Origin of the sequence: Pseudooceanicola batsensis HTCC2597, from assembly GCF_000152725.1 — a bacterium.
GTDB classification, from domain to species: Bacteria; Pseudomonadota; Alphaproteobacteria; order Rhodobacterales; family Rhodobacteraceae; genus Pseudooceanicola; species Pseudooceanicola batsensis.
In genome coordinates this window covers 3,127,648-3,183,738 of the sequence record NZ_CH724131.1, presented here as the reverse complement: position 1 = coordinate 3,183,738, position 56,091 = coordinate 3,127,648, and the positions used below count along the sequence as shown (strand labels likewise).

54 protein-coding genes (1 of these 54 only partly in view) are annotated in these 56,091 nt (G+C 68.0%); 35 read left to right on the top strand and 19 right to left on the bottom strand.

What is annotated here, in order from left to right; translation table 11 throughout:
- On the top strand, positions 1–1,285 hold the 3' portion of the coding sequence (locus OB2597_RS19175) for an RNA degradosome polyphosphate kinase (protein ID WP_009807277.1). The gene continues 890 nt to the left of window position 1, outside the view; only the last 1,285 of its 2,175 coding nucleotides appear in the window; the start codon falls outside the window, past its left edge; it ends in the stop codon at positions 1,283–1,285.
- Between the two features lie 263 nt (positions 1,286–1,548).
- Positions 1,549–3,102 carry an exopolyphosphatase gene (gene ppx, locus OB2597_RS19170; RefSeq protein ID WP_009807276.1) on the top strand — a complete coding sequence of 518 codons (1,554 nt, stop codon included), beginning with the start codon at positions 1,549–1,551 and terminating at the stop codon, positions 3,100–3,102.
- Positions 3,103–3,105: 3 nt separating this feature from the next.
- Here ppx and OB2597_RS19165 read toward each other — a convergent pair whose 3' ends face one another.
- The 4 genes from OB2597_RS19165 to scpA all read right to left on the bottom strand — a co-directional run bounded on the left by OB2597_RS19165 (position 3,106) and on the right by scpA (position 7,569).
- Complete coding sequence (locus OB2597_RS19165; RefSeq protein ID WP_009807275.1) at positions 3,106–3,471, bottom strand: hypothetical protein; 366 nt, start codon at positions 3,469–3,471, stop codon at positions 3,106–3,108.
- A gap of 37 nt (positions 3,472–3,508) precedes the next feature.
- The gene (locus OB2597_RS19160) at positions 3,509–4,519 is read right to left on the bottom strand and encodes an endonuclease/exonuclease/phosphatase family protein (protein WP_009807274.1); all 1,011 of its coding nucleotides are present in this window, start codon (positions 4,517–4,519) and stop codon (positions 3,509–3,511) included.
- A 6-nt stretch (positions 4,520–4,525) separates the two neighbouring features.
- Positions 4,526–5,227, bottom strand: a complete 702-nt coding sequence (locus OB2597_RS19155) for a tellurite resistance TerB family protein (protein WP_009807273.1) — start codon at positions 5,225–5,227, stop codon at positions 4,526–4,528.
- 209 nt (positions 5,228–5,436) lie between these two features.
- Entirely contained in the window at positions 5,437–7,569 is a 2,133-nt protein-coding gene (gene scpA, locus OB2597_RS19150) for a methylmalonyl-CoA mutase (protein ID WP_009807272.1), read from the bottom strand.
- A 376-nt stretch (positions 7,570–7,945) separates the two neighbouring features.
- On the opposite strand from scpA, the gene OB2597_RS19145 reads away from it, so the two are divergent.
- Entirely contained in the window at positions 7,946–8,428 is a 483-nt protein-coding gene (locus OB2597_RS19145) for a DUF4174 domain-containing protein (RefSeq protein ID WP_009807271.1), read from the top strand.
- A 75-nt stretch (positions 8,429–8,503) separates the two neighbouring features.
- On the opposite strand, the gene OB2597_RS19140 is transcribed toward OB2597_RS19145, so the two are convergent.
- The 7 genes from OB2597_RS19140 to OB2597_RS19115 form a co-directional block, all read right to left on the bottom strand.
- On the bottom strand, positions 8,504–10,549 hold the full coding sequence (locus OB2597_RS19140; RefSeq protein WP_009807270.1) for an acetyl-CoA carboxylase biotin carboxylase subunit: 2,046 nt from the start codon (positions 10,547–10,549) through the stop codon (positions 8,504–8,506).
- Positions 10,550–10,689: 140 nt separating this feature from the next.
- On the bottom strand, positions 10,690–10,908 hold the full coding sequence (locus OB2597_RS19135) for a hypothetical protein (RefSeq protein WP_040609453.1): 219 nt from the start codon (positions 10,906–10,908) through the stop codon (positions 10,690–10,692).
- A gap of 364 nt (positions 10,909–11,272) precedes the next feature.
- The gene (locus tag OB2597_RS19130) at positions 11,273–11,653 is read right to left on the bottom strand and encodes a hypothetical protein (RefSeq protein WP_009807268.1); all 381 of its coding nucleotides are present in this window, start codon (positions 11,651–11,653) and stop codon (positions 11,273–11,275) included.
- 75 nt (positions 11,654–11,728) lie between these two features.
- Positions 11,729–11,863: a hypothetical protein gene (locus OB2597_RS22675; RefSeq protein WP_009807267.1), complete on the bottom strand. Its 135-nt coding sequence runs from the start codon at positions 11,861–11,863 to the stop codon at positions 11,729–11,731.
- Between the two features lie 214 nt (positions 11,864–12,077).
- Entirely contained in the window at positions 12,078–12,479 is a 402-nt protein-coding gene (locus OB2597_RS19125; protein ID WP_009807266.1) for a DUF6497 family protein, read from the bottom strand.
- Positions 12,476–12,829 carry a hypothetical protein gene (locus OB2597_RS19120; protein ID WP_009807265.1) on the bottom strand — a complete coding sequence of 118 codons (354 nt, stop codon included), beginning with the start codon at positions 12,827–12,829 and terminating at the stop codon, positions 12,476–12,478. The genes OB2597_RS19125 and OB2597_RS19120 overlap by 4 nt, the downstream gene beginning before the upstream one ends.
- A gap of 3 nt (positions 12,830–12,832) precedes the next feature.
- The gene (locus OB2597_RS19115; RefSeq protein WP_009807264.1) at positions 12,833–14,365 is read right to left on the bottom strand and encodes an acyl-CoA carboxylase subunit beta; all 1,533 of its coding nucleotides are present in this window, start codon (positions 14,363–14,365) and stop codon (positions 12,833–12,835) included.
- A gap of 213 nt (positions 14,366–14,578) precedes the next feature.
- Between OB2597_RS19115 and OB2597_RS19110 the strand changes: the two genes are divergently transcribed.
- Positions 14,579–15,793, top strand: coding sequence for a multidrug effflux MFS transporter (locus tag OB2597_RS19110; RefSeq protein ID WP_009807263.1), 1,215 nt, complete (start codon positions 14,579–14,581; stop codon positions 15,791–15,793).
- Positions 15,794–15,867: 74 nt separating this feature from the next.
- Positions 15,868–17,268, top strand: a complete 1,401-nt coding sequence (locus OB2597_RS19105; RefSeq protein WP_009807262.1) for a helix-turn-helix domain-containing protein — start codon at positions 15,868–15,870, stop codon at positions 17,266–17,268.
- A gap of 230 nt (positions 17,269–17,498) precedes the next feature.
- Here the strand turns inward: OB2597_RS19105 and OB2597_RS19100 are convergent, their stop codons facing one another.
- Positions 17,499–18,260 (bottom strand): DeoR/GlpR family DNA-binding transcription regulator, encoded by a 762-nt coding sequence (locus OB2597_RS19100; RefSeq protein ID WP_009807261.1) that lies wholly within the window; start codon positions 18,258–18,260, stop codon positions 17,499–17,501.
- Between the two features lie 192 nt (positions 18,261–18,452).
- On the opposite strand from OB2597_RS19100, the gene glpD reads away from it, so the two are divergent.
- The 9 genes from glpD to OB2597_RS19050 all read left to right on the top strand — a co-directional run bounded on the left by glpD (position 18,453) and on the right by OB2597_RS19050 (position 28,964).
- Positions 18,453–20,063, top strand: a complete 1,611-nt coding sequence (gene glpD / locus OB2597_RS19095; RefSeq protein ID WP_009807260.1) for a glycerol-3-phosphate dehydrogenase — start codon at positions 18,453–18,455, stop codon at positions 20,061–20,063.
- A 10-nt stretch (positions 20,064–20,073) separates the two neighbouring features.
- A complete protein-coding gene (locus OB2597_RS19090) occupies positions 20,074–21,165 on the top strand; it encodes an ABC transporter ATP-binding protein (protein ID WP_009807259.1) in 1,092 nt (363 codons plus the stop codon).
- Positions 21,166–21,174: 9 nt separating this feature from the next.
- Entirely contained in the window at positions 21,175–22,257 is a 1,083-nt protein-coding gene (locus tag OB2597_RS19085; RefSeq protein ID WP_009807258.1) for an ABC transporter ATP-binding protein, read from the top strand.
- A gap of 211 nt (positions 22,258–22,468) precedes the next feature.
- Complete coding sequence (locus tag OB2597_RS19075) at positions 22,469–23,344, top strand: carbohydrate ABC transporter permease (RefSeq protein WP_009807256.1); 876 nt, start codon at positions 22,469–22,471, stop codon at positions 23,342–23,344.
- Positions 23,341–24,222 (top strand): carbohydrate ABC transporter permease, encoded by an 882-nt coding sequence (locus OB2597_RS19070; RefSeq protein ID WP_009807255.1) that lies wholly within the window; start codon positions 23,341–23,343, stop codon positions 24,220–24,222. The genes OB2597_RS19075 and OB2597_RS19070 overlap by 4 nt, the downstream gene beginning before the upstream one ends.
- 150 nt (positions 24,223–24,372) lie before the next feature.
- Complete coding sequence (locus tag OB2597_RS19065; protein ID WP_009807254.1) at positions 24,373–24,645, top strand: DUF2160 domain-containing protein; 273 nt, start codon at positions 24,373–24,375, stop codon at positions 24,643–24,645.
- Positions 24,646–24,704: 59 nt separating this feature from the next.
- Positions 24,705–26,420, top strand: a complete 1,716-nt coding sequence (locus OB2597_RS19060; protein ID WP_009807253.1) for an ABC transporter substrate-binding protein — start codon at positions 24,705–24,707, stop codon at positions 26,418–26,420.
- A gap of 186 nt (positions 26,421–26,606) precedes the next feature.
- Positions 26,607–28,097 carry a glycerol kinase GlpK gene (gene glpK, locus OB2597_RS19055; protein ID WP_009807252.1) on the top strand — a complete coding sequence of 497 codons (1,491 nt, stop codon included), beginning with the start codon at positions 26,607–26,609 and terminating at the stop codon, positions 28,095–28,097.
- Between the two features lie 75 nt (positions 28,098–28,172).
- Positions 28,173–28,964 (top strand): SDR family oxidoreductase, encoded by a 792-nt coding sequence (locus OB2597_RS19050; RefSeq protein ID WP_009807251.1) that lies wholly within the window; start codon positions 28,173–28,175, stop codon positions 28,962–28,964.
- Positions 28,965–29,103: 139 nt separating this feature from the next.
- On the opposite strand, the gene OB2597_RS19045 is transcribed toward OB2597_RS19050, so the two are convergent.
- Genes OB2597_RS19045 through OB2597_RS19035 form a run of 3 tightly spaced genes read right to left on the bottom strand, consistent with a single transcriptional unit; the run spans position 29,104 to position 31,268 of the window.
- Entirely contained in the window at positions 29,104–29,667 is a 564-nt protein-coding gene (locus OB2597_RS19045) for a hemerythrin domain-containing protein (protein WP_009807250.1), read from the bottom strand.
- Between the two features lie 38 nt (positions 29,668–29,705).
- Entirely contained in the window at positions 29,706–30,614 is a 909-nt protein-coding gene (locus OB2597_RS19040) for a DMT family transporter (protein WP_009807249.1), read from the bottom strand.
- Positions 30,615–30,659: 45 nt separating this feature from the next.
- The gene (locus OB2597_RS19035) at positions 30,660–31,268 is read right to left on the bottom strand and encodes a LysE/ArgO family amino acid transporter (protein WP_009807248.1); all 609 of its coding nucleotides are present in this window, start codon (positions 31,266–31,268) and stop codon (positions 30,660–30,662) included.
- Positions 31,269–31,422: 154 nt separating this feature from the next.
- On the opposite strand from OB2597_RS19035, the gene OB2597_RS19030 reads away from it, so the two are divergent.
- Complete coding sequence (locus OB2597_RS19030; protein ID WP_009807247.1) at positions 31,423–32,133, top strand: dienelactone hydrolase family protein; 711 nt, start codon at positions 31,423–31,425, stop codon at positions 32,131–32,133.
- A gap of 40 nt (positions 32,134–32,173) precedes the next feature.
- On the opposite strand, the gene OB2597_RS19025 is transcribed toward OB2597_RS19030, so the two are convergent.
- A complete protein-coding gene (locus tag OB2597_RS19025) occupies positions 32,174–32,914 on the bottom strand; it encodes a YebC/PmpR family DNA-binding transcriptional regulator (protein ID WP_009807246.1) in 741 nt (246 codons plus the stop codon).
- 181 nt (positions 32,915–33,095) lie between these two features.
- On the opposite strand from OB2597_RS19025, the gene OB2597_RS19020 reads away from it, so the two are divergent.
- From OB2597_RS19020 to OB2597_RS19000, 5 genes are all read left to right on the top strand, one after another.
- A complete protein-coding gene (locus OB2597_RS19020; RefSeq protein ID WP_009807245.1) occupies positions 33,096–33,716 on the top strand; it encodes a MarC family protein in 621 nt (206 codons plus the stop codon).
- A 55-nt stretch (positions 33,717–33,771) separates the two neighbouring features.
- Positions 33,772–35,544: an SLC13 family permease gene (locus OB2597_RS19015; protein ID WP_009807244.1), complete on the top strand. Its 1,773-nt coding sequence runs from the start codon at positions 33,772–33,774 to the stop codon at positions 35,542–35,544.
- 134 nt (positions 35,545–35,678) lie between these two features.
- Positions 35,679–36,299, top strand: a complete 621-nt coding sequence (locus OB2597_RS21085) for a hypothetical protein (RefSeq protein ID WP_009807243.1) — start codon at positions 35,679–35,681, stop codon at positions 36,297–36,299.
- A gap of 65 nt (positions 36,300–36,364) precedes the next feature.
- Positions 36,365–37,186 (top strand): TIGR00282 family metallophosphoesterase, encoded by an 822-nt coding sequence (locus tag OB2597_RS19005; protein ID WP_009807242.1) that lies wholly within the window; start codon positions 36,365–36,367, stop codon positions 37,184–37,186.
- Positions 37,187–37,750: 564 nt separating this feature from the next.
- Positions 37,751–39,463 carry an SLC13 family permease gene (locus OB2597_RS19000; protein WP_084658943.1) on the top strand — a complete coding sequence of 571 codons (1,713 nt, stop codon included), beginning with the start codon at positions 37,751–37,753 and terminating at the stop codon, positions 39,461–39,463.
- A 26-nt stretch (positions 39,464–39,489) separates the two neighbouring features.
- Here the strand turns inward: OB2597_RS19000 and OB2597_RS18995 are convergent, their stop codons facing one another.
- The gene (locus OB2597_RS18995) at positions 39,490–40,281 is read right to left on the bottom strand and encodes an SseB family protein (protein ID WP_009807240.1); all 792 of its coding nucleotides are present in this window, start codon (positions 40,279–40,281) and stop codon (positions 39,490–39,492) included.
- Positions 40,274–40,861: a uracil-DNA glycosylase family protein gene (locus OB2597_RS18990; RefSeq protein WP_009807239.1), complete on the bottom strand. Its 588-nt coding sequence runs from the start codon at positions 40,859–40,861 to the stop codon at positions 40,274–40,276. Before OB2597_RS18990 ends, OB2597_RS18995 begins: the two co-directional genes overlap by 8 nt.
- Positions 40,862–40,966: 105 nt before the next feature.
- On the opposite strand from OB2597_RS18990, the gene OB2597_RS18985 reads away from it, so the two are divergent.
- From OB2597_RS18985 to OB2597_RS18965, 5 genes are all read left to right on the top strand, one after another.
- The gene (locus tag OB2597_RS18985) at positions 40,967–41,317 is read left to right on the top strand and encodes an ArsR/SmtB family transcription factor (protein WP_009807238.1); all 351 of its coding nucleotides are present in this window, start codon (positions 40,967–40,969) and stop codon (positions 41,315–41,317) included.
- The gene (locus OB2597_RS18980) at positions 41,310–42,362 is read left to right on the top strand and encodes a permease (protein ID WP_009807237.1); all 1,053 of its coding nucleotides are present in this window, start codon (positions 41,310–41,312) and stop codon (positions 42,360–42,362) included. The genes OB2597_RS18985 and OB2597_RS18980 overlap by 8 nt, the downstream gene beginning before the upstream one ends.
- Before the next feature lie 354 nt (positions 42,363–42,716).
- Positions 42,717–43,376 carry an ABC transporter ATP-binding protein gene (locus OB2597_RS18975; protein ID WP_009807236.1) on the top strand — a complete coding sequence of 220 codons (660 nt, stop codon included), beginning with the start codon at positions 42,717–42,719 and terminating at the stop codon, positions 43,374–43,376.
- Positions 43,354–45,114, top strand: coding sequence for a capsule polysaccharide transporter (locus OB2597_RS18970; protein ID WP_009807235.1), 1,761 nt, complete (start codon positions 43,354–43,356; stop codon positions 45,112–45,114). Before OB2597_RS18975 ends, OB2597_RS18970 begins: the two co-directional genes overlap by 23 nt.
- A 220-nt stretch (positions 45,115–45,334) precedes the next feature.
- Complete coding sequence (locus OB2597_RS18965) at positions 45,335–46,774, top strand: phosphomannomutase/phosphoglucomutase (RefSeq protein ID WP_407636180.1); 1,440 nt, start codon at positions 45,335–45,337, stop codon at positions 46,772–46,774.
- A gap of 244 nt (positions 46,775–47,018) precedes the next feature.
- Here the strand turns inward: OB2597_RS18965 and OB2597_RS18960 are convergent, their stop codons facing one another.
- Positions 47,019–47,474: a nucleoside deaminase gene (locus OB2597_RS18960; protein WP_040609452.1), complete on the bottom strand. Its 456-nt coding sequence runs from the start codon at positions 47,472–47,474 to the stop codon at positions 47,019–47,021.
- A gap of 61 nt (positions 47,475–47,535) precedes the next feature.
- On the opposite strand from OB2597_RS18960, the gene OB2597_RS18955 reads away from it, so the two are divergent.
- From OB2597_RS18955 to dtd, 10 genes are all read left to right on the top strand, one after another.
- Positions 47,536–48,531, top strand: coding sequence for a pseudouridine synthase (locus OB2597_RS18955; RefSeq protein ID WP_009807232.1), 996 nt, complete (start codon positions 47,536–47,538; stop codon positions 48,529–48,531).
- Positions 48,532–48,617: 86 nt separating this feature from the next.
- Complete coding sequence (locus tag OB2597_RS18950) at positions 48,618–48,818, top strand: hypothetical protein (protein WP_009807231.1); 201 nt, start codon at positions 48,618–48,620, stop codon at positions 48,816–48,818.
- Positions 48,818–49,699, top strand: a complete 882-nt coding sequence (locus OB2597_RS18945) for a 5-bromo-4-chloroindolyl phosphate hydrolysis family protein (RefSeq protein ID WP_009807230.1) — start codon at positions 48,818–48,820, stop codon at positions 49,697–49,699. Before OB2597_RS18950 ends, OB2597_RS18945 begins: the two co-directional genes overlap by 1 nt.
- 13 nt (positions 49,700–49,712) lie before the next feature.
- On the top strand, positions 49,713–50,912 hold the full coding sequence (locus tag OB2597_RS18940; RefSeq protein ID WP_009807229.1) for a toxic anion resistance protein: 1,200 nt from the start codon (positions 49,713–49,715) through the stop codon (positions 50,910–50,912).
- 22 nt (positions 50,913–50,934) lie between these two features.
- Positions 50,935–51,891, top strand: a complete 957-nt coding sequence (locus OB2597_RS18935; protein WP_009807228.1) for a DUF2927 domain-containing protein — start codon at positions 50,935–50,937, stop codon at positions 51,889–51,891.
- Positions 51,892–51,906: 15 nt separating this feature from the next.
- Positions 51,907–53,046 (top strand): SPFH domain-containing protein, encoded by a 1,140-nt coding sequence (locus OB2597_RS18930; protein ID WP_009807227.1) that lies wholly within the window; start codon positions 51,907–51,909, stop codon positions 53,044–53,046.
- Complete coding sequence (locus tag OB2597_RS18925) at positions 53,046–53,426, top strand: nuclear transport factor 2 family protein (protein ID WP_009807226.1); 381 nt, start codon at positions 53,046–53,048, stop codon at positions 53,424–53,426. Before OB2597_RS18930 ends, OB2597_RS18925 begins: the two co-directional genes overlap by 1 nt.
- Positions 53,427–53,623: 197 nt before the next feature.
- Positions 53,624–54,712 (top strand): TFIIB-type zinc finger domain-containing protein, encoded by a 1,089-nt coding sequence (locus OB2597_RS18920; protein ID WP_009807225.1) that lies wholly within the window; start codon positions 53,624–53,626, stop codon positions 54,710–54,712.
- Positions 54,713–54,715: 3 nt separating this feature from the next.
- Positions 54,716–55,432: a nitroreductase gene (locus OB2597_RS18915; RefSeq protein ID WP_009807224.1), complete on the top strand. Its 717-nt coding sequence runs from the start codon at positions 54,716–54,718 to the stop codon at positions 55,430–55,432.
- A gap of 4 nt (positions 55,433–55,436) precedes the next feature.
- Complete coding sequence (gene dtd / locus OB2597_RS18910) at positions 55,437–55,874, top strand: D-aminoacyl-tRNA deacylase (protein WP_009807223.1); 438 nt, start codon at positions 55,437–55,439, stop codon at positions 55,872–55,874.
- Positions 55,875–56,091 lie beyond the last annotated feature (217 nt).

Genomic DNA, 56,091 nt, shown 5'->3' with positions numbered 1-56,091 from the left:
GCACGTGACTTCGCAGGAGGTGATCGAGGTCACCGGGCTGATCGGAATCTCGGATCTCAGGGAACTGGTGATCGACACCCGCGCCGATCTGCTGTGGCCCTCATTCACCCCGCGCATCCCCGAGCGGGTGCAGGATCACGACGGCGACATGTTCGCCGCGATCCGGCAGAAGGACATGCTGCTGCATCACCCCTACGAGACATTCGACATGGTGGTGCGCTTTCTCCAGCAGGCCGCGCAGGACCCGGATGTCGTCGCGATCAAGCAGACGCTCTATCGCACCTCCAAGGACTCGCCCATCGTGCAGGCGCTCTGCGATGCCGCCGAAGAAGGCAAGTCGGTGACGGCGCTGGTGGAGCTCAAGGCCCGGTTCGACGAGGCGGCGAACATCCGGCAGTCGCGGCGGCTGGAACGGTCGGGCGCGCATGTGGTCTACGGCTTCGTCGACTGGAAGACCCATGCCAAGATCTCGACCGTGGTCCGCCGCGAAGGGGATCACCTGGTCACCTACACGCATTACGGCACCGGCAACTACCACCCGATCACGGCGCGCATCTACACCGATCTGAGCTTCTTCACCTGCGACCCCGCGCTCGGCCGGGACGCGACCAAGGTCTTCAACTATCTCTCGGGCTATGCCCAGCCGGAGACGCTCGAGAACCTGAAGATCTCGCCGCACCGGATGAAGGATTTCCTTCTGGAGCAGTTCGAGGCCGAGGCCGAGCACGCCCGCGCGGGACGGCCCGCCCAGATCTGGGCCAAGATGAATTCGCTGATCGAACCGGATGTGATCGACGGCCTCTATCGGGCAAGCCAGGCGGGGGTGAAGATCGACCTGGTGATCCGCGGCATCTGCGGCATCCGGCCGGGCGTGAAGGGGCTCTCCGAGAACATCCGCGTGAAATCCATCGTCGGCCGGTTCCTCGAACACAGCCGGATCGTCTGTTTCGGCAACGGCCACGGACTGCCCTCCAAGGGATCGCGCGTCTTCATCTCGTCGGCCGACTGGATGGGGCGGAACCTGAACCGCCGGGTCGAGACACTGGTCGAGACGACGAACGCGACGGTCAAGGCGCAGATCGTCAGCCAGATCATGGCCGCGAACCTGGCCGATCAGGCGCAGAGCTGGGTCATGCGGCCGGACGGTCACTTCGAACGCGCCACGCTTTCCCCCGGAGAATTCGCCTTCAACTGCCACCGGTTCTTCATGGAAAACCCCTCGCTCTCGGGGCGCGGCTCGGCCGGGGCCGGGGACGTGCCGGTGCTGACCCACGAGGCGGACTGACGGGGAGGACTGACGGCGCGGCCGTAAGGGCGGTGTCCCGGTCGCTCCGGGTCGGATCGGCGATCGCACCTCAGTCTGCGGCCCTTTCGGCACGGCCATCGCACCGGGCGTGTCCCGCCCCATCGGGACAAGCGGCCCCGCCGCCCCCCCTGCCGCGCGCGGTCGGGCGCAACGGAAACCGCGAGGTTTCGCGCGCCCTTGGTTGACCCCTGGTGAAACCCCTGCAATGAAAGGCTTCGATGACCCACGGAAGGCCGAGGACGATGGAGAAAACTTCCGATCCCGCGATTTCCGGCGATGCGGACTGGGCCCCCTTTCAGCGCCCCCTGTTTTCCGAACCTTCGGTCCGTCACCTGACGCGGGTCGGCGTGGTGGACGTCGGCTCCAACTCGGTCCGGCTGGTGGTCTTCGACGGAGCCGCGCGAAGCCCCGCCTATTTCTACAACGAAAAGATCATGTGCGCGCTCGGCGCGGGCCTCTCCGAGACCGGGCGACTCAACCCCGACGGGCGCAAGCGGGCGCTGGCCGCGCTGCACCGGTTCCAGCTGCTGGCCCACGGGATGGAGGCCACGCCCCTGACCGCCGTCGCCACCGCCGCCGTGCGGGATGCCGAGGACGGCGCGGATTTCGTGGCGCAGGTCCACCGCGAAACCGGACTGCAGATCAGCGTGATCCCGGGCGAGGAAGAGGCGCGGCTGTCGGCGCAGGGGGTGCTGCTGGGCTGGCCCGGCAGCTACGGGCTGGTCTGCGACATCGGCGGCTCCTCGATGGAACTGGCCGAGATCAAGGGCGGCGAGGTCGGTCGGCGGGTCACTTCGCCCCTCGGCCCCCTGAAGGTGCGGGACGTCAAGGGCGGCCGGAAGGGCCGCCGCGCCTTCATCAAGACCGAGATCGCCAGGATGGCCGAGCAGCTCGGCGCGCAGCGCGATCGCCTGTTCCTGGTGGGCGGCTCGTGGCGGGCCCTCGCGCGGATCGACATGGACCGGCAGTCCTATCCGCTGCACGTCCTGCACGAATACCGCATGTCGACCAAGTCCGTCCGCGCCACCGTGGAATACCTCCGCACGTCGAATCACTCCGAACTGCGGTCACGCTGCGGGATCTCGTCCACCCGCATGGAACTCGCCCCCTATGCCGCGGAGGTGCTGAGCGAGGTGGTCCGTGCCTTCCGCCCGCACGACATCGCCGTGTCGAGCTACGGCCTGCGCGAGGGGCTGCTCTACCAGCAGATGCCGCAGGCCCTGCGCGACCGCGACCCGCTGATCGAGGCCTGCCGCTTCGCCGAGGCCAAGGATGCGCGCCTGCCCGGCTTCGGACGCACGCTCTTCAATTTCATCGCGCCGATCTTCCGGTCGCTGAAGCCCGAGAAGCAGCGCATCGTCAAGGCGGCCTGCCTGCTGCACGACGTGACCTGGCGGGCCCATCCCGACTATCGCGCCGAGGTCTGTTTCGACAATGCGACCCGCGCCAACCTCGGCGGGCTCAAGCATTCCGAGCGCATTTTCCTGGGGCTGGCCCTGCTGCACCGCTACAAGAACAAGCGCGAGGGCACTTCGTTCGAGAACCTCTACCAGTACCTGGCGCCCGAGGACCGGCGCCAGGCCGAGGTGCTGGGCAAGGCGATGCGCTTCGGCGCGATGCTCTGGCTGGAAGAGGATTCGATTCCCGGAGAATTCCGGTGGTATCCCAAGAAGAAGGTGCTCGAACTGCGGCTGACCCAGGCCGCCTGGCCGCTTCTGGGCGAGGTGGCGATGTCACGCCTCAAGTCCCTGGCCGGCTCTCTCGAGGCCGAGCTCGACCTCAAGATGACGGCCTGAGGATCACAGCTCGATCTCGCCTCCCGGCGCGATCTGCGGCGCGTCGCTCTCCGGCTCTTCCGGCGGGGTCCTGCGGCGCAGGATGATATCGCCGTTCGGCAGCACTTCCGGCGGATGATAGTTCGAGAAATCCTTGATATCCCTGAACAATTCGGCCAGCGCCGGTCCCATTTCCCGCACGAAGCTTTCCATCGCCGGCCCCGCCTCCTCCACGAAGGCGCCAAAGCCGCGCATGGCCGGCTCCATCTCTTCCAGCAGGCCGCGGAAGAAGAGTTCCGCCCCCCGTTCCATGAGCGAGGGGTCGTCCGCCTCCTGCGCCAGGACGGGCGTGGGCAGGGCGAGGGCGAGGATCACGACGAGATGTTTCATGGTTCATGATATAGGGCCTTCGCGGCGCGCTTGAAGGTCAGAGGTCGATATCCAGAACGACCGGGAAGTGATCCGAGGCGGTGATCAGCGCGTCGCGCAGTTGCGGCCGCGACCAGCAGCCGGGGTCGTCGAACGGGTGCCAGATCCGCCAGCGCGGATTGTGCGACATGAGGTCGGGCGAGATCATGATGTAATCGAGCAGCGCCTGCAGGTACCGATCGTCGGGCTGGATGTGGAACCTCGCGGTGGTCGGCGCCGCCGTCAGCCGCGCGGCAAGGGCCTGATCGACATGCGGGTCGTAGAGACGCGGCGCCTCGTCGCCCAGCACGATCTCGACCGAGGACCGGCCGAAAAGGTTCTCGTACTCGTCCAGACCGGGTCCGTCGTTCAGATCGCCCATCACGATCAGCGGCTCGCCTGCGGCCAGATGCCCCGCCACGCGCCGCCGCAGCCAGATCGCCTGGGCCAGCTGCTTGCGCCGGTTGGCGATCGCGAGGCGCATGATCTCGTCCCGCGTCCTGGCGCCATGCGGGGCCTTCGACTTCAGATGCACCCCCAACAGGCGCAGCGCCGCCCCGCCCGGCAGGGTGACCATCAGCTCCAGCGGCGGCTTGGAAAACACCACCGTGTCGCGGCTGGCGTCCACGTCCAGGTCGATGCGGAACCGGCCGTCGAACCGCGGCGCCTCGGCGTCGTCGGGACGGCCGCCGGGATCGTGATGCGCCGCCATGGTCTCCGGATCGAACAGCAGCGCGATTTCCTGCTGCGTGCGGTTGGGAAAGCCGATCACCGCGCGGCGCGTGCGCAGATCGAAGCTGGCGGCAAAGGTTTCGAGCGCCCGGACGGTCGACCGGCGCCCGCTGGTGTCCGGCGCCTCGATCAGCATGACCGCATCGGCATCCACAGCGCGCAGCACCGTGGCGATGGCCCGGGCCTGCTCCGCGCGGGTGACGTCGCGCCTGGCCGACCAGCGGTCGTCGATCAGAAGGGCGCCGTCATCGTCGAACAGCGCATCGAACCATTCGATGTTGTAGCTTGCAAGGCGCATCGGCGATCAGACCGCGGGCGCGCCCGTGCGGCTGCGCTTCGCGCTGATCTCCTCCCAGGCCCGGTTGATGTCCACCAGACGCTTCTCGGCCAGCTTCCGGGCCTCCTCGGGCAGACCGCGCGCCGCCATGCGGTCGGGATGCCACTCGCGCACCGCCGCGCGCCAGGCCGCGCGCGCCTCGTCATAGCTGGCATCCGGGTCGAGTCCGAGGATCGCATAGGGCTCGGGCTCCGCATCGGGAACGAATCGCGCGCGAATGTGGCGAAAGCGGTCCTCCTCCATGCCGAAGATGCGCGCCACGTCCGCCAGGAATTCGTCCTCGGCCGGATGGTAGCCGCCGTCGGCCATGGCGATGTGGAACAGCCCCTCCATCAGGTTGCAGAGCGTCTCGCTCTTCGGACCGAACATGGCGGCGACGCGCTGCGCGTAGATGTCATAGCCCGCCACGTCCTGCCGGGCCAGGTTGAAGACCCGCGCCGCCTGGGCCTCGTCCCGCCTGGCGATCTGGAACACCTCGCGAAAGGCAGTGACCTCGTCGCGCGTCACCGTGCCGTCGGCCTTGGCCATCTTGGCCCCGAGGGCGATGACCGCGATGGTGAAGGCCACGGATCGCTCGGGCGGCGCGCGCAGGCGGTCGAAGACCTCGGCCAGGCTTTCGCCACGGCGCAGGGCCGAGAGGGCTTCGGATATGCGGCTCCAGACGGACATGGCCACAGTCTAACGCGCCTGCCGGACGCTGTCAGAGGATTTTCCGCATCGGCACGATCGTGCGTCGGGCGCGCGCCGGGCGCACCCCGGTCGCCCCCCGCGCCGCGCCTCGCTTCTTTGGTCCGGCAAGTATCCTCGGGGGGTGAATTGGCCGCAGGCCAAGAGGGGGGCAGACAGCCCCCCTTCCCCGCCCGCCGCAGGCGACCGTCTCAGGCCGCCCGCGCCTCGCGGATCAGCTTCAGGATATCCTGCGCGGCCGAGGGGATGTTCGTTCCCGGCCCGAAGATCGCCTTGACCCCGGCCTTCTTCAGGAACTCGTAATCCTGCTGCGGGATCACCCCGCCGCAGATCACGATGATGTCGCCGGCGTCCTTTTCCCTCAGCGCCTCGATCAGCTGCGGCGCCAGGGTCTTGTGGCCCGCCGCCTGGGACGAGATCCCCACCACGTGGACGTCGTTGTCGATGGCGTCCTGCGCGGCTTCCTCCGGCGTCTGGAAAAGCGGACCCACGTCCACATCGAACCCGATGTCCGCAAAGGCCGTGGCGATGACCTTGGCGCCCCGGTCGTGCCCATCCTGGCCCATCTTGACCACCAGCAGGCGCGGGCGCCGGCCCTCCTCCCCGGCGAAGGTCTCGATGTCCTTCTGGATGGCGGCAAAGCCCTCGTCGCCCTCGTAGGCGGCGCCGTAGACCCCGGCCAGCGTCTTGACCTCGGCCCTGTGGCGGCCGAATTCCTTTTCCATCGCCATGCTGATCTCTCCCACGGTGGCACGCGCGCGCGCGGCCTCGACCGCCGCCTCCAGCAGATTGCCGCCCTCTTTCGCGCGGCGGGTCAGTTCATCGAGCGCCCGCGTGCAGGCATCCTCGTCCCGCTCCGCCCGGATGCGCTCCAGCGCCTTCACCTGGCCGGCGCGGACCTTGACGTTGTCGACGTCCAGGATGTCGATCGGGTCTTCCTTGTCCTTGCGGTACTTGTTGACGCCGACGATGACCTCTTCGCCCCGGTCGATCATGGCCTGGCGGCGCGCGGCCGATTCCTCGATCCGCAGCTTGGGCATTCCGCTCGCCACGGCCTTGGTCATGCCGCCCATCTCCTCGACCTCTTCCATCAGAGCCCAGGCCTTCTCGATCAGGTCGTTGGTCAGGCTCTCGACATAGTAGGACCCCGCCAGCGGATCGACGGTGCGGGTGACGTGGGTCTCTTCCTGCAGGATCAGCTGGGTGTTGCGCGCGATCCGCGCCGAGAAGTCCGTGGGCAGGGCGATCGCCTCGTCCAGCGCGTTGGTGTGCAGCGACTGCGTGCCGCCCAGCACGGCGGACATCGCCTCGTAGGCGGTGCGGATGACGTTGTTGTAGGGGTCCTGCTCCTGCAACGACACGCCCGAGGTCTGGCAATGCGTCCGCAACATCTTGGAGCGGTCGTTCTTGGCCCCGAACTCTGTCATGATGCGGTGCCAGAGCGTCCGCGCGGCGCGCAGCTTGGCGATTTCCATGAAGAAATTCATGCCGATGGCGAAGAAGAACGAGAGCCGCCCGGCAAAGCGGTCCACGTCCATCCCGGCCTCGATCGCCGCCTTCACGTATTCGCGGCCATCGGCGAGGGTGAAGGCCAGTTCCTGCACCAGGTTCGCCCCGGCCTCCTGCATGTGGTAGCCGGAAATCGAGATCGAGTTGAAGCGCGGCATCTCGTTCGAGGTGTATTCGATGATGTCCGAGATGATCCGCATCGAGGGCTTGGGCGGATAGATATAGGTGTTCCGCACCATGAATTCCTTGAGGATGTCGTTCTGGATCGTGCCGGACAGGACCGACCTGTCATGCCCCTGTTCCTCGCCGGTGACGATGAAGTTCGCCAGGACGGGGATCACCGCGCCGTTCATCGTCATCGAGACCGAGACCTGGTCCAGCGGGATGCCGTCGAAAAGGATCTTCATGTCCTCGACGCTGTCGATGGCCACGCCGGCCTTGCCCACGTCGCCCACCACGCGCGGGTGGTCGCTGTCATAGCCGCGGTGCGTCGCCAGGTCGAAGGCGACCGACACGCCCTGCTGCCCGGCGGCCAGGTTGCGGCGGTAGAAGGCGTTGGATTCCTCGGCGGTGGAGAAGCCGGCATACTGCCGGATCGTCCAGGGCCGGCCCGCGTACATCGTCGCCTTGGGGCCGCGGGTGAAGGGGGCGAAGCCGGGGAGCGAGCCGACATGCTCCAGCCCCTCGGTGTCCTCCTCGGTATAGAGCGGCTTGACGGTTATCCCCTCGAGCGTCTCCCAATCGAGATCGGAGAGCGGCTTGCCGCGCAGCTCCTTTTCAGCGAGAGCCGACCATTCGTCTTTCTTCGATGCCATCCGGATGTCCTCTTCCAAGCAGGCCCGCGGGCAGGTCCGTCCCTGCCCGCGTGGCGCCATGTTGCGTTTCGTCGTCGATGCCGCGGGCCGGGGGGGCACCGCGGGCTGGCGTGGCATGGTCCGCCCCTCCGGCGGCGGGCGGGCGATGCCGCGGGCATGATGCACGCGCAGGATCCTCTCCCGCTCCGCACCGGCAGGCGGGCGGCGGCGATCTGCCAGAGCGCCCCGCCCCGCGCTTGCCGGGTGCAGGCGCGGGACCGACCGGAGGCGCCCGGCGGCATCCCCTTGCCGCGTCCCCAGACGGGAAATCGCGCGTGAATCGGTGACTTGCAGCCGCACCTCGCCTATATCGGGAGAGACGGAGGATCCCAGCCACATGCACAAGTACCTGATCTGTCTCGCCCTTCTCGCTGCCTCGCCCCTCATGGCGCAGGAGGCGAGCTCGGCCGAAAGCACGGCGGCCGAGGCGACGGACGGGCTGTTCCCCTCGGAACGGCCCGACAGCATCGACGCACTCAAATGGGAGAAACGGGTCCTGCTGGTTTTTGCCGACAGTCCGAACGATCCCAACTTCCGCCGCCAGATCGAGGCGCTGCGCGAGGACCCGGGTCCGATGATCGACCGCGACATCGTGGTCTTCACCGATACCGTCCCCGAGGACGCGACCCCGCTGCGCGAAACCTTCCGGCCGCGGGGCTTCATGCTGGTGCTGGTCGGCAAGGACGGGCAGATCAAGCTGCGCAAGCCCTTTCCCTGGGATGTGCGCGAAATCTCGCGCTCAATCGACAAGACCGAACTGCGCCAGCAGGAGATCCGCGACCAGCAGGGCAACGCCTCGCGCGGGACGACGCCGAACTGAGGCGCCTGCGGAACGGCGCGCGCTGAGATGCCGCGACGGCGGCCCCCTGGGATATGCGCGCGCGCCTCCATCGCCCTATTCGAACTCCATGATCACTTCGTCCACCGCAAGGCTGTCGCCCTGCCCGGCGTTGATCTTCGAGACCACGGCCTTCTTCTCGGCGCGCAGGATGTTCTCCATCTTCATCGCCTCGATGGTGCAGAGCGGCTGGCCCTCCTGCACCTCCTGCCCCTCTTCCACGTCGATCTTCACGACGAGCCCCGGCATCGGGCATAGCAGCATCTTCGACGTATCGGGCGGCAGCTTTTCGGGCATCAGGCGCGCCAGTTCCGCGTGCCGGGGCGAGCGGACGTGAACCTTGAGATCCGCGCCGCGCGACCGGATGCGGAACCCGCCCGAGATCTTGCCGACCTTCAGCACCAGCGGCGCGCCGTCGACCGTCATGTCGGCCAGCTGGTCGCCCGGCGTCCATCCGCCCTCGACCCGCAGGGTGGTGCCGTCGCCGAAATCAGCCGTCGCGCCCTTGGGATCGGCGTCGATGGTGATCTCGAAATCCCGGTCCTGCAAGGTGACGACCCAGTCCTCGCCGACGTGCCGTTCGTGGTTGTCCATGCGCCCCGAGACGCGGGTGCGCCGGATCTCGGCCACGCGGTTCATCGCGGCGCAGGCGGCGGCGATGCGGCGCAGATCGGTCTCGGGCAGTTCGACGCCCTCGAACCCGTCGGGATATTCCTCGGCGATGAAGGCGGTGGTCATCTCGCCGTCGACGAATTTCGGGTGGTCCATCACGGCGGCGACGAAGGGCAGGTTGTGCCCGATCCCCTCGACCTCGAAGGTGTCCAGCGCCACGCGCATCGCCTCGATCGCCTCGGCGCGGGTCGGCGCCCAGGTGCAGAGCTTGGCGATCATCGGGTCGTAGTACATCGAGATCTCGCCGCCCTCGTAGACGCCGGTATCGTTGCGCACCGCCGTCTCGCCCTCGGGCGCGTCGCCCTGCCATTTGCCGTTGGACAGCATCGGGCCGGCGGCGACCTCTTCGGGCGGGCGATAGCGGGTCAGACGTCCGATCGAGGGCAGGAAGTTGCGGTACGGATCCTCGGCGTAAAGGCGGTTCTCGATGGCCCAGCCGGTCAGGGTCACGTCGTCCTGCGCGATGGTCAGCTTTTCGCCGTTGGCTATGCGGATCATCTGCTCCACCAGATCGACGCCGGTGATCAGTTCCGTCACCGGGTGTTCGACCTGAAGGCGGGTGTTCATCTCGAGGAAGTAGAAGTTCTTTTCGCCGTCGACGATGAATTCAACCGTCCCGGCGCTGGCGTAGCCCACGGCCTTGGCCAGGGCGACGGCCTGTTCGCCCATGGCCCGGCGGGTCTCCTCGTCGAGGAAGGGGCTGGGCGCCTCTTCGACCACCTTCTGGTTGCGGCGCTGGATCGAGCATTCCCGCTCGCCCAGGTAGATCCCGTTGCCGTGGCTGTCGCACAGGACCTGGATTTCGATGTGCCGGGGCTGGGTGACGAACTTCTCGATGAAGATCCGGTCGTCGCCGAAGGAATTGGCCGCCTCGTTCTTCGACGACTGAAAGCCTTCGCGCGCCTCGTCGTCGGTCCAGGCGATCCGCATCCCCTTGCCGCCGCCGCCCGCGCTGGCCTTGATCATCACGGGATAGCCGATTTCCGAAGAGATCTTCACCGCCTCGTCGGCATCCTCGATCAACCCCATGTAGCCGGGAACGGTGTTGACCCCGGCCTCCTGCGCGATCTTCTTCGAGGTGATCTTGTCGCCCATGGCCTCGATCGCCTTGACCGGCGGTCCGATGAAGGCCACGCCCGCATCTTCCAGCGCCTGCGCGAATTTCGGGTTCTCGGACAGGAAGCCGTAGCCCGGATGCACCGCCTGCGCGCCGCTCTCCCTGATCGCGGCCATCACCTTGTCGATGACGATATAGGACTGGTTCGCCGGCGGCGGGCCGATATGCACCGCCTCGTCCGCCATCTCGACGTGCAGGGCGTTGCGATCGGCGTCAGAGTAGACGGCCACCGTCCGGATGCCCATCTTGCGCGCGGTCTTGATCACGCGGCAGGCGATCTCGCCCCGGTTGGCGATGAGGATCTTGTCGAACATTTCAGTCCCTTCCCAATTCTTGGCCCCGGGTTCTGCCGCCCGGGGATCGACGCGAAAAACCCCGCGGCAGCCTGGCTGCAGCGGGGGCATGTGCGGTCAGGGCCGCGCCGGCGAGCCGGCGGGCCGATGTCAGGTCACGATCAGTTGATGCTGCGGCAGGCGCCCGGGTTGGCCTGGCAGTAGGCGACGTTCGCCGCGCCACCGACCACTGCGCCGGTGCCAAGGTTGCCGCCGGTCGCGGCCGCCGTGGCAGCGCCCGTGCCCGCGCCGACCAGCGCCTGTTCACCGACCGTGTCGCCACAGGCGGCAAGGCCTGCGAAGCCCACGACCGCCACTGCGATGAATTTTGCTCTGCGCATCTTTCCGTTACTCCTCGATCATTGCGTACTCCGGAATCAACACGGGCCGCAGAGAGAAGTTCCGGGCGCATCCGCCGGCAGGCGGGAACCGGCCGGGTCACGGTCTCGAGAGCTTCGGCAGGAGCCAGGGCGGGCGGTCCGACCTTGGGGACATCGGACCGCCCTGGTTGGGAAGGGTAACGATAGTGACCCGCCGCCGACCGCGCCGGAACCGGCCCGGGGACGACACCCAGGATGCTGCCCGCGATTCCCGGGGTCGCAAAGGCCCGTTCCCGCGCGGGGCGGGATTGGGCCGGAAACCGCCCATCCGCGGATTGTGCCGGCAAGGGACCGCTCAACCCGCGCACATATCCTGCCGATCCTGTCACCAATCCTCCTCCGGCACGTCGCCGCCGGGGGCTGCATCGAATACCTGCGGAAAGGATCGGCGCGCGGCGGATTCGTCGATCTGCAGCAGCGCGCCATAGCTTGCGGGGTCGAAGGGGTCCTCGGCGGCCACCACTTCGCGTCCGAACAGCCACGAGAGGCGCCCGCCATCGAGGTTTCCGCGCTCGAACGGCTGGTCGCCGAAATGCTCCCAGAGTGCGGCGAGGAAGGCCTCGTCGGCCCGGCGATCGGCCGGGCGCCGGTCGCGAAAGCGCTCGCGCCGGATCAGCGGCGTGGCGCCCTTGGGATTGGCGCGGCGGATGGTGAACTGGAAATCGGTGCCGTGCAGACGGCCGGGGAATCCGCGATGCTTCAGCATGGCGCCCCCCCGAGGGTCCGGCCAGCGCGGATCGCAGGTTGCGGGGCGGGCCCAGAGGCCCCGCCCCGAACAGACTTACTTGTACTTGCCGGTGTAGACCGGTTCGACCGAGACGGGCTCGGGCTCGACATAGACCGGCTCGGGCTGCGCGCAGGCTGCGGCGAAAGCGACGAGGCCGAAAGCGATGGTGAGTTTGACGCTCTTGGACATCTGTATCTCCTGTTTCGTACACAAACTGTCCGAAACCCGGAAAGTTCCGAGGCCGGACAGCTTCTTAGGGGCGTGTCTTGGGAACCGCCTTGCCCGACCATAGCGGAAATTTGAACGCATTTGTATGGGGTAGATGCATGCCCCGAGTCCTGTGACGGGAAAGCCGCAACCCCCCGGAAATGCCTGTCATTTCGCGCAACATGTTGTGGCTGCATCAGAACGCCTCCCAGATGCAGTCGCCATCTTCGAGACTGAATACCTCGAAGAACTGCGTGACCTCGGGCGCGGCGGTGCCGAAGCTCACCGGCGAGGACGAGATCGAGATGACCGCCTGTGCCGCGGGCGCGGGCGTCGCCGGTTCGTAGGCCAGGGCATCGGTGCGGCACAGCGCCTCGAAATCCCCGGTCACGCTGGCATAGTCGTCGCGCGTGATTCCCGGCGAAACGTATCGCAGCCGGATCCAGAGGGTGCCGTCGGGCTGCGTCTCTTCCAGCACCTCCTGCCGCACGAGGACGAACCCCGAGGGCACGGCAGGGGCCTCCTCCTGGCCCCATGCCGTGGTCGCGGCGGCGATCAACGCCCCCGTTGCCGCGACGAATGTCGTTGCCCCCTTCATGCACGCCGCTCCGCGTGTCGGAGCCAGCGGCCGTGGTTCGCGGGATCGGAGAGCACCGCCGCCAGCACGTCCCCGGCTCCGCCCGCCCGGCGCGGATCGGCCAGCCGTCCGCCGGCCTCGATCCGCAGCACCCGGCCCAGGTCGGTGACCCGCACGACCGGCGAAAATCCGCGCAGGTTCCGCAGCGCGCGCCAGATATCCTGCCGCACCTGCTGTGCGAGGCGGCGCAGCGACAGGGCGCGGGCCGCGGGAAGATCGGCGGCGGCCGCCACGTCGAATCGCGGCGGCAGATGCCGCGCGACCGTCAGCGCATCGTCTTGGCGCAGGATATGCCAACTGTTGCGGCGCATGGATCACAAGGGGATATTGTCGTGCTTCTTCCAGGGGTTCTGCAGCTTCTTGTTCCGAAGCGAGGCAAAGGCGCGGGCCACGCGACGGCGGGTCGACCGCGGCTGGATGACCTCGTCGATGAACCCCTTCTCGGCCGCGACGAAGGGGTTGGCGAACCGATCCTCGTAGTTCTGCGTCCGGTCGGCGATCTTTTCCGCATCGCCCAGTTCCGAGCGATAGAGGATCTCGACCGCGCCCTTGGCGCCCATCACGGCGATCTCGGCCGTGGGCCAGGCATAGTTGAAGTCGCCCCGCAGATGTTTCGACGCCATCACGTCATAGGCCCCGCCATAGGCCTTGCGGGTGATGACGGTGACCTTGGGCACCGTCGCCTCGCCATAGGCGAAGAGCAGCTTGGCCCCGTGCTTGATGACACCGCCGTATTCCTGCCCCGTCCCGGGCAGGAAGCCGGGCACGTCGACGAAGGTCAGGATTGGGATCTCGAAGGCATCGCAGAACCGGACGAAGCGCGCGGCCTTGCGGCTGGAGTCGATATCGAGACAGCCGGCCAGGACCATGGGCTGGTTCGCCACGACGCCGACGGTCTGCCCTTCCAGCCGGATGAAGCCGGTGACGATGTTCTTGGCGAAATCCTCCTGGATCTCGTAGAAATCGCCCTCGTCCGCGACCTTCAGGATCAGCTCCTTCATGTCGTAGGGGGTGTTCGCATTGTCCGGGATCAGCGTGTCGAGCGACGATTCGATGCGGCCCGGTTCGTCGAAGAAGGGGCGGACCGGCGGCTTCTCGCGGTTGTTGAGCGGCAGGAAATCCACCAGGCGCCGCACCTCGGCCAGCGCCTCCACGTCGTTCTCGAAGGCGCCGTCCGCGACCGACGACTTCTTCGTGTGGGTCGAGGCGCCGCCCAGTTCCTCGGCGGTGACGACCTCGTTGGTGACGGTCTTCACCACGTCCGGGCCGGTGACGAACATGTAGGAGCTGTCCTTCACCATGAAGATGAAGTCGGTCATGGCGGGCGAATAGACTGCCCCGCCCGCACAGGGCCCCATGATCACGCTGATCTGCGGCACCACGCCGGAGGCCATGATATTGCGCTGGAAGACATCCGCATATCCGGCGAGCGAGGCGACGCCCTCCTGGATGCGGGCGCCGCCACTGTCGTTCAACCCGATGACCGGCGCGCCGTTCTGGATCGCCATGTCCATGATCTTGCAGATCTTCTGGGCATGGGTTTCCGACAGCGATCCGCCGAAGACGGTGAAATCCTGGCTGAAGACATAGACCATCCGACCGTTGATCGTGCCCCAGCCGGTCACGACGCCGTCACCATAGGGGCGGGTCTCCTCCATACCGAAGTCCGTGCAGCGGTGCGCGACGAACATGTCGAACTCTTCAAAGCTGCCGTGGTCGAGCAAAAGCTCGATCCGTTCGCGCGCGGTCAGCTTGCCCTTGGCGTGCTGGGCGTCGATCCGCTTCTGGCCGCCGCCAAGGCGGGCCGCTTCGCGACGGTCGTGAAGCTCTTGCAGGATATCCTTCATGGGGTGCCTCCTCTTGACGGACCTTTCCGGCCCCGGCCAATCTCCGCGGACCATAGGGAGTTCGCCGGCGAGACCAAAGGAGAATTCGGCAAATTTGCAAAATGTTGTCAGCGTATCTCCGAAAGATTGCAAATCTGCTAATCCGACGCGGAAACTCCGAAATTGCATGACGGGCTCATGGACTTTGCACCGTACCGCGCTTAGCTGGGCGCCATGTCCGTCACCGATGCACCCCGATACCTGAGGAAAGACAGTCCGCCGCACCTGACGACGCTGATCCTGCTGGCCTCGATCACCGCACTGGCGATGAACGTCTTCCTGCCCTCTCTGCCCAGCATGGCCGAGCATTTCGACGCGCCCTACCGGCTGGTGCAGCTGTCGGTTGCGGTCTTCCTGGCGACCAATGGGATCCTGCAGCTTTTCGTCGGGCCGTTGGCGGACAAGTTCGGGCGCCGGCCGGTCATCCTGTGGGGGCTCGGCATCTTCTGCCTGGCGACCGTGGGCTGCCTTTTCGCGCCGAACATCGGCATCTTCCTGTTCTTCCGGTCGATGCAGGCGACCGCGGCGGTGGCCATGGTGCTGTCACGGGCGGTGGTGCGGGACATGCATTCGGCCGACCGGGCGGCATCCGTGCTGGGATACGTGGTGATGGGCATGTCGGTGGTTCCCATGATCGCGCCCGCCCTCGGCGGCGTCCTGGACGAGGCCTTCGGCTGGCAATCGACGTTCTGGCTGCTTCTCGGCTTCGGGGTACTGGTCTTTCTGATCGTGCTCTTCGACCTGGGCGAGACCGGAACCCCCAGCAGCCTCACCCTGGTCGGCCAGTTCCGGGAATATCCCGAACTGCTCACCTCGCCCCGGTTCTGGGGCTATTGCATGGCCTCCACCTTCGCCTCGGGCGCCTTCTTCGCCTTCCTGGGCGGCGCCCCCTACGTCGCCAGCAACGTCTTCGGGATGAGCGCGGCCGAGTTCGGCTATTTCACCGGCGCGCCCGCCATCGGATATTTTCTCGGCAACTGGCTGACCGGCCTCTACGCGGCGCGGGCGGGCGTGAACCGCATGATCCTGCTGGGGACGCTGGCGACCATGGCCGGCCTCGGCCTGTCGCTGATCCTGAACTACAGCGGGATAAGCGGGCCCTACGTCTTCTTCGGCTTCATGGCGACGGTCGGCCTGGGCAACGGGCTGGTCCTGCCCTCGGGGACGTCGGGGATGCTGTCGGTGCGACCCCACCTCGCCGGCACGGCCTCGGGGCTGGGCGGCGCGATCATGATCCTGGGCGGCGCCATGATGTCGGCCCTGGCCGGTGTCATGCTGACCCCGGGAAGCGGAGAGATCCCCCTGATCTGGCTCATGTTCCTGACAACCTGCGCCGCGTTCCTCGCGATCCTGGTCGTTCTCTGGCGCGAGCGGCAACTCGCACGCTAAACCGCTTGTGACCCCGGCTTTGCAAAGTTATCGCTGCTAACTGCGAAACGCTGCAAACCCGTGAGGGGATCCCCATGGCGACCAAGAAACTCTATGCCGGTGCGAAACTGCGCGAGACGCGCCAGAGACTGGGCCTGACGCAAAAGGATTTTGCCGCCAAGCTCGGCGTTTCCCTGCCGTACCTGAACCAGATGGAAAACAACAACCGCCCGGTCTCGACCACGGTGGTTCTCAGCCTGGCGCAGGAATTCGGCTTCGACGTCACCGAGCTTTCGACCGGCGACAGCGAACGCCTGGTGTCGGACATGCGCGAAGCGATGGCGGATCCGGTCCTCGCCGACGTCGCCCCGCCGCTTGCCGATATCCGGCTGACCGCCTCGAACGCGCCCGCCCTGGCGCGCGCCTTCATTCACCTGCACCGTGCCTACCGGCAGACGCACGAACGCCTCGCCTCGCTCGACGAGGCGCTCGGGCGCGAGGACGCCCGCACCCTGCCCTCCCCCTGGGACGAGGTGCGCGACTTCTTCCACTATTGCGACAACTACATCGACGCGGTGGACCGCGCGGCCGAGAATTTCGCCACGCCGGCCGAGCCGGACCGCAACATCCGCCTGCGCGCCGTCTCGGCCCTTGGGGATCTGGGGATCGCCGTGGACTTTGCCGACACGCCCGCATTGCGACGCTATGATCCGGCGGCGAAACGGCTGACCCTGTCGCGCCGCGCGGCGGCGGAAACCCAGACCTTCCAGATCCTCCTCCAGGTGGCGCTGCTGCGGCAGGACAAGCTGCTCGAGGCGACGCTCGACCTTGCCCGGTTCCAGTCCGAAGCCGCCCGCGCCATCGCCAAGATCGGTCTGGCCAACTATTTCGCCGGCGCCGCGATGATGCCCTACGGCACCTTCCTCGCCGCCGCGCGCGAGGTGCGGCACGATCTGGAGATCCTCGCCCTGCGCTTCGGCGCCTCGATCGAGCAGGTGGCGCACCGGCTGTCGACGCTGCAGCGCCCCGGGGCCAAGGGCATCCCGTTTTTCTTCGTCCGGGTCGACCAGGCGGGCACGATCACCAAGCGCCACTCGGCCACCCGGCTTCAGTTCGCGCGGTTCGGCGGCGCCTGCCCCTTGTGGAACGTCCACCGCGCCTTCGAGACGCCGGGCCGGTTCCTGCGCCAGTTGGCCGAAACGCCGGACGGCGTGCGCTATATCTCGATCGCGCGCGACGTGAGCAAGCCGGGCGGATCCTGGGGCGCGCCCGACCGGCGCTTCGCCATCGCGCTCGGCTGCGAGGTGACCCATGCCTCGGACATCGTCTATGCCGACGATCTCGACCTCTCCCGCCCGGACACGTTCGAGCCGATCGGGATCTCCTGCCGGATCTGCGAGCGCGAGCATTGCCACCAGAGATCGGTGCCGCCTCTGGAACGGCGCCTGACCATCGACGTCAACGCCCGCGAAACGCTGCCCTACGAGGTGGGCTGAGCCTTTCCACGCGCGAGGGGCCGTTCCGCGAACGGAAAGAGTTGACAGCTGTCAACTTCCGGTTGTGCGCGGTCCGGTGGATCGGCGCGTGGCGTCATCCTCGGGCGCGAGCCGAAGACCCGGGGTCCTGCCGGCGAGGGGCAAGCGCGGGATGGCGGGAGGTCCCCGGTCGGGGCCGGGGACGACGGTGGTACGGGTGGCCGCGGGACGGAAAGGGGACCGGCCGTACCTCACTCCGCCACGCAGATCTCGGTGCTCCAGGTGCCGCAGAGTTCGGTGAGATGGTCGGGAAAGGGGGCGTCGGTGAAGACCGCGTCGACCTCTTCCAGCGATCCCAGCAGGGCCGGCGCGGTGCGGGTCAGCTTGGAATGGTCGGTGACCAGAAAGGTCCGGCGCGACTGTTTCAGGATCATCCGGCTGACCCGCACCTCGGCGAGGTCGAAGTCGAGCATGTCGCCCTCCTCGTCCAGGGCCGAGGTACCGATCACCGCGAAGTCCGCCTTGAACTGCGAGAAGAAATCCGAGGTCAGGTGCCCGACCAGGCCCCCGTCCGAGCGGCGCAGGTTGCCGCCGGCGACGATGATGTCGCAGCTTTCGTTGCCCAGCAGGATATTGGCCACGTTGATGTTGTTGGTCACCACCGTGATGTTCTGGTGGCCCAGCAGTTCGCGGGCCACCGCCTCGGTCGTGGTGCCGAGGTTGAGGATGATCGAACTGTTGTTCGGGATGGCGCGGGCGCAGGCGCGGCCGATGGCGGACTTGGCGGCCTCGTGCATCCGGCGCCGTTCGTCATAGGCGAAGTTCGCGACGCCGGTGCGGATCACCGCGCCACCATGCACCCGGTCGAGATGCCCGGCCTCGGCGAGATCCGAAAGATCGCGCCGGATGGTCTGGAGCGAGACGTTGAACCGCTCGGCCAGGGTCTCGACGACGACCCTGCCCTCGTTCCGGGCGATTTCCAGTATCTCGGACTGCCTGATGTTGAGCGCCATGATCCCTCCGTTCCCGGTCAGTGCCACAAGTCGGTGGACCTGTCAGCAGCGACTTTCGCCGCACCTGCGAAATTCCCTTATGCATGCGCGAAATGATGATTGTTTTGACCGAAGCGCGCAAAAACGAAAACAAAACCTTTGACAAGAGGCCGGGACTCACGTTTCTTGCGGCGTGGCGAGGGAGGCGCGAAAGTGGCGCGAAGCGACGCACAGAACGATCCGGTCGACCTGTTCATCATCGGTGGCGGGATCAACGGATGCGGCATCGCGCGGGACGCGGCGGGCCGGGGCCTGTCCGTGGCGCTGGCCGAGATGGGCGATCTCGGGCAGGCGACCTCGTCCGCCTCGACCAAGCTGTTCCACGGCGGCCTGAGATACCTGGAATATTTCGAGTTCCGGCTGGTCCGCGAGGCCCTGAAGGAACGCGAGGTCCTGCTGAAGGCCATGCCGCACATCAGCTGGCCGATGCGCTTCGTCCTGCCCGTTCACGCGGGAATGCGGTTCGAAAGCGATACGCCCACCTCGCGGCTGCTGTCGTTCTTCATGCCCTGGATGAAGGGCCGGCGGCCGGCCTGGCTGATCCGGCTGGGGCTGATGCTCTACGATACGCTCGGCGGGCGACAGATCCTGCCCGGCGCGCGGCGGATCGATCTGAACAGCGACGCCGCGGGCAAGGCGCTCAGGCCGGGGTTCGACCTGGCCTTCGAATATTCCGACTGCTGGGTGCAGGATGCGCGCCTGGTGGTTCTGAACGCGCGCGATGCCCGGGCGCGCGGGGCCGATATCATGGTGCGCACCAAGGTCGTGGCCGCACGGCGCGAGGGCGACACCTGGGCGGTGACGACCCAGGGCCCGCACGGCGAGAGGACCGTCCGGGCGCGGGCTCTGGTCAACGCGGGCGGGCCCTGGGTGGACACCGTCATCCAGTCGACCCTGCGCCAGGACGACCGCAGCCATGTCCGGCTGGTCCGGGGCAGCCATATCGTGACCCGGCGGCTTTTCGACCACGACCGCTGCTATTTCTTCCAGGGCACCGACGGCCGCATCATCTTCGCGATTCCCTACGAGCAGGACTTCACCCTGATCGGGACGACCGATCAGGATCACCACGGCACGCCCTCGGACGCGGTCTGCACGCCGGAGGAGCAGGAGTATCTCTGCTCCTTCGCCTCGGACTATTTCCGACGCCCTGTCACGCGGGACGATATCGTCTGGACCTACTCCGGCGTCCGGCCGCTCTACAACGACGGGGCCAGTTCGGCGACGGCCGCGACGCGGGACTACGTGCTCAAGGTCGAGGACGCGGGCGGCGCGGCGCCGCTCCTGAACGTGTTCGGCGGCAAGATCACCACGTACCGGCGACTGGCCGAACATGCGATGCAGAAGCTGGCGCCATATTTCGAAGGGATGGGGCGGGGCTGGACCGCGGGCGTGCCGCTGCCGGGCGGCGATTTCCGCCCGCAGGACACCGAGGCGGTCACCGGCGAACTGGCGCGCGACTACCCGTTCCTGGGCGAGAAATGGGCGCAGCGGATGATCCGGCACTACGGGCTCGAGGCGCGCGAGATCCTGGACGGCGCGGGCGATGCCGCCGCCCTGGGCCGGGACTTCGGCGCGACGCTGAGCGAGGCCGAGGTGCGCTGGCTGATGGACCGGGAATGGGCGCAGGAGCCCGAGGACGTGATCTGGCGGCGGACCAAGCTGGGCCTGCGGATGAGCGCCGAGCAGATCGGGGCCCTGCGCGACTACATGGCCGAGCGGACGGCCGCCGCCCCGGCGCAGAAGGTATCGGCGGCGATATGAGGGGGGCGGCATGACACTCGAGTTGAAGGGCGTTTCGCGGTCGGTCGGGGGGCGCACCCATATTCACCGGACCGATCTGACCCTGCAGAAGGGCACGATGAACGTGCTGCTGGGTCCGACGCTGGCGGGCAAGACCACGCTGATGCGGCTGATGGCCGGGCTCGACCAGCCGAGCGAGGGCCGGGTCTTCTGGGAGGGTACGGACGTCACCGGCATCCCGGTGCAGGAGCGCCGGGTCGCCATGGTCTATCAGCAGTTCATCAACTATCCGGCAATGACCGTCTACGACAACATCGCCTCGCCCCTGCGGCTGATGAAGGTCGGCAAGGCCGAGACCGACCGCCGCGTGCGCGAGACGGCCGAGCTGATGAAGCTGACGCCGATGCTGGAGCGCAAGCCGCTGGAACTTTCGGGCGGGCAGCAGCAGCGCTGCGCGCTGGCCCGGGCACTGGTGAAGAACGCGGGACTGGTGCTGCTGGACGAGCCGCTGGCCAACCTCGACTACAAGCTGCGCGAGGAACTGCGGATCGAGATCCCGCGGATCTTCGAGGCCTCGGGCGCGATCTTCGTCTACGCCACGACCGAACCCGAGGAAGCGCTGCTGCTGGGCGGCCATACCGCGACGCTCTGGGAGGGCCGGATCACGCAGTTCGGCCCGACGGCGCAGGTCTACCGGCAGCCGGCGGACCGGACGACGGCGCGGGTCTTCTCGGATCCGCCGATGAACTTCATCGGACTGGAGAAAACCGGACACCGCCTGTCGTTCGGCAATGCCACCAACGCGCCGGCCGGGGGTCGGCTGGTCGAGCTTCCGGACGGGCGCTACGTGGCCGGGTTCCGGCCCAATCACGTCGGGATGGCCGGGCGCGACACGGGCGAGGCGATCGTCTTCGACTGCACGCTGACGGGGATCGAGATCACCGGGTCCGAGACCTTCCTGCACCTGACGCACGGCGGCGAGACCTGGGTCGGGCTGGTCGAGGGCGTCCATGCCCCCGAGGTCGGCGCGCCGATCCGGATCTCGGTCGATCCGGCCCATGTCTATCTCTTCACCGAGGACGGGCGGCTCGCCGCCCCCGCCTCGTACGCGGCGGCGGCCTGAGGGGGAACGATGGCCAGGATCACGCTCGACACGCTCGCCCACAGTTACCTCCCCGCCCCGACGGGCGAGGCGGATTACGCGCTGAAGGAGATGAACCACGTCTGGGAGGACGGCGGCGCCTATGCGCTGCTTGGGCCCTCGGGCTGCGGGAAATCCACCCTGCTCAACATCATATCGGGGCTGTTGCAGCCGTCGCACGGGCGGGTGCTCTTCGGCGAGGAGGACGTCACCCATGCGCCGACGGCGGCGCGCAACATCGCGCAGGTGTTCCAGTTCCCGGTGGTCTACGACACGATGACCGTGCGCGAGAACCTGGCGTTTCCGCTGCGGAACAGGGGGATGGAGGCGGCCTACGTCCGGTCGCGGGTCGAGGAGATCGCCCGCATGATCGGCATGGAAGAGGCCCTGAACCGCAAGGCGCGCGGGCTGACGGCGGATGCCAAGCAGAAGATTTCGCTGGGGCGCGGAATGGTGCGCGAGGATGTGAACGCGATCCTCTTCGACGAGCCGCTGACCGTGATCGACCCGCATATGAAGTTCGAACTGCGCACGCAGCTCAAGGCGCTGCACCGGCAGTTCGCCCATACGATGATCTACGTCACCCACGACCAGACCGAGGCGCTGACCTTCGCCGACAAGGTGGTCGTCATGTACGACGGCCGGGTCGTGCAGATGGGCACGCCGGAAGAACTGTTCGACCGCCCGGCGCATACCTTCGTGGGCTATTTCATCGGCTCGCCGGGGATGAACATCCTCGATGCCGAGGTCGCCGGGACACGGGCCCGGGTGCACGGCTCCGAGATCGCCCTGGGCGAGCGCTACGCCGAGGTGGGCGGCAGGGTCCAGATCGGCGTTCGCCCCGAGTTCTGCCTGCTCAGCCGGGACGAGGGGCTGCCGCTGCGCGTCACCCGCGTCGAGGATGTCGGCCGCCACCGCATCGTGCGGGGCGAGACCGAGGCGGGCTCGGTGAACCTGACCCTGCCCGAGGGGATGCCGATCGAGGAGGGCGCGGATCGCGTCGTCTTCGCGCCCGAGCGGATCAACGTCTATTCGGACGACTGGCGCGTCACGCCGGACGGGAGGGCCGCATGATCCACCTGGCGACATCTCCGGCCCCCCGCACCGTCATCCTCGGGCCCGACCCGAGGATCTCCGGCCGGCTGGCGCGCGGGGGCTGGAATGATCCTCCAATGCCGTTCGCGGGTGACGGCGGCGTGGGGGGCATGCCGGCGCGCGCGGCGACGTGCGGCTCCCGCGAGGCGGGCGCGGATGACCGTGGAAGGAACCGGGAGGGAAGGCTCTGATGGACAAGACGCAGAACAACAGGGCGTGGTTTCTGGTGCTGCCGGTGCTGATCCTCGTCGCCTTCTCGGCGGTGATCCCGCTGATGACGGTGGTGAACTATTCCGTCCAGGACACCTTCGGGAACAACCAGTTCTTCTGGGCGGGGCTCGACTGGTTCCGCGACATGCTGCACTCGGACCGGATGTGGAACGCGCTCGGGCGGCAGGCGATCTTCTCGGCGATCATCCTGGTGATCGAAGTGCCGCTCGGCATCCTGGTGGCGCTGCACATGCCCAGGCGCGGGTTCTGGGCCTCGTTCTGCCTGGTCGTCATGGCCCTGCCCCTGCTGATCCCGTTCAACGTGGTCGGCACCATCTGGCAGATCTTCGGTCGGGTCGACATCGGCCTGCTGGGGCATACGCTGGCCTCGCTCGGGATCGACTACAACTATACCTCGGACCCGATCGACGCCTGGGTCACGGTGATCGTGATGGATGTCTGGCACTGGACCTCGCTGGTGGCGCTGCTGGCCTATGCCGGGCTGCAGTCCATCCCCGAGGCCTATTACCAGGCCGCCCGGATCGACCAGGCGAGCCGCTGGGCCGTGTTCCGCTATATCGAGCTGCCCAAGATGCAGGGCGTGCTTCTGATCGCGATCCTGCTGCGCTTCATGGACAGTTTCATGATCTACACCGAGCCCTTCGTCGTCACCGGGGGCGGACCGGGCAACACGACCACCTTCCTCTCGATCGACCTGGTCAAAATGGCGATCGGTCAGTTCGACCTTGGACCCGCGGCCGCCTTCTCGATCATGTATTTCCTGGTGATCCTGCTGGTGAGCTGGGTGTTCTACACGGTGATGACCAATCTCGACAGGAAGGACGTGACACGATGAGCGACGGCAGCGTCACCACAGCCTCCGCCGTGGACGACACCGGGACCGGCACGAGGGGCCGGAGCCTGTCGCGCTTCGTACCCAACGGATCGGTGATCGTGATCGGGCTCTACCTGCTGTTCCTGATGCTGCCGATCTACTGGCTGGTGAACATGAGCCTGAAGACGAATTCCGAGATCCTGGGCAGCTTCACGCTCTGGCCGCAGGACCTGACGCTCGGGAACTATCGCACGATCCTGACGGATCCGAGCTGGTACATGGGCTATGTGAACTCGCTGATCTACGTGGTGATGAACACGGTGATCTCGGTCGCGGTCGCGCTGCCGGCGGCCTATGCCTTCTCGCGCTATTCCTTCCTGGGCGACAAGCACCTGTTCTTCTGGCTGCTGACCAACCGGATGGCGCCCCCGGCGGTCTTCGCGCTGCCCTTCTTCCAGCTCTATTCGTCGGTGGGGCTGTTCGACACGCATATCGCGGTGGCGCTGGCGCATTGCCTCTTCAACGTGCCGCTGGCGGTCTGGATCCTCGAGGGGTTCATGCGCGGCGTGCCCCGGGAAATCGACGAGACCGCCTATATCGACGGCTACGGCTTCGGGCATTTCTTCGTGAAGATATTCATGCCGCTGATCGCGAGCGGCATCGGGGTCGCGGCCTTCTTCTGCTTCATGTTCTCCTGGGTGGAACTGCTGCTGTCGCGGACGCTGACCACGGTCGACGCCAAGCCGATCGCGGCGATCATGACGCGGACCCAGGGGGCGAGCGGGATAGACTGGGGGGTTTTGGCGGCGGCCGGGGTGCTGACGATCGTGCCGGGCGCGCTCGTGATCTGGTTCGTGCGCAACTACATCGCCAAGGGCTTTGCCCTGGGGAGGGTGTGATGGTTCGGTTTCCCAATCATTCCGGCGTCATCCTCGGGGCCGACCCGGGGGGCCCGGATCACCCGTCGCGCAGGATGGCGGGGGATCTTCGGATCGGCCCCGAGGATGACGCATCGCGCCGTCGCGTGTCACAGCGGAGGACCCACTAACATGGCTTGGATGGCATGGACCTGGCCGACCGGGATATTCTTCATGGTCATCGCCTCGCTGCTCGTCGTCTTCACGGTGCTGGCGGCCCGGTACCCGGAAACGCCGCGGCGCGGGGTTCTGGGGATCGAGACGACCCGGGGGGATCGTCTCTTCATCACGCTTCTTGGCTCGGCCTTCATCAATCTGGCCTGGCTCGGACTGGCGGACGCCGCCCAGTGGTGGGCGCTCGTCATATCTGTGGTCTATGCCGCGGCGGTCTTCCGCTGGGTGTAGCCTATCAACGGCCGGCGACGGAGACGCCGGAAACTTCGGATTTCAAAGGGAGGAAAGCAATGAGGAACTGTCTACGAAACACCACGGCCCTGACGGTCGCGCTCGCGCTGGCCGGGCCGGCCTGGGCGGACATGGAGGCCGCCCGCGAGTTCCTGGATACGGAGATCGGGGACATGTCCGCGCTCACCCGCGAAGAACAGGAAAACGAGATGCAGTGGTTCATCGACGCCGCGGCGCCGATGGAGGGCATGTCGATCAGCGTCGTGTCCGAAACCATCACCACGCATGAATACGAAAGCCAGGTGCTGGCCCCGGCCTTCACCGCCATCACCGGTATCGAGGTCACCCACGACCTGATCGGCGAGGGCGACGTGGTGGAGAAGCTGCAGACGCAGATGCAGTCGGGCCAGAACGTCTATGATGCCTATATCAACGACAGCGACCTGATCGGCACGCACTGGCGCTACCAGCAGGCGCGCAGCCTGACCGACTGGATGGAGGGCACCGGTGCAGAGGTGACCAGCCCGACGCTGGACCTGGACGATTTCATCGGCATCCAGTTCACCACCGCGCCGGATGGCGATCTCTACCAGCTGCCCGACCAGCAGTTCGCCAATCTCTACTGGTTCCGCTACGACTGGTTCAACGACGAGAAGAACAAGGCCGACTTCCAGGAGGAATACGGCTACGAGCTGGGCGTGCCGGTGAACTGGGCGGCCTACGAGGACATCGCCGAGTTCTTCACCGGACGCGACCTGTCGCACCTGGGTGTCGAGGGCGAGATCTTCGGCAACATGGACTACGGCAAGAAGGATCCCTCGCTCGGCTGGCGCTACACCGATGCGTGGATGTCGATGGCCGGCATGGGATCCGAGGGCGAACCGAACGGCCTTCCCGTCGACGAATGGGGGATCCGGGTCAACGAGAACTCGCAGCCCGTGGGCGCCTGCGTGGACCGCGGCGGCGCGGCCAATTCGCCCGCGGCGGTCTACGCCGTGACCAAGGCCATCGAATGGCTGGAGAAATACGCGCCCCCGGCCGCCGCCGGCATGACCTTCTCCGAGGCCGGTCCGATCCCGGCGCAGGGCCAGATCGCGCAGCAGATGTTCATGTACACCACCTTCGTGCCGCCGCTGGTGGCGTCGGAGACGGTCATGAACGACGACGGCACCCCGAAATGGCGGCTCGCGCCGTCGCCGCACGGTGTCTACTGGACCGAGGGCACCAAGGTCGGCTACCAGGATGTGGGCTCCTGGACGATCCTGAAATCCACGCCCGACGACCGCGCCAAGGCCGCGTGGCTGTACGCCCAGTTCGTCACCTCGAAGACCGTGGACGTGAAGAAGAGCCATGTCGGCCTGACCTTCATCCGCGAATCGACGATCCAGCACGAGAGCTTTACCGAGCGGGCGCCGAAACTGGGCGGCCTCGTGGAGTTCTACCGCTCGCCGGCGCGCGTGGCATGGTCGCCCACGGGCACCAACGTGCCGGACTATCCCAAGCTGGCGCAGCTGTGGTGGCAGAATATCGGCGATGCCATGTCGGGTGCCAAGACCCCGCAGGGCGCGCTGGACCAGCTGTGCGAGGACATGGAGAGCGTCCTGGAACGGCTGGAACGCGCCGGGGTGCAGGGCGAGCTCGGGCCGCAGCTGAACGAGGAGCGCGATCCGGAGTACTGGCTGTCGCAGCCCGGCTCGCCCAAGGCGAAGCTCGACAACGAGGACGAGGAGCCGAAGACGGTGTCCTACGACGAGCTGATCAAGTCCTGGAACTGATCGTCGCGGCGATGACGGAGCGGGGCCCTGCGGGGCCCCGTTTGCATGGGGGAAGGGGCGCTGCCCCTCTCGGCGCCTGCGGCGCCAATTCACCCCGGGATACTTGCGAGCAAGAAGAAGAGGGGGCGCGGGCGCGTTGACCGGGAGGCCGGTTGCGGGAAGAGTGCCTGCCAGGGAGGATGCGCGATGCGATATGTGCTTGCGATTGATCAGGGAACGACCTCGAGCCGGGCGATCGTCTTCGATGCGGGTCTGACGCCGGTGGCCTCGGCGCAGGAGGAGTTCCGGCAGTACTTTCCCCGCTCGGGCTGGGTCGAGCACGATCCGACGGATATCTGGAGCACGGTCGCCGCGACCTCGCGGGCGGTGATCGAACGGGCGGGCGTGGACGTGGCGGATATCGCCGCGATCGGGATCACCAACCAGCGCGAGACCACGCTGGTCTGGGACCGGGCCACCGGCCGGCCCGTGCACAACGCCATCGTCTGGCAGGATCGGAGAACGGCGGAGTATTGCGCCGGGCTGAAGGCCGCGGGGCACGAGGAAGCGGTGACGGAGCGGACGGGGCTGCTGCTGGACCCCTATTTCTCGGCCACCAAGCTGCGATGGGTCCTGGAGAACGCGGAGGGCGCGCGGGCGCGGGCCGAGGCGGGCGAACTGATGTTCGGAACGGTGGACACCTATCTGATCTGGAAGCTGACGGGCGGGGCCGTGCATGCCACCGATGCCACCAACGCGTCGCGGACGATGCTCTACGACATCGGCCGGGGGGCGTGGTCGGAGGAGCTCTGCGCGCTGTTCGGCATCCCGATGGCGATGCTGCCGGAGGTGCGGGACTGCAATGCCGATTTCGGCACGACCCGCGCCGACCTCTTTGGGCGGGAGATCCCGATCCTGGGCGTGGCGGGCGATCAGCAGGCGGCGACCATCGGGCAGGCCTGTTTCCGGCCGGGCATGATGAAATCGACCTATGGCACCGGGTGTTTCGCGCTACTGAACATCGGCGAGACGATGGTACGGTCGCGGAACCGGATGCTGACGACGGTGGCCTACCAGTTCGACGGCCGGCCGACCTATGCCTTCGAGGGGGCGATCTTCGTGGCCGGGGCGGTGGTGCAGTGGCTGCGCGACGGGCTGAGGCTGATCCGGGACGCCGGGGAGACCCATCGCCTCGCCGGGGCGGCGGATCCGGAGCAGCGGGTCATCATGGTGCCGGCCTTCACCGGGCTGGGCGCGCCCTACTGGGACGCCGACTGCAGGGGGGCGATCTTCGGCCTGACGCGGGGCACGGGCCCGGAGGAACTGGCGCGGGCGGCGCTGGAAAGCGTGGGCTTCCAGACGCGCGACCTGCTCGAGGCGATGCAGGCGGACTGGGCGCAGGGGGCGGGCGACACGGTGCTGCGGGTGGACGGGGGCATGACCGCCTCGGACTGGGCGATGCAGTTCCTGTCGGACATCCTGGGCGCGCCGGTGGACCGGCCGCAGGTGCTGGAGACCACCGCGAAGGGGGTCGCCTGGGTGGCGGGCTGGCGGGCCGGGGTCTGTCCCGGGCCCGAGTCCTTCGCCGCCGACTGGGCCCTGGACCGCCGGTTCGAGCCGCGGATGGAGGCGGCGGACCGGGACGCGCGACACGAGCGCTGGACGCGGGCGGTGCGGGCGACCATCGCCGCCGGCTAGGCCGGGCGGCCGGCTTTCGCCTTGACGCCTGCGCCGGCACGTGCGGAATATGTTTCCGCATAACGGGAGGTTCACATGGATATCAGCACGCTCTTTTCACTCGACGGCAAGATCGCGGTCGTCACCGGCGGTTCGCGCGGGATCGGCAAGCACTTTGCCCGGGCCTTCATCGAGGCGGGCTGCGCCAAGGTCTACATCACCGCGCGCAAGGCGCAGGCCTGCGTCGACACGGCCGAGGAACTGGGGCCGAAATGCGTGGCCCTGCCCCATGACCTGTCGACGCTCGAGGGGATCGACGCCTTCCTGGCCGATCTGCGCGACCACGAGGACCATGTCGACATCCTGATCAACAATGCCGGCGCGGCCTGGGGCGAGGACTATCTCGAATTCTCCGAGTCGGGCTGGGACAAGACCATGGACCTGAACCTCAAGTCGCCCTTCTTCCTGACCCAGAAGATGCATGGCTTGCTGGCCAGGAACGCCACCGCGGAAGAGCCGTCGAAGGTGATCAACATCGCCTCGATCGACGGGCTGCGGCTGAACCCGTGGGAGACCTATGCCTACCACGCCTCGAAGTCCGGGCTGATCTACCTGACGCGGCGGGTCGCGGCGCGGGTTCTCGAGGACAATATCCTGGTGAACTGCATCGCGCCGGGCGCATTCGCCTCGGACATGAACCGCGCGGCGCGGGATCACGGCGACGAGGTGGCGAAACGCATTCCGCTGAAGCGGATCGGCAACGGCGAGGACATCTCGGCGGCGGCGATCTACCTCGCGGCGCGGTCGGGGAACTACGTGGTGGGCCAGACCATCGCCGTGGACGGCGGGCTTGTCTGGGCGACGATCGGGAGCTCGATCGACGCCTGAACCGCCCGGTTGGGCCGGTCCGGCCGATCCACCGGGTCCGGTGGCGCGCCTGCGGCGCATTCCATTCCCTGCCGGAGGGCGCTGCCCTCCGGACCTCCCGGGATATTTCCCGGCAAGAAGAAACAGGGGCGCGCGGCTGTCATTCGAGCGCGGCGCCATATTCCAGGATCACGGGTACGACGAGGTCCTCCTCATCCTCGAGGTGGCGGTGGAGGAAGCGGCGGAAGGCGGTCTGCGCCTCGAGCAGCCGGCGGGCCTCGGCCTCGTCATCCTCGCCGGCGGCGATGCGCTGGAGAACCGCGTTCGTCGCTTCCGCGAGCGCGTGGATATGCCCGTCGAGCGCGTGGTGGTCGCGGTCGAGGATCTCGAACCCCTGCTCGAGGCGGCGGTCGAGCGGGATGAACTGCGGAAAGTAGTGATTGTCCTCGATCTGGTGATGCCCGTGGAGCTGGTTGAGGAAGATCGAGGTGTAGTGCTGCATCTCGCGGCCGAAGCGCGGATTGGCGCCGTCGAGGCGCTTTTCCGTACCCTCGACCAGCAGGTCGTTCAGCTGGCGGAACATGCCGTGGCGTTCCAGCCAGAAGGCGGTGAGATCGCTGAAATTGGCATGGCCGCGCCAGTCGGCCCGCGGATAGAGGTCGGCGAGGACGCGGAGATGGTCGGGGAGCCCCTTGCGGGCGTCGAGATCGAGACTGTCCGTCATGCAACCCAAGTAGTGCGGCGGCGCTGGATCGGCCAGCCTCAGTTCATCTTCTGCGGCGGGACGGGCGGCGTGACCTGGGTCTTCTTCGCCACGGCCTCGCGCCAGGTGATGAAGCTGATCGCGCCGATGATCATCAAACCGCCCAGGATGACGAAGGGATCGACCGGTTCGTCGAAGAGCAGCACGCCGAGCGCGACGGCCCAGACCAGTTGCAGGAAGGTGACGGGCTGGGTCACGGTGATCGGCGCGGCCCGGAAGCCCAGCGTCATGAGATAGTGACCGAGCGTGGCGAAGGCGGCGGTGACGAAGAGCATGACGATCTGGAACCAGGTGGGCGTGACCCAGACGGGGGCGGCCAGGGGGATCAGGCCGACGGTGACCCAGACCGAGAGCATGGTGATCACCGCGATCGGGTCGGTGGCGTCCGTCAGGTGCTTGGCCAGGAGATAGGATCCGGCGAAGACCAGCGCGGCGATCATCATCGCGACATGCCCCTCCGAGATCTCGCGGAAGCCGGGGCGCAGGATGACGAGGGCGCCGACGAGGCCGACGACCACCGCGATGATGCGGCGGGCGGCCAGTTTCTCGCCCATGAAGAGCGCGGCGCCGATGGTGACGTAGATCGGCGAGAGGTAGTTCATCGCGGTCACGTCGGCGAGCGGGATGGTCGCCATGGCGTAGAACCAGAGGGCCACCCCGACCGCGTGCAGGGCGCCGCGCAGGGCGAAGAGACCCCACTGGCGGCCGGTGAGGCGCAGCCGCATGATCTGGCGGATCGCGGGGACCAGCAGGACGAGGCCGAGCGCATAGCGGAGGAAGGCCATCTCGGTTGCCGGGACCACCGGGCCGAGGAACTTGACCAGGACATTGACCCCGACGAAGAGCAGACCGGCCCCGAAGGTCCACAGGATGCCCTCGACGGGACGGTAATTAGCTGCTGGCGACATGTAATCTGGTTGGCACGTCCCCGCGATGGTCACAAGGGCAAAAGATCATACCAGCAGCGAGACAGCGATCGCGTACATGATCAGCCCGATGCCGAGGTCGAGCCAGCGCCACGCCACGGGCCGCCGGAAGACGGGGGCGAGGAAGCGGGCGCCGAAGCCGAGGGTCGTGAAGAAGACCGCCGAGGCGGTGACGCCGCCCGCCGCGAATCCGATCCTGCTGTCGTACTGGGCCGAGATCGCGCCCATCAGGGCGAGCGTGTCGAGGTAGACATGCGGATTGCCCCATGTCAGGGCGAGGCAGACGGCCAGGGTACGGCCAAGTCCGGCGCCGCCGTTTCCGGCCTGGTCCAGCGCCTCGCCGCCGCGCCAGGCGCTGCGCAGGGCGAGCGTTCCGTAGACGAAGAGGAAGGCCGCCCCGCCGTAGCGCATGAGCGGGCCGATCCAGGGCAGCCGTTCGGTCAGGGTGGCGAAGCCCGCGACGCCGGCGACGATCAGCAGCGCGTCCGATATGGCGCAGGTGAGGACCACCGCCAGGACATGCTCGCGGCGGAGGCCCTGGCGCAGCACGAAGGCGTTCTGCGCGCCGATCGCGACGATCAGCGACAGGCCCAGCCCGAAGGCGGCCAGAAAGGCTGTGGCGAAATCCGTCTGCACGGCACGATCCCCTGTTTGCGGAACCCGGGATAGGAGGATCCGGCGGAGGCTTCCAGAGGGAACTGGCCTCGGCTGCCCCCCGGACGTCGGGCGGGCGCGACGCGGTGTTGACCGATCCGCGCGCTACGGTCACCCTGCCGGCAAGAGGGAGGGCATGATGCCGACAGGACAGGACCACCGCTACGACGCCGACGGCATGACCTGCATCGGGTATCTGGCCGTGCCCGAGGGGGACGGGCCGTTTCCCGGCGTGCTCGTGTCGCCGGCCTTTTCGGGGCTGTCGGACACGGAGCGCGCCAGCTGCGACCGGCTGGCGCAGCAGGGCTACGTGGCGCTCGGCGTGGATTACTACTCGGGCGGGAAGCTCGCCGCCGACCGGGACGAGGCGGCGTCGCTGATGGCGGCGCTCCAGGCCGACCGGCCGCTTCTGGCCCGCCGGATGGAGGCGGCGCTGGCGGAGCTGCGTGGACTGCCCCAGACCCGGGGCCGCAAGCTGGGGGCCATGGGATACTGCTTCGGCGGCAAGTCGGTGCTGGACCTCGCCCGGGCGGGGGCGGAATTCGAGGCCGGCGTCTCGCTGCACGGGGTCTATGACGCGCCGCCCGCCGGGTCGAAAAGGATCAAGGCCCGGCTGCTGATCTGCGACGGCTGGGACGACAGCCTGTGCCCGCCGGAGGTCAAGGTGGCGCTGGCCGAGGAACTGAACGCGCATTGCGACGACTGGCAGATGCTGAGTTTCGGCCATACCGGCCACGCCTTCACCAATCCGAAGGCCGCGGCCAGCAAGGGGTTCGGCTATTCCGAGGCGGCGGATCGCCGGTCCTGGCGCGCGCTGAGCGACTTCTTCGCCGATCACCTGAACTGAGAGGCGCCGGTCCGGCGGCCATGCCGCCGCCCGGCGCGGGTCAGAGCGCTTCCATCACCTCGTCGGAGGCTTCGAAATTGGCGGTGACGCGCTGCACGTCGTCATCGTCTTCCAGCGCCTCGATCAGCTTCATCAGCTTCTGCATGCCGTCGAGGTCCATTTCGGTCGTCGTGGTCGGCTTCCAGATCAGCTTGGTCGATTCGCTCTCGCCCAGTTCGGTCTCGAGGGCGCCGGCCACATCGTTCAGGTCGGTGTCGGCGCAATAGATGTAGTGGCCGTCCTCGGTGCTTTCGACATCCTCGGCGCCGGCCTCGATGGCGGCCATCAGCACGGTGTCGGCGTCGCCGACCTCGGCCGGATAGGTCACCTCGCCCTTGCGTTCGAACATGAACCCGACCGAGCCCGTCTCGCCGAGGTTGCCGCCGTTCTTGGAGAAGGTCGAGCGCACGTTCGAGGCGGTCCGGTTGCGGTTGTCGGTCATCGCCTCGACGATCACGGCGACGCCGTTGGGGCCGTAGCCCTCGTAGCGGATTTCCTCGTAATCGTCGCCGTCACCGGCCTGGGATTTCTTGATCGCCCGCTCGATCACGTCCTTCGGGACGGATTGCGACTTCGCCTCCTTCACCGCAAGGCGGAGGCGCGGGTTCTTGTCGGGATCGGGATCGCCCATCTTGGCGGCGACGGTGATCTCTTTCGACAGCTTGGAAAACAGTTTCGACCGCGCGGCGTCCTGACGCCCCTTGCGGTGCTGGATGTTCGCCCATTTTGAATGGCCGGCCATGGGACCCTCGTTGATTGCACGGGAATTGATCCGCGTCTCTATAATTCAGCCGCCGGGGCACAGGCAAGCGGTTAGGGTTTGTGCTGCGCGGGCCGCGCGATATAGCTGGCCGTGGCCGGCGCGTCTTCGGGCGTCCGGCCGCGGCGCCGCGCGCCGGTCCAATTCGCGTCACAAGGTCCGCATGCCCACTTCCCTGTTCGAGCAGTTCGTCATTCTCTGGGTCGTCGTCGATCCGATCGGCACCATCCCCGTCTTCGTCGCCGTGACCGCGGGCATGACGCCCGCCGCGCTGCGGCGCACGGCCTTCCAGGCGGCCGGGGTCGCGGCCCTGGTTCTGGGGCTCTTCCTGGTCCTGGGCCAGTTCCTGATCGACGCGCTCGGCATCTCGCTGCCCGCGTTCCAGATCGCGGGCGGCCTGATTCTTTTCGCCTTCGCCTTCACGATGATCTTCGGGCAGCCGCTGAACGGCGCCGGGGCCGGGACGGAACGCGGTGAGGGAATGCCCGCGATCTTTCCGCTCGCCGTGCCCTCGATCGCGTCTCCCGGCGCGATGCTGGCCATCGTCCTGCTGACCGACAACCACCGGTTCTCGGTGCCGGAACAGGCGATGACCGCCCTGGTGATGCTGCTGGTGCTGGCCTGCGCGCTGGTGCTGATGCTGCTGGCCGCACCGATCCTGCGGGTGATCCGGGGCAGCGGCGCGGCCATCGTCAGCCGGGTGATGGGCATGGTGCTTGCGGCGGTCGCGGTGGACAACATCATCGAGGCCGTGCGGGTTCTGATCGCCGAGACCCCCGCATGACGCCCGCGGGATCATTGGCCCTGTGCACCGCGGATTGCCACGTTAGATTAGCCGCATGAATACCGAGCAGATAATCCTTTTCTCCATCTTCGGCGCCGTCTTCGCCCTGCTTCTTTGGGGCCGCTGGCGCTATGACATCGTCGCCTTCGGCGCCCTGATGGCGGCGGTCGTGCTGGGGGCGGTGGAAACCGAAGACGCCTTCGACGGGTTCGGCCACGAGGCGACGCTGATCGTGGCGCTGGTGCTGATCGTGTCGGCCGGGCTTGTGCGCTCGGGTGCGGTCTACCTGATCACGCGGACGCTGGTGGACAGTTCCCGGAAGCTGGGCGCGCATATCGTCATGATGGGCGGGATCGGCGGCCTGCTGTCGGCCTTCATGAACAATGTGGCCGCCCTGGCGCTGCTGATGCCGGTGGACATCCAGACCGCGCGCAAGGCCGGACGGGTGCCCGGCCTGTCGCTGATGCCGCTGAGCTTTGCGACCATCCTGGGCGGGATGGTCACGCTGATCGGAACGCCGCCGAACATCATCATCGCCACCTTCCGCGAAGAGCGGCTGGGCGAATCGTTCCGGATGTTCGACTTTGCGCCCGTGGGCGGGCTGGCGGCCATCGCCGGGCTCGCCTTCGTCGCGCTGATCGGCTGGCGGCTGATCCCCACACGCGAGGACGCGGTGGTCCGGACCTCGGACCTCGCGCCCTACGTGGCCGAACTGACCGTGCCCGAGGGCAACCGGCAGGTCGGGATGCGGGTCGGCGAGTTGAGCGAGGCGGCCGAGAAGGCGGACGTGGCCATCATCGGCCTGATCCGCGACGGCAGGCGGCTGTACGGCAACGCGCGCAACAACGTGATCCAGGCGGGCGACGCGCTGGTGCTCGAGGCCGCGCCGGGGGCGCTGGACGAGTTCCGCTCGGCCCTGTCGCTGGCCTTTTCCGACGACCGGCGCGAGGAACTTCTGCGGGCGGACAGCGAAGGACTCGACATCATCGAGATGGTGGTGAAGCCCGAGAGCCGGCTGAACGGCAAGACGGCGCAGACCATCGGGTTGTCCTGGCGGCAGCGGGCGGTGCTGATGGGCATCTCGCGCCGGGGCCGGCGGATCACCAGCCAGGTGCGCAAGACCGTGGTGGAGCCGGGCGACATCCTGCTGATCCTCGTGCAGAAGGACACCGGCAACGACGTGGCGGACTGGCTGGGATGCCTGCCGCTGGCGGATCGCGGGCTGGCGGTGACGCAGGACAGCAAGACCTGGGCGGCGATCGGGCTGTTCGGCGGCGCGGTGGTGCTGGCAAGCCTCGGGGTCATCGCCCTGCCGATTGCCCTGGGCCTGGTGGTGATCGCCTACGTGCTGATGCGGGTCGTGCCCCTGCAGGAGCTCTATGACCACGTGGAATGGCCGGTGGTCGTGCTGCTGGGGTCGATGATCCCGCTCGGCGCGGCGCTGGAGGAATCGGGCGGGACGAGCCTGATCGCCGCGAACCTGATCTGGCTGACGGACGGCTGGCCCGCCTGGGCGATCCTGACGGCGCTGATGGTCGTGACCATGACCCTGTCGGACGTGCTGAACAACACGGCCACGGCGATCGTCGCCGCGCCGATCGGCATTCAGATGGCGCAGGGCCTCGAGGTTTCGCCGGACCCGTTCCTGATGGCCGTGGCGGTGGCGGCCTCGGCGGCCTTCCTCACCCCCATCGGACACAAGAACAACACGCTGATCCTGGGCCCCGGCGGCTATCGGTTCGGGGATTACTGGCGCATGGGACTGCCGCTCGAGATCCTGGTGATCGCGGTGTCGGTCCCGGCGATCCTGGTGTTCTGGCCCCTGTGACCGGTCGCGTCGCGCGCAGGCGACTGTGGCCTGCTGTACACAGGCGGGCCGGACTGCGCGGCCCGGGCGGACGATCCCGCTGCCCGGAGCGCCCGATTCTGCTAAGGTAGCACCAGTGCAACCTGGCGGGACGGATGGCGCGCAGCACAGTCTACATCGGCCTTCTCGGCCTCGCGGCGCTGGCCGGCTGCGCCGTGGACAACGGCAGCCTCGAGCGCGCGCGCATGGCCTTCGGCGCCGCGAACCCACGGCCGGACGCCTTCCAGGTCTGCGGCAGCCACGGCTGCGACAAGCGGATTCCGCTGGCCCTGACACCCGCGGAGTGGCGGGAGGTCCGCGCCCCCTTTGCCCGCCCTCCCCGCACGGCGCCGGAAGAACGGCGCGCCCTGGCCGAGGCGCTGCGGCGGATCGAGGTCATGGTGGGCCGCAAGACCGGCTACGATACCGACACCGCGTTTTCGACGCTGGCGGCGTCGGGACTGTCGCAGGACTGTATCGACGAGATGGTCAACACGGCCGTCTACCTGGCGCTGCTGGACGATGCCGGCCATCTGCGGTTTCACCGCCAGGGCCAGCGCGTCACCCTGGGCATGATGACGCGGCGGTTCTGGACCCACACGGTGGCGACCATCGTCCAGAGGGATACGGGCCAGGAGTTCATCATCGACACCTGGGCCGTCAAAGTCGGCGAAACGCCCTATATCATGGACCGTTCGGACTGGGCCGCCAACGCGCCGTTCCGGCACGATTTCTGACCCGCCGGCCCCGCCGCCTCACCTCTTCCCTTGCCCTTTCGCGCCGCCCCGCTTAGGCCATCCGCATGAAACTGCTCTTTCTCGGAGACGTCGTCGGCCGGTCGGGCCGGACGGCCATCGTGGATCACCTGCCGCGGCTGCGCGACGCGTGGAAACTGGATTTCGTCGTCGTCAACGGCGAGAACGCGACGAACGGCGCGGGCCTCTCGCCGGATCACGCCCGGATCCTGCTGGATGCGGGGGCGGACTGCCTGACCCTCGGCGACCATGCCTTCGACCAGAAGGAGATGATGACCTTCATCGAGAACGAGCCGCGGATCGTCCGCCCGATCAACTTCGCCAAGCAGGCGCCGGGGCGCGGGCATCGCATCTTCGACGCGCCCGGCGGGCGCAAGGTGCTGGTGGCGCAGGTCCTGGGACAGGTCTTCATGTCGCGGCCCTATGACGACCCCTTCTCGGCCGTCGACCAAGTGCTCAAGGCGCATCCGCCCGGCGGTCTCGTGCAGGCCGCCATTGTCGACATGCATTGCGAGGCGACGTCCGAGAAGATGGCCATGGGGCACTGGTGCGACGGCCGGGCAAGCCTGGTGGCGGGGACGCATACGCATGTGGCGACGGCGGATGCGCAGATCCTCGAGAAGGGGACGGCGCATATCTCCGATGCGGGCATGTGCGGCGACTACAATTCGGTCATCGGAATGGACAAGGCCGAGCCGCTGCGACGCTTCGTGACGGGCATGTCCAAGGGGCGGTTCCAGCCGGCGAACGGCGAGGCCACCCTGTCCGGCGTCTATGTCGAGACGGACGACCGCACCGGTCTTGCGACGCGGATCGAGATGGTGCGGCACGGCGGCCGGCTGGCACAGGCCGGACCGGGGCCGGTGTGACGCAAGGGGCGGCGATCCGGTCGTTGCGCCTTGTCCGGCCGACCCGTGCGGCAAGCAGGGGCGCGGCGGACGCCCGCACCGGCACGCTTCGCCCGTCCGGGTCCGGGCGCCTGCACCCCGCGCTGCCCGCGTTCCTGAATCTGCGCGGAGGACACCGCCGGCCCCTCGCGCCCGGGGGCTTTTGAACTGCGGGCATGCGCCCTTTCGGCAAGATTTCCGCGTGTCGCGGCGAACCGTTCCCGGCCACGCCGGAGGCCATCCCGCCCGGCGGCAGGCCGAGCCGCCGGAACGTGGCTCCGGGGCGAACCTTTCGCCTTCCCCTCGGGGGCATTGGCTTCGTTCCACCTCGCGACCCGTAGGGCGCCCAGCCGGAACCGCCGAGGCTTGTGCAGCCCCGTGCCGGTGGTGCAAAGTGAAGCCTTGCCCGGGCGCCCCCCGGACGCCTAGATAGGCCCCGGCGCGCGGGAAGGTCTGCGCGCCGGAGGTGCGGAGCGGCAATTGACGGAACTTATCGACATTTCGCCGACCGGGTCGGCGCTGCTGACGCTGGCGGTGGTGATCCTCATGTTCGTGCTGTTCGTGCGCGAGGTCTATCCGACCGAGGTGGTGGCCATCGGCGGGGCGGCGGTCATGCTGCTTCTGGGCCTCCTGCCCTACGAGAAGGCGCTGGACGTTCTGTCGAACCCGGCCCCCTGGACCATCGCGGCGATGTTCCTGATCATGGGGGCGCTGGTGCGGACAGGGGCCCTGGATGCCTTCACCCAGCTGGCCGAAAGCTACACGTCGCGGCCCAGGGTGGCGATTGCGGCGCTGATGGCCTTCGTGGTGCTGGCCTCGGGCATCGTGGCCAACACGCCGGTCGTGGTGGTGATGATCCCGGTGTTCGTGCAACTGGCGCGCAAGCTGGGGATCAACGCCTCGCGGCTGCTGATCCCGCTGTCCTACGCGGCGATCATGGGGGGCACCCTGTCGCTGATCGGCACCTCGACGAACCTGCTGGTGGACGGCGTGGCGCGGGCGCAGGGGCTCGCGCCCTTCTCGATCTTCGAGGTCACGCCCATCGGGCTGGTCGTGGTGGCCTGGGGGATGCTCTACCTCGTCGTCGTGGGCCGCTGGATGTTGCCCGAGCGGGACAGCATGGCCGACATGCTCTCGGACCGGTCGCGGATGAAGTTCTTCACCGAGGCGGTGATCCCGCCCGACTCCAACCTCATCGGCCGCGAGGTGCTGAGCGTGCAGCTCTTCCAGCGCGAGGGGGTCCGGCTGATCGATGTGGTCCGGGGCGACGAATCGCTGCGGCGCAACCTGCGGGACGTGGTGCTCCAGGTCGGAGACATCGTGGTGCTGCGCAGCCAGATCAGCGAACTGCTGAGCCTCCAGCGCAACAAGAGCCTGAAGCGCGTCGACCAGATCTCGGCAGTCGAGACGACGACGGTCGAGGCGCTGATCACGCCGGGCTGCAAGATGGTGGGGCGGCAGCTGGGCTCGATGCGCCTGCGCCGGCGGTACGGGGTCTATGTGCTGGCGGTGCACCGCCGGAACCAGAATATCGGCCGGCAGCTGGACGAGACGGTGGTGCGGATCGGCGACACGCTGCTTCTCGAGGGCGCGCCCGAGGACATCCGGCGGCTGTCGGCCGAGATGGAGATGGTCGACGTCACGCAGCCGACCGGCCGGGCCTATCGCCGCGAACATGCGCCGATCGCCATCGTGTCGCTGCTGGCCATCGTGGCGCTGGCCGCCATGGGGGTGGCGCCGATCTTCCTGCTGACCGTGCTGGCGGTCGCGGCCGTGCTGCTGACCCGATGCATCGACGCGGACGAGGCGTTTTCCTTCGTCGAGGGGCGGTTGCTGGCGATGATCTTCGCCATGCTCGCGGTCGGGGCGGCGCTGGAGCACTCGGGGGCGGTCGGGCTGATCGTCAACGCCATCGCGCCGCTGCTGATGGACCTGCCGGCCTTTTTCATAATCTGGTCGATCTACCTGCTGACCTCGGTCCTGACCGAACTGGTGTCGAACAACGCCGTGGCCGTGGTGGTCACGCCGATCGCCATCGGGCTTGCCGACGTGGTCGGCATCGATGCGCGGCCGCTGGTGGTGGCGGTGATGGTGGCGGCCTCGGCCAGTTTCGCCACGCCGATCGGCTATCAGACCAACATGATGGTCTACGGCCCCGGCGGCTATCGGTTCACCGATTTCATGCGGATCGGCATTCCGCTGAACCTGAGCATGGGGCTGATCGTGTCGGCCTGCATCCCCTTCATCTGGCCGCTGTAGGCGGGGAGGGTCCGCCCGGTCCGGCCCTACCGAAGCTTCGGCGGTTTCTCCGGATCCGAGCCGGGGGCGATGCGCTCGACCCGTCGGGGGGCGGGCGGCTCGGGAAGATCGAAGCGCAGCCCGTGCCGGGCGAGGCGCGCGGCCGCCGGATCCGTTGCCGCGAAGAACGCGACGTCGAGCACGCCCGCATCGAGCCCCGAGAAGGTCAGCGCCTCGCCCGCCGCCTTGGCCAGGGCCTCCTGCGCGCCCTCGACCGCGTCGACGAAGGCCAGCAGATGGCCGCGCGCCCCGTTCTCCGAAACCGTGCCGACGAGGTAGGCCGTGCGCGCCAGCCCGGCCGACATGGCGAGCTTGGTGTCGAGCGCCGAAAGCAGGACCTCGGGCAGATCGCCGGGGCGGGTGAATTCGGCGATGCGCTCCTCGACCTCGTCGGGGCTGGCCGACAGGGTCGCGGCGAGCCAGTCGACGGCGGCGGGCGGGATCAGGATGGCCGAGGGGGCCACGTCGAGGTTGAGCCCCAGACCGATCCCCTGCCCCGCCAGCATCGCCGCGATGGCCCGGCCGGAGAGGGCGGCATAGGGCACCGCCCGCCCCGCAAAGCCCGAGAGCCGGTCCTCGCGGTCGAAGACCAGCGCAAAGGTCGCCTCGGGCAGGTCGAAGAGGTCGGGCGTCACGGTGTCGTCCCGCGCCTCCTGCGTCAGCATCAGGTAGAGTTCGCTGTCGGCCAGCCGTTCGTAAAACCGCAGGCGGGCCGCGTCGTCCTCGGGGGCGGCCTCCATCGCGGCATGGGCGGCGTCTATGGGGGTGGTCTCAGTCACCGAGCGCGTCCTTCACTTTCTCACGCAGGACCGGCAGCAGCTCGGTCTCGAACCAGGGGTTGCGTTTCAGCCATCCGGTATTGCGCCACGAGGGATGAGGCAAGGGGATGGCCCCCGGCAGATGGTCGCGGAAGGCGCGGACGGTATCCGTCACCCGCCCCTTGGCACCCAGGTGCCATCGCTGGGCGTGAGCCCCGATCAGGATGCGCAGGCGCAACTGCGGCAGCGCGGCAAGGACCCGGTCGTGCCATGTCTCGGCGCAGATGCGGGGCGGCGGCAGGTCAGACCCCCTGGCATCGTAGCCGGGAAAGCAGAAGGCCATCGGCACCACCGCGACCCGGTTCAGGTCATAGAAGGTGTCGCGGTCGATCCCCAGCCAGTCGCGCAGCCGGTCGCCGGACCGGTCGTCGAAGGGCCGACCCTTTTCGTGCACCTGAAGCCCGGGCGCCTGCCCGGCGATCAGAAGCCGCGCCGTCGGGCGGAACCACGGGACGGGCCGCGGCCGGTGCCGGGTCGCCGTGGCGGCGAAGCGGTCGGCGCATATGCGGCAGGCGCTGATCTCGGACGGCAGGTCGGTCATGGGGGGAAAGATGCATCCCGGCCGGGCGGCGTAAAGGGCGGGTTCATTTCGAGGGTTGGCGAAATGTCCTTGCGTGGCCGCCGCCGATTCGATACTTCTAGAATCATGAAAATGATTTCCGACACGGACCTGCGGCTGGAACAGGCTGCCTCGACCTTTGCCGCCCTGGGGAGCGAGCAGCGGCTGACGGTGCTTCGGACCCTCGTGCGGGCCGGGCCCGGGGGCGTGACCATCGGCCAGCTCGGAGAGCGGACGGGGATCACCGGCTCGACCCTGACGCACCACATGAAGATCCTGGCGCAGGCGGGTCTCGTGCGGCAGGAGAAGCAGGGCCGCAGCATCATCTGCGCCGCGGTCGCCTACGAGGAGCTGCGGGATCTCGCCGGCTTCCTGCTGCGCGAATGCTGCGCGGACGCGGCCCCCGACATCACACCCGAAGGACATGATCATGGCTGACACGCAAACCCACGGCACACCGGGCGGTCTGGGACAGATCTGGAGACGGACCGACAAAGCCTGGCTGGCGAGCGCGCTGATCCTGCTGGGGCTGATGCTGCTGGATCCGGCGCAGCTCTGGCCGTCGGTCGGGTTCGCGGCGGGGGCGCTCGGGCATACGGCGCCGATCATCCTGGTCGCGGTGCTGGCGATCGGATACCTCAAGGCCTCGGGGGCGGAGGCGACGCTCGCCCGGGCCTTCGAGGGCCGCGAGACCCGGATGATCGTCATGGCCGCGGTGCTGGGCGGGCTCTCGCCCTTCTGTTCCTGCGAGGTGATCCCCTTCATCGCGGCGCTGCTGGCCGTCGGAACGCCCCTCTCGGCGGTGATGGCCTTCTGGCTGGCCTCGCCCCTGATGGACCCGGCGATGTTCGCGGTCACCGCCGGGTCGCTCGGCCTGCCCTTCGCGGTCGGCAAGACCATCGCGGCGGTCGGCGTGGGGCTGCTGGGCGGCTTCGTGGCGATGCTGGCCAAGCGGTCGCCGGTCTTCGCCGATCCGCTGCGCGAAAAGCCCAAGGTGGGCGGCTGCTGTGGCGTCAAGGCGCCGTTCTCGGGGCGTCCGGTCTGGAAGTTCTGGACCGACGCCGAGCGGCGCGACACGTTCCGCGAGGCCGTCACCGACAACGCCCTGTTCCTTCTCAAATGGCTGGTCCTCGCCTATCTGATCGAGTCGCTGATGCTGACCTACGTCCCGGCCGACTGGATCGCCGGCCTTCTGGGCGGCACCGGATTCATGCCGATCCTGCTGGGGGCGGTCGTCGGGGCGCCCGCCTATCTGAACGGCTATGCGGCGGTCCAGCTGGTCGACGGCCTGCTGACGCAGGGGATGGCGCCGGGCGCAGCCATGTCCTTTGTCGTGGCCGGCGGCGTTACCTGCATCCCAGCGGCCGTGGCGGTCTGGGCGCTGGTCAAGCCGCGGGTCTTCGGGGCCTATGTGGGGCTGGCGATGATCGGGGCGCTCGCCGCCGGGGTCGCCTGGTCGCTCGCCGCGCCGACGATCGGCTGACGGCGGCGGCACCAGACCGCCGTGCTCGGCGGGGTGGCCCGCGAAAGGTTCTGCGCGCCTGACGTCCCGCTTCGCGCACCAGGCCCCCTCTCCGCACGTGACGGTCACGCCGGGTAGCGCCGGCACGCACGGATCGCGAGGCCGACCGGCATGCCACCCCGCACCCGGGGCACGACATCCGGCCTCAGAACCCGCGACCTTCGGCGCGCCCCGCGTCCCGGATGGGGATGATTTTGCCCTCAAATGAACGTCTTTCCTTGGCATGAGCCGGATAAATCCGCCATATTGGCGGAAACAAGACGCCGTTAACCAAATTCCGCCAAGGCGTGCGGGTGAGCAGATCCGGAGCGAGCGATGCTCGAATTCGAGAATGTCAGCAAGTCCTTCTGGACCGGCACTCAGCACAAGGTGATCCTCGACAAGGTCTCCTTCCGGGTGGAGCTCGGCCGGTCCCTGGGCATTCTCGCACCCAACGGCACGGGCAAGACGACGCTGATCAACATGATGGCAGGCCTGGAAAAACCCGACGAGGGCGAGATCCGGCGCGGCTGCCGCATCTCCTTTCCGCTCGGCTTCATGGGGGGCGTGGTGAACAAGCACTCGGCCATGGAGAACTCACGCTATATCGCACGGGTCTACGGGCTCGACCCCGACTATGTCGAGGCCTACTGCCGCTGGCTCTGCGGGCTGGGGGAATATTTCGACCAGCCGCTCGGCACCTATTCCTCGGGGATGCGGGCGCGGTTCTCGTTCTCGCTGATGCTGGCGCTGGATTTCGACATGTACCTGATCGACGAGGGCATGCCGTCCTCGACGGATGTGGAATTCAACCGCAAGGCGGGCGATATTCTGCGCGAGCGGTTGCGCACCACGACCGTCATCATCGTGTCGCACCAGCCCGACGTGCTGCAGAAATTCGCGAGCGAGGCCGCCGTGCTGATGGGCGGCCAGTTGTTCATGTTCGATACCTTGGAAGAAGCGAAACAGCTCTATGACTACGAAACCCAAGGCTAGGAAATTCCGTATCCGGCGCAACGGCTCGGGCGACGGCGGGCAGACGCCCCGCACCGGCGAGACGCCCGGGGCGCAACCCGCCGAGGATGGGGCCGTTCCCGATCCCTCGATCTCGGACGTGGCCCGGCGCAGGGCGGCGGCCCTCGCGGCCCTGAAGGAGGGCCGGACCTCGCGCGCCCCGGAACAGGCGCCGGAGGAGACGACGGGGGACGCCGCGCAGGAGACGCCGGCCACGCGCGCGGGCGAAGTCGCGTCGCCGCAGGAGGTGCGGTCGGAAACCGACATCGACGCGATCCGCCAGGAGGGGCTGACCGGCCGGCAGTTGCGCATGGCGCGGCGAGTGGCGCAGAAGCACGGTCTTGCGCCCACCTCGGATTTCGACGCGGTGCGGCAGTTGCGGGCGCGGGGGATCGACCCGTTCAAGCCGACCAACATGCTGGAACTGGTGGTCCCCGGGTCCGCCGCGGGCGGCGCGGGGGGCGAGACCGGACCGGACAAGGCCAAACTTCCGGCCCGGGCGGACCAGCGCCTGCCGCGCACCACGCCGCTGGATCAGGCCAACCTGCCCTCGACCGAGGTCAACCCGGCGGAGCGGCGCGCGAAGGAGATCATGGACATCCAGCGCGACATCGCGCGGCGGCGCCGGCGGCGGCTTCTCCTGCTGTTCACGCGGCTGTCGTTCTTCGTCTTCGCGCCGGCGATCCTGGCGGGCTATTACTTCTACGTCGTCGCCACCCCGATGTATGCCAGCAAGGCCGAGTTCCTGATCCTGCAGGCCGACAACCAGGGCGGGTCGGGGATCGGCGGTTTGCTTCAGGGGACGCAGTTCGCGACCAACCAGGACGCCATCGCGGTGCAGAGCTACCTGCAATCCAAGGATGCGATGATCCGTCTGGACGACGACATGGGCTTCAAGGCGCATTTCAGCCAGGACTGGATCGACCCGATCCAGCGGTTGGAGAGCGCGCCTTCGAACGAAGAGGCCTACAGCCTCTACAAGAAATACGTGAAGATCAGCTACGACCCGACCGAGGGGGTGATCCGGATGGAGGTCTCGGCCGCCGATCCGGCCATCTCGGCGCAGTTCGCCGAGCACCTGATCACCTATGCCGAGGAACGGGTGGACGAGCTGTCGCGCCGCAAGCGCGAGGACGGGATGCGCACCGCGCGCGAGAGCCTGGAACGTGCCAAGGAGGAGAGGCGCGAGGCGCAGGAGGCGCTGGTGAGGCTGCAGGAGGACAACTTTGTCGATCCCGAGGGCTATATCGCCTCGCTCCGCACGCAGATCTCGAATTACGAGGTGCAGTTGCAGGAAAAGGAGCTGCAGCTTCAGGCGCTGCTGGACAACCGCCGGCCGAACGAAGCCAAGGTCGACGGCGTGCGCGGCGACATCGGCCGGCTCAGCGCGCTGCTGGACGAGCTGAACGGCAAGATGACCGACGCCACCACGGGCGAGACCTCGCTGGCGGAAAAGGCGGCGCGTGTACAGATGGCGCAGGCCGATCTCGCCACGGCGGACCTGTTCCTGCAGTCGGCGCTGCAGAACGAAAAGCAGACCGAACTGGAAGCGAACCGGCAGGTGCGCTACCTCACCACATCGGTGAACCCGGTGGCGGCGCAGGATCCCACCTACCCGCGCAAGTTCGAGAATACGGTCCTGGCGCTTCTGATCCTGTCCGGCGTGTACCTGATGATCTCGCTGACCGCCTCGATCCTGCGCGAACAGGTCTCGACCTGAGCCGCAGCCGGGAAAACGAGCAGGAGCGGGCGGCGACGTGCATCGCGCGGGGGCAAAGACGGTTCGGACCTGACCCCGCGGCAAGAAGCCGTTACATCCATCCTGCATTCATGCAACGATTCCGCGGGCGCCCCGGCCCGCAGCCAAGAGAAGAGAGATTGACGTGACCAGACCGATTGCCGACGTGACGCCGAACACCTGGGACTTCCTGCGCGCCCCGATGATCAAGCCGACGGGCTTCCGCGAATACGATGCGCGGTGGAAATACCCGGACGAGATCAATCTGCCGGGGATGACGGCGCTCGGCCTCGGGCTGGGGACACAGATGCGCCGGCGCGGGGTCGAGCCGGTGATCGCGGTCGGCAACGACTATCGCGACTATTCGCTGGCCATCAAGAACGCGCTGATCATCGGGCTGATGCAGGCCGGCATCCGGGTCAAGGACATCGGCCCCTGCATCACGCCGATGGCCTATTTCTCGTCCTTTCATCTGGACGTGCCGGGGGTGGCGATGGTCACCGCCTCGCACAATCCCAACGGCTGGACGGGCGTGAAGATGGGGTTCGCCATGCCGCTGACCCACGGGCCGGACGAGATGGGCGAGCTGAAGGAAATCGTGCTCGAGGGCCAGGGCGAGGCCGCGCCCGGCGGCTCCTACGAATTCGTGGACGGGGTGTGGAACGCCTATATCGAGGACCTCGTGGGGGATTTCAGAATGTCCCGCAAGCTCAAGGTGGTCTGCGCCACCGGCAACGGCACCGCGGCGGCCTTCGCGCCCGAGGTGTTCCGCCGGATCGGGGTCGAGGTGGTCGATAGCCACAACACGCTCGACTACACCTTCCCCAACTACAACCCCAACCCCGAGGCGATGGAGATGCTGCACGACATGGCCGACAGCGTCCGGGCAAGCGGGGCGGACATGGCGCTCGGGTTCGACGGGGACGGCGACCGCTGTGGCGTGGTGGACGACGAGGGCGAGGAGATCTTCGCCGACAAGGTGGGCGTGATCATGGCCCGCGACCTCAGCAAGATCTACCCCGGCTCGACCTTCGTGGCGGATGTGAAATCGACCGGGCTGTTCGCCAGCGATCCCGAGCTGCAGGCCAACGGGGTCAAGGCGGATTACTGGAAGACGGGCCACAGCCACATGAAGCGGCGGGTGCACGAACTGGGCGCGCTCGCCGGGTTCGAGAAGTCCGGCCACTATTTCATGGCCGAGCCCGTGGGCCGCGGATATGACGACGGGATGCGCGTGGCGGTCGAGATCTGCAAGCTGATGGACCGCAACCCGGACATGAAGATGTCGGACCTGCGCAAGGCCCTGCCGATGACCTGGTCGACGCCGACCATGTCGCCCTATGCAGCGGACACCGAGAAATACGACATTCTCGACCGGCTGGTGGAAAAGCTGGTCGCCAAGGCGGATGCGGGCGAGACCTTCGCCGGCCGCCCCATCAAGGAGGTCGTGACGGTGAACGGTGCGCGTGTGATCCTGGACAACGGGTCGTGGGGGCTGGTGCGGGCCTCGTCCAACACGCCGAACCTGGTGGTGGTCTGCGAAAGCTCGGACAGCGAAGAGGAACTGCGCGCGATCTTCAACGAGATCGACACGGTGATCCGGACCGAACCGGGCGTGGGCGAATACGACCAGACGTTCTGAGGGGTTTCTTTCGGAAACGGAACGGCCCGCGCGAAAGGCTTGTCGCGCGGGCCGTTTTCTTGCGCCCGGCCGGGTGCTCTGCGACGGCGGCCATGGTCGGGCCGGGTCAGCCACCAGCCAACCGCGCCATCGGCCGATCCCCCGGATCCGCGTTTCGGAAATCGGCCCGGGTGTCTGGCCGCACCTGCCGTCGGCACCGCCGCGCGTTGTGCCGCCCGGCCGGACATGTCCCGAGGCCAGGCGGTCAGGGCCCGCGCCGGTCGCGGAAGAAGCCTTTCAGCAGGTCCTCGGCTTCGCGCGCCCCGATGCCGTCGTAGACCTCGGGCACGTGGTGGCACTGGGGATGAGTGAAGATCCGCGGCCCCTGCCCCAGCCCGCCGGACTTGGGATCCGCCGCGCCGTAATAGAGCCGGGCGATGCGGGCGGCGCCGATCACGGCGGCGCACATCGGACAGGGTTCCAGCGTGACATAGAGGTCGTGGCCCGGCAGGCGTTCCGACCCGGCGGCGGCACAGGCGGCGCGGATCACCAGCATCTCGGCATGGGCCGAGGGATCGGCCTTCTCCCGCGTCCGGTTGCCGTCGCGCGCGACCACCTCTCCGCCCGGCGAGACGAGAACGGCGCCCACGGGCACCTCGCCCCGCGCGGCGGCGGCGCGGGCCTCGTCCAGGGCGAGATGCATGAATGAGGTGAAGGGCATGGCTTTCATTGCCGCACCTTCCCCGCTTCCGCAAGCGCGGGAAAGCGGGTATGGCGGGGGCATGAGCAAACCGCCCGAGAAACCACCCGCCGGAGACCGGATCGCCAAGGTGCTGGCCCGCGCCGGCGTCGCCTCGCGCCGCGAGGCCGAGCGCATGATCGCCGAGGGGCGGATCAGCGTCGACGGCACTGTGATCGACAGTCCCGCGCTGAACGTCACCGCCAGGGCCCGGATCGAGGTGGACGGCCGGCCGCTCGACGCGCCCGAGCCGGCGCGGCTGTGGCTCTATCACAAGCCGCCGGGACTGGTGACGACGCACAAGGACGACCAGGGCCGTCCGACGATCTTCGACGATCTGCCCGAGGACATGCCCCGGGTCATGTCGGTGGGGCGGCTCGACCTCAATTCCGAGGGGCTGCTGCTGCTGACCAATGACGGCGGGATCAAGCGGCGGCTGGAGCTGCCATCCACCGGCTGGCTGCGGCGCTACCGGGTGCGGGTCAAGGGCACCCCGACCGACGCGACGCTGGCCCCTCTGCGCGAGGGCGTGGTGGTGGACCGCGAGATATTCCAGCCGATGCAGGTCACGCTGGACCGGCAGCAGGGGGCGAACGCCTGGCTGACCGTGGGGCTGCGCGAAGGCAAGAACCGCGAGATCCGCCGCGCGATGGAGAGTATCGGGCTCAGCGTGAACCGGCTGATCCGGATCTCCTACGGTCCCTTCCAGCTGGGACCGCTGGCGCCCGGCGCAGTCGAGGAGGTGCGGCGGCGCGTGATGCGGGACCAGCTGGGGCTCGACGATGCGGAGGCCGACGCGCCACGCCCGAAGCGGAGCCGCGCGGGACAGCGCACGGGCCCGGAGACAAAGACACGGGACAAGGTGCGCGCCAGGACCGGGGGCAAGACCTCCGGCGGCGGCCGGACACCGGATGCACCCGTCCCGGAGGCGCCTTGGGAGACCCGGCCCAAACCGCGCGGAAAGCCGCCGGGGCCGGATGGCTCGGGAAAGGCGCGACCCAGGCCGCACGTCACACGGCGGCGCCGCAAAAAGGACTGACGGACATCCGGGTGGGAACCGATGCGGGGTGGCGCTGGAGGGTGCGGGCACCTATGTTTGCGGCGTGACCGAAGGTGGAGAAGGCGATGTCGCGGTTGATTCTTGTTCTGGTCCTGATCGCCGCCGTGGTGGCGGCCGCCTCGCTGATCGCGGCGGCGTTCGCCCGGCCCTCTTCCGCCTCCGGGCCCGAGCCTGCGCGGCGCACCAGCGCGATCCAGAAGGCCGCCTACGGTCTTCTGATCGCGGTGATGACGGGCGTGGCCGCCGGTTGGCTGGGGGCCGAGTGATGGCACAGCGTTTCGGCGGAGAATACAGCCCGAACGGCAAGGCGCCGACCGGTGCCCCGCCACCCCGGCGGGTGCAGGCCCGGCCGGACCCGGCCGGTGCGCGTTGCAACATCCTGTTCCTGCCCCCCGCGCTGCTCGCGGTGATGTCCTTCGGAAGCGGCGCGGTCGGGCTGGCGCTCGGCCTCGTGGGGGCGGGGCTCTGGACGCTGGCAGCCTGGCTCACGCGCGAAGGGCTGCGCGCCGAGGCCGCCTATCATGAGCGCAAGGTGGCCCGGCGCCCGGCGCTGCCGCGCAAGATGCTGGGCTCGGTCGCTGTCGGCGCGGGAACAGTGCTCGCGACCTCCGTTCACGGGTCGGACATCCTGTCCTCGGCGCTTTACGGCGTGATCGCGGGTGCGCTGCACCTGGGCGCGTTCGGTTTCGATCCACTGCGGAACAAGTCGATGGAGGGCGTCGATACCTTCCAGCAGGATCGCGTCGCCCGCGTCGTCGACCAGGCCGAAGACTACCTGGCCACCATGCGCGAGCACATCGCCGCCCTGCGCGACCGCGCCCTGTCGGGACGGGTGGCGGCCTTCGAGGCCACCGCACACGAGATGATCCGCACGGTCGAGGATGACCCGCGCGACCTGACCGCGGCACGCAAGTTCCTTGGCGTCTACCTGATGGGGGCCCGGGACGCGTCGATCAAGTTCGCGGATCTCTACGCCCGGACCAGCGACCCGAAGGCGCGGGCCGATTACGAGGCGCTTCTTGCCGATCTCGAGAAGAACTTTGCCGCGCGGACCGAAAAGTTGTTGTCTGACACCAGCACCGACATGACCGTGGAGATCGAGGTGCTGCGGGAGAGATTGCAGCGTGAGGGCGTGCGCCCGGAATAGTGGAGAAAGTGATATGTCCCAGAACATTCGTGCCGAAGCGGAAAAGGCGCTGAAGGAAGTGGAGGACGTGACCGCCGTGACCCTCCCCGAACCGAAACCGGCGAATGCGCTGGTGCCGCTGGCAGAGGCGGACGCGCCGACGGGCGCCGAGATCCGCAGGCGGATGGAAGAACTGGACATGACCGACACCGGCTCGATCGTGCGGTTCGGGTCCGGCGCGCAGGCCGAGTTGCAGACGATCTCCCAGGCGATGCTGCAGGACGTGCGCAACAAGGACGTGGGCCCTGCCGGGGACAGCCTGCGCAACATCGTGACCACGATCCGGGGCTTCTCGGTCTCGGAACTGGACGTGCGCCGCGAACGCAGCTTCTGGGAAAAGCTCCTGGGCCGCGCCGCCCCCTTCGCCAAGTTCACCGCCCGGTTCGAAGAGGTCCAGGACCAGATCGACCACGTGACCGAGGACCTGCTGCAGCACGAGCACAAGCTGCTCAAGGATATCAAGTCGCTCGACCTGCTCTACGAGAAGACGCTGACCTTCTACGACGAACTGGCGATCTACATCGCGGCGGGCGAGGAAAAGCTGAAGGCTCTGGACGAGACGGACATCCCGGCGAAGGAGGCCGAGGTCAACGCCGCGCCCGAGGGCGAACAGGTGATGAAGGCACAGGAGTTGCGCGACCTGCGCGCCGCGCGCGACGATCTGGAGCGCCGGGTCCATGACCTCAAGCTGACGCGACAGGTGACGATGCAGTCCCTGCCCTCGATCCGGCTGGTGCAGGAGAACGACAAGTCGCTGGTGACCAAGATCAATTCGACGCTCGTCAACACCGTGCCCCTGTGGGAGACGCAGCTGGCGCAGGCGGTGACGATCCAGCGCTCGGCCGAGGCCGCCTCGGCCGTGCGGGAGGCGAACGACCTCACGAACGAGCTGCTGACCGCGAATGCCAAGAACCTGCGCGAGAGCAACAAGGTGATCCGCCAGGAGATGGAGCGCGGCGTCTTCGATATCGAGGCCGTCAAGCAGGCCAATGCCGACCTGATCGGCACGATCGAAGAGAGTCTGCAAATCGCCGACGAGGGCAAGGCAAGGCGCGCCGCCGCCGAGGAGGACCTCAGGAAGATGGAGGCCGACCTGCGCGACACGCTGGCCTCGGCCAAGGCACGCAAGGACGGGACCGGCGACGCCATGGCGACGGCAGTGCCCAAATCCTGAAGCCGGGGGCCGGAGGGCGAAGATGATGATGACGAGACGGCTGCTCTCGGCCATGGCGGCGCTGGCAATGCTGGCCGGATGCGACATGATCGACCAGCCCTCGACGCTCAAGCCGCAGGCGCGGCCGGCGGCGGCGGTGTCCCCGCCCCCGCCGGAGCCGCCGGAACGCTCGCCCGGCAGCCGGGCGCTCGGCACCTACTACGCGGCGTTCCAGGCCGATCTCCTCGCGCAGGGCCTGCTGAGGACGGATGGCGGCGGGATCGACACGCCCTTCACCGCCCGGGAACTAGCCGAGAATTTCGAACAGATCGTCTTTTACGACGAATACGTGCGGGGCGGCGGCCTGCGCGGCAGCGGCGGCGCCCCGGCCCGGCTGCGGCGCTGGCCGGGTCCGGTGCGGATCGCGGTCGAGTTCGGCCCCTCGGTGCCCGAGGCGATTCGCGCCACCGACGGGGCCACGGTCCGCGAGTATACCACCCGCCTGGCGCGGCTGACGGGCCACCCGATCAGCCTGACCCCGGCACGGCCGAATTTCCACGTGCTGGTGATGGGCGAGGACGATCGCGACCACGTGGTTCGCAGGGTCCGGCAGCTGGTCCCGGACATATCGGCGACCTCCCTGTCGATCTTCCAGCGGCTGCCGCGGGCGATCCACTGCCTCGTCGTTGCCTTCTCGCAGGACGGCGGCGCCCATTCCTACGCCCGCGCCATAGCACTGGTACGGGCCGAACATCCGGACCTCGTCCGGCAGAGCTGCTATCACGAGGAGATGGCGCAGGGGCTGGGCCTGGCCAACGACAGCCCGCGCGCGCGACCGTCGATTTTCAACGACGACGACGAATTCGCCCTGCTGACGACGCATGACGAGATGCTGCTGAAGATGCTCTACGATCCGCGCCTGTCCCCGGGAATGAGCGCCGACGAGGCGCGGCCGATCGTGCGGGACCTGGCACGGGAGCTGGTCGGCGGAGAGGGTTAAGAGAAGGAGTTTGACATGGGCATTCTGGATTTCCTGAGCGGACAGTTCATCGACGTTATCCACTGGACGGACGACACGCGCGACACGCTGGTCTGGCGGTTCGAGCGCGAGGGGCACGAGATCAAGTACGGCGCCAAGCTGACCGTGCGGGAGGGCCAGTCGGCGGTGTTCGTGCACGAGGGGCAGCTGGCGGACGTGTTCACGCCCGGACTCTACATGCTCGAAACGAACAACATGCCGATCATGACCTCGCTGCAGCACTGGGACCACGGCTTCCGCTCGCCCTTCAAGTCCGAGGTCTATTTCGTTTCGACCAACCGCTTCACCAATCTCAAGTGGGGCACCAAGAACCCGATCATGGCACGCGATCCCGAATTCGGGCCGGTGCGGCTGCGCGCCTTCGGCACCTATTCCGTCCGCGTGACCGATCCGGGGCGGTTCCTGGTCGAGATCGTGGGGACCGACGGCGAATTCACGATGGACGAGATCAGCTTTCAGATCCGCAACATCATCGTGCAGGAGTTCAGCCGCGTGATCGCGAGTTCGGGGATCCCGGTTCTCGACATGGCGGCGAACACCGCGGATCTGGGCAAGCTGGTGGCCAGGGAGATCAGCGGGACCATCACGGAATACGGGCTGGAACTGCCCGAGCTCTACATCGAGAACATCTCGCTCCCGCCGGCGGTCGAGGAGGTGATGGACAAGCGGACCTCGATGGGCATCGTCGGCGATCTGAACAAGTACACGCAGTTCTCGACCGCCGAGGCGATGACCGCCGCCGCGAAGAACCCGGGCGGGGACGGAGGAATCGGCGCCGGGCTCGGCATGGGGATGGGCATGGCGATGGCCAACCAGATGGCGCAGCAGGGCCCCTGGGGCGCCCGGCCGCAGAGCGCGCCGCAGCCTGCCGCCGCACCCGCGCCGCCGCCGCCTCCGGTGGAACATGTCTGGCACATCGCCGAGAACGGCGAGACGCGGGGTCCGTTCTCGAAGGCGCGTCTCGGGCGCATGGTGACCGAGGGCGGGCTGAGCCGCGACACGCTGGTGTGGACCGCCGGCCAGGACGGCTGGAAGCGGGCCGAGGACGTGCAGGAACTGGCGCAGCTCTTCACCGTGATGCCCCCGCCGCCGCCGCCTCCGCCGCCGGCCGGGTGATGGGGGACGGACCGGAGGTCGTCACCTCGGGCGACTGCGGCAATTCTCCGAAGAATGCGCGGGCGCAGGACATCGCGCTGGCACTTATGGGCGCCGGGACGCTGGCCCCCGACCTGTTGGCCGAAAACGCGGTGTGGGAGAGGCCCGGCGGGGCGCTGTCGGGGCGGGCACGGATCCTCTCGGCCCTGCGGAGCGAGGCCGCGCCCGATCGGATCGACGTCGACCAGGTCGTGACGCATGGGCGGAGCGGCTCGGTCTCGGGGCGCTACGCTATGGGAGAGAGCGAATGGCTCTTCTGTCACGTGATCCGGTTCACCACCGCCTCGTGCAAAAAGATCGCGCAACTGGTCAGCTTTCGCCATCCGGTCAAGGGTTCGTGATCGCGGCGCAGGGCGCTTGCGCCCGGACATGCACGAGCTGCAGTCATCCTCGGACCTGATCCGGGGACCTTCCGTTGCAGAACCTCCGACGCGGCCCGAGGAGGCCCCCCGGGCAACGGGCCGCGCCCGGATCGCAAAAGCGGTTCACCTTCCCCGGCCCGCGCACTAGCGTGGCCCCGAACCACCCAGTGTGAGCCATGACCGAAGACCATCGTTTCCCCTGCCCCAACTGCGGCGCGGATTATCGCTACGCCCCGGCCGAGGGCAAGCTGATCTGCGATCACTGCGGGCATACCGAACAGCTGAAGGAACCGGGCCCCTGGGGCGGCGGCATCCGGGAACTGGATTTCCGCGCCGCCATCGAGGCCCGCCTGCCCGAAGCCGAGATCGAGGAGACGCGCGTCTCGCAATGTCCCAACTGCGGGGCGCAGGTGGAGTTCGACGCCGATACCCATGCCAGCGAATGCCCGTTCTGCGCCACACCCGTGGTCACCGACACCGGCACTCACCGGCATATCAAGCCGCGCGGCGTCCTGCCCTTCGCGCTGACCGAGCGGGAGGCGCATAGGGCGATGGCTGACTGGCTGGGCCGTCTCTGGTTCGCCCCGAACGGGTTGAAGGACTATGCCCGCAAGGGGCGCAGGATGGACGGGATCTACGTGCCCTACTGGACCTTCGACGCCAATACGGTCTCGGACTATCGGGGCGAGCGCGGGACGGTCTATTACGTCACCCAGACCGTGATGCGCGACGGCAAGCCCGAGCAGATCCGGCGCCAGAAGATCCGCTGGCGGCCGGCCGCGGGGCGGGTCGCGCGATTCTTCGACGACATCCTCGTGCTGGCGTCGAAATCGCTGCCCAAGAGATATACCGACGCGCTGGAACCCTGGGACCTGTCGGACCTGAAACCCTATGCGCCCGAGTTCCTGGCCGGTTTCCGCGCCGAGGGCTATCAGGTCGAGCTGACCGACGGCTATACCGAGGCCCGCGCGATCATGGACCGGACCATCGCGCGGGACGTGCGGTTCGACATCGGCGGCGACCGGCAGCGGGTGCACGACATCCGGACGCAGGTGAGCGACGTGACCTTCAAGCACGTGCTGCTGCCGGTCTGGGTGGCGGCCTACAGGTTCCGCGGCAAGACCTACCGCTTCGTGGTGAACGGCCAGACCGGCCGCGTCCAGGGCGAGCGGCCCTGGTCGCCGTGGAAGATCGGGCTGGCGGTCCTGGCGGGCCTGATCGTGGCCGGTATCGTCGGCTACATCTACGCGTTGAACGGAGGCTGATCCTTGAGCGACTACGACATCCTGACCGATCTGCTTTCGGCGCGGTTCTCCTGCCGCGGGTTCCGGCCGGACCCGATCCCGGAGGACCTCATCCGGCAAATCGTGACCGCGGCGGGGCGCGCGCCCTCGTGGTGCAACGCGCAGCCCTGGCACGTGATCGTGACCCGCGGCGACGAGACCGAGGCCTTCCGCCAGGCGCTGATGCAGGCCGCGCGGGACGAGACACCGCAGCCGGACGTGCCCGGCCCCGAGGGCTATACCGGCCTGCACCGGGAGAGGCGGCGCACCTGCGGTTGGCAGCTCTACGATGCGGTCGGGGTCACCAGGGACGACCGCGAAGGCTCGGCCCGGCAGGCGTTCGAGAACTTCCGCCTCTTCGGGGCGCCGCATGTGGCGATCCTGACCTCGGGCAGGGAACTGGGGACCTACGGCGCGCTGGACTGCGGCGGCTTCGTGATGGCCTTCTGCCTCGCCGCGCAGGCGCTCGGCATCGCGACGGTGCCGCAGGCTGCCATTGCCTTCCAGTCGCAGGCGGTCCGGCGGCATTTCGTCATCCCCGACGACCGTCTGATCCTTTGCGGTATTTCCTTCGGTCTGGCCGAGGAAAACCACCCGGCGAACGCCTTCCGCACCGGGCGGGCGCCGCTGTCCGAGATCATGGAACTGCGTGGCCGGGACGACGATCCGCGCGGCCCCACTCCGGCGGAAAGCGAGACGTAGGGCCATGCGCGCAGTGCTGCAACGCGTCACCGAAGCGGAAGTCCGCGTCGACGGTGCGGTGATCGGCCGGTGTGGCAGCGGCCTGATGATCCTGGTCTGCGCGATGCGCGGCGATACCGAAGCCAATGCCCAGGCGCTGGCGGCCAAGGTCTCGAAATGCCGAATATTCCACGACGAGGCCGGCAAGATGAACCGCTCGATCCTCGATACGGGCGGGCAGGCGCTGGTGGTCAGCCAGTTCACCCTGGCGGCGGATACCTCGCGCGGGAACCGGCCGGGATTCTCCGCCGCCGCCGCACCGGAGGAGGGCCGGCATCTCTATGCGCATTTCGCCGAGGCGCTGCGCGGGCACGGGATCGCCGTCGAGACCGGACGGTTCGGGGCGGAGATGCAGGTCGCGCTGGTCAACGACGGGCCGGTGACGATCTGGATGGAGGTCTGAGGCGCGTCTCCGGCGGGGCGCTGCGGCGGTCTGGCCGGGGGACGGACGCGCGGGATCGGCCCGGCGGACGGGCCGCAACCGGTGCCCGCGTCCAGATCGCGTGCAACCCGATGCGGTTCCGGGTCGTTGTCCTTCGAACCGGAACGGAAGGAGCATTCCATGAACCGCATCATCTATATCGTCGGCATCGTCGTGATCGTCATCGTGATCCTGAGCT

Bases quoted from the DNA above. Each gene is read 5' to 3' on its own strand.
- ppx (WP_009807276.1), top strand. From the start codon at position 1,549: ATGGAGAAAACTTCCGATCCCGCGATTTCCGGCGATGCGGACTGGGCC.
- OB2597_RS19165 (WP_009807275.1), bottom strand. From the start codon at position 3,471: ATGAAACATCTCGTCGTGATCCTCGCCCTCGCCCTGCCCACGCCCGTC.
- OB2597_RS19160 (WP_009807274.1), bottom strand. From the start codon at position 4,519: ATGCGCCTTGCAAGCTACAACATCGAATGGTTCGATGCGCTGTTCGAC.
- OB2597_RS19155 (WP_009807273.1), bottom strand. From the start codon at position 5,227: ATGTCCGTCTGGAGCCGCATATCCGAAGCCCTCTCGGCCCTGCGCCGT.
- scpA (WP_009807272.1), bottom strand. From the start codon at position 7,569: ATGGCATCGAAGAAAGACGAATGGTCGGCTCTCGCTGAAAAGGAGCTG.
- OB2597_RS19145 (WP_009807271.1), top strand. From the start codon at position 7,946: ATGCACAAGTACCTGATCTGTCTCGCCCTTCTCGCTGCCTCGCCCCTC.
- OB2597_RS19140 (WP_009807270.1), bottom strand. From the start codon at position 10,549: ATGTTCGACAAGATCCTCATCGCCAACCGGGGCGAGATCGCCTGCCGC.
- OB2597_RS19135 (WP_040609453.1), bottom strand. From the start codon at position 10,908: ATGCGCAGAGCAAAATTCATCGCAGTGGCGGTCGTGGGCTTCGCAGGC.
- OB2597_RS19130 (WP_009807268.1), bottom strand. From the start codon at position 11,653: ATGCTGAAGCATCGCGGATTCCCCGGCCGTCTGCACGGCACCGATTTC.
- OB2597_RS22675 (WP_009807267.1), bottom strand. From the start codon at position 11,863: ATGTCCAAGAGCGTCAAACTCACCATCGCTTTCGGCCTCGTCGCTTTC.
- OB2597_RS19125 (WP_009807266.1), bottom strand. From the start codon at position 12,479: ATGAAGGGGGCAACGACATTCGTCGCGGCAACGGGGGCGTTGATCGCC.
- OB2597_RS19120 (WP_009807265.1), bottom strand. From the start codon at position 12,829: ATGCGCCGCAACAGTTGGCATATCCTGCGCCAAGACGATGCGCTGACG.
- OB2597_RS19115 (WP_009807264.1), bottom strand. From the start codon at position 14,365: ATGAAGGATATCCTGCAAGAGCTTCACGACCGTCGCGAAGCGGCCCGC.
- OB2597_RS19110 (WP_009807263.1), top strand. From the start codon at position 14,579: ATGTCCGTCACCGATGCACCCCGATACCTGAGGAAAGACAGTCCGCCG.
- OB2597_RS19105 (WP_009807262.1), top strand. From the start codon at position 15,868: ATGGCGACCAAGAAACTCTATGCCGGTGCGAAACTGCGCGAGACGCGC.
- OB2597_RS19100 (WP_009807261.1), bottom strand. From the start codon at position 18,260: ATGGCGCTCAACATCAGGCAGTCCGAGATACTGGAAATCGCCCGGAAC.
- OB2597_RS19090 (WP_009807259.1), top strand. From the start codon at position 20,074: ATGACACTCGAGTTGAAGGGCGTTTCGCGGTCGGTCGGGGGGCGCACC.
- OB2597_RS19085 (WP_009807258.1), top strand. From the start codon at position 21,175: ATGGCCAGGATCACGCTCGACACGCTCGCCCACAGTTACCTCCCCGCC.
- OB2597_RS19075 (WP_009807256.1), top strand. From the start codon at position 22,469: ATGGACAAGACGCAGAACAACAGGGCGTGGTTTCTGGTGCTGCCGGTG.
- OB2597_RS19070 (WP_009807255.1), top strand. From the start codon at position 23,341: ATGAGCGACGGCAGCGTCACCACAGCCTCCGCCGTGGACGACACCGGG.
- OB2597_RS19065 (WP_009807254.1), top strand. From the start codon at position 24,373: ATGGCTTGGATGGCATGGACCTGGCCGACCGGGATATTCTTCATGGTC.
- OB2597_RS19060 (WP_009807253.1), top strand. From the start codon at position 24,705: ATGAGGAACTGTCTACGAAACACCACGGCCCTGACGGTCGCGCTCGCG.
- glpK (WP_009807252.1), top strand. From the start codon at position 26,607: ATGCGATATGTGCTTGCGATTGATCAGGGAACGACCTCGAGCCGGGCG.
- OB2597_RS19050 (WP_009807251.1), top strand. From the start codon at position 28,173: ATGGATATCAGCACGCTCTTTTCACTCGACGGCAAGATCGCGGTCGTC.
- OB2597_RS19045 (WP_009807250.1), bottom strand. From the start codon at position 29,667: ATGACGGACAGTCTCGATCTCGACGCCCGCAAGGGGCTCCCCGACCAT.
- OB2597_RS19040 (WP_009807249.1), bottom strand. From the start codon at position 30,614: ATGTCGCCAGCAGCTAATTACCGTCCCGTCGAGGGCATCCTGTGGACC.
- OB2597_RS19030 (WP_009807247.1), top strand. From the start codon at position 31,423: ATGATGCCGACAGGACAGGACCACCGCTACGACGCCGACGGCATGACC.
- OB2597_RS19025 (WP_009807246.1), bottom strand. From the start codon at position 32,914: ATGGCCGGCCATTCAAAATGGGCGAACATCCAGCACCGCAAGGGGCGT.
- OB2597_RS19020 (WP_009807245.1), top strand. From the start codon at position 33,096: ATGCCCACTTCCCTGTTCGAGCAGTTCGTCATTCTCTGGGTCGTCGTC.
- OB2597_RS19015 (WP_009807244.1), top strand. From the start codon at position 33,772: ATGAATACCGAGCAGATAATCCTTTTCTCCATCTTCGGCGCCGTCTTC.
- OB2597_RS21085 (WP_009807243.1), top strand. From the start codon at position 35,679: ATGGCGCGCAGCACAGTCTACATCGGCCTTCTCGGCCTCGCGGCGCTG.
- OB2597_RS19005 (WP_009807242.1), top strand. From the start codon at position 36,365: ATGAAACTGCTCTTTCTCGGAGACGTCGTCGGCCGGTCGGGCCGGACG.
- OB2597_RS19000 (WP_084658943.1), top strand. From the start codon at position 37,751: ATGTTCGTGCTGTTCGTGCGCGAGGTCTATCCGACCGAGGTGGTGGCC.
- OB2597_RS18990 (WP_009807239.1), bottom strand. From the start codon at position 40,861: ATGACCGACCTGCCGTCCGAGATCAGCGCCTGCCGCATATGCGCCGAC.
- OB2597_RS18985 (WP_009807238.1), top strand. From the start codon at position 40,967: ATGAAAATGATTTCCGACACGGACCTGCGGCTGGAACAGGCTGCCTCG.
- OB2597_RS18980 (WP_009807237.1), top strand. From the start codon at position 41,310: ATGGCTGACACGCAAACCCACGGCACACCGGGCGGTCTGGGACAGATC.
- OB2597_RS18975 (WP_009807236.1), top strand. From the start codon at position 42,717: ATGCTCGAATTCGAGAATGTCAGCAAGTCCTTCTGGACCGGCACTCAG.
- OB2597_RS18970 (WP_009807235.1), top strand. From the start codon at position 43,354: ATGACTACGAAACCCAAGGCTAGGAAATTCCGTATCCGGCGCAACGGC.
- OB2597_RS18965 (WP_407636180.1), top strand. From the start codon at position 45,335: ATGATCAAGCCGACGGGCTTCCGCGAATACGATGCGCGGTGGAAATAC.
- OB2597_RS18960 (WP_040609452.1), bottom strand. From the start codon at position 47,474: ATGCCCTTCACCTCATTCATGCATCTCGCCCTGGACGAGGCCCGCGCC.
- OB2597_RS18955 (WP_009807232.1), top strand. From the start codon at position 47,536: ATGAGCAAACCGCCCGAGAAACCACCCGCCGGAGACCGGATCGCCAAG.
- OB2597_RS18950 (WP_009807231.1), top strand. From the start codon at position 48,618: ATGTCGCGGTTGATTCTTGTTCTGGTCCTGATCGCCGCCGTGGTGGCG.
- OB2597_RS18945 (WP_009807230.1), top strand. From the start codon at position 48,818: ATGGCACAGCGTTTCGGCGGAGAATACAGCCCGAACGGCAAGGCGCCG.
- OB2597_RS18940 (WP_009807229.1), top strand. From the start codon at position 49,713: ATGTCCCAGAACATTCGTGCCGAAGCGGAAAAGGCGCTGAAGGAAGTG.
- OB2597_RS18935 (WP_009807228.1), top strand. From the start codon at position 50,935: ATGATGATGACGAGACGGCTGCTCTCGGCCATGGCGGCGCTGGCAATG.
- OB2597_RS18930 (WP_009807227.1), top strand. From the start codon at position 51,907: ATGGGCATTCTGGATTTCCTGAGCGGACAGTTCATCGACGTTATCCAC.
- OB2597_RS18925 (WP_009807226.1), top strand. From the start codon at position 53,046: ATGGGGGACGGACCGGAGGTCGTCACCTCGGGCGACTGCGGCAATTCT.
- OB2597_RS18920 (WP_009807225.1), top strand. From the start codon at position 53,624: ATGACCGAAGACCATCGTTTCCCCTGCCCCAACTGCGGCGCGGATTAT.
- dtd (WP_009807223.1), top strand. From the start codon at position 55,437: ATGCGCGCAGTGCTGCAACGCGTCACCGAAGCGGAAGTCCGCGTCGAC.